The 57671-nt window shown below is 44.8% G+C and carries 56 protein-coding genes and 7 tRNA genes; 46 read left to right on the top strand and 17 right to left on the bottom strand.

The genetic code is table 11. The annotated features are described in order from the left end of the window. Positions 1-129: 129 nt before the first annotated feature. The 11 genes from nagB (at position 130) to YWE_RS0107695 (ending at position 6417) form a co-directional block, all read left to right on the top strand. A complete protein-coding gene (nagB, locus tag YWE_RS0107745; RefSeq protein ID WP_029094007.1) occupies positions 130-930 on the top strand; it encodes a glucosamine-6-phosphate deaminase in 801 nt (266 codons plus the stop codon). A gap of 20 nt (positions 931-950) precedes the next feature. Next, positions 951-2096 carry an N-acetylglucosamine-6-phosphate deacetylase gene (gene nagA, locus YWE_RS0107740; protein WP_029094006.1) on the top strand — a complete coding sequence of 382 codons (1146 nt, stop codon included), beginning with the start codon at positions 951-953 and terminating at the stop codon, positions 2094-2096. 28 nt (positions 2097-2124) lie between these two features. Further along, positions 2125-3351: a DNA-binding transcriptional regulator NagC gene (nagC, locus tag YWE_RS0107735; RefSeq protein WP_029094005.1), complete on the top strand. Its 1227-nt coding sequence runs from the start codon at positions 2125-2127 to the stop codon at positions 3349-3351. 241 nt (positions 3352-3592) lie between these two features. Next, a complete protein-coding gene (gene asnB, locus YWE_RS0107730; RefSeq protein ID WP_029094004.1) occupies positions 3593-5260 on the top strand; it encodes an asparagine synthase B in 1668 nt (555 codons plus the stop codon). A 259-nt stretch (positions 5261-5519) separates the two neighbouring features. Beyond that, a tRNA-Met gene (locus tag YWE_RS0107725) sits at positions 5520-5596 on the top strand. Between the two features lie 10 nt (positions 5597-5606). Beyond that, positions 5607-5691: transfer RNA gene (locus tag YWE_RS0107720), tRNA-Leu, on the top strand. 25 nt (positions 5692-5716) lie between these two features. After that, a tRNA-Gln gene (locus YWE_RS0107715) sits at positions 5717-5791 on the top strand. Positions 5792-5833: 42 nt separating this feature from the next. Beyond that, a tRNA-Gln gene (locus tag YWE_RS0107710) sits at positions 5834-5908 on the top strand. A gap of 237 nt (positions 5909-6145) precedes the next feature. Continuing rightward, positions 6146-6219: transfer RNA gene (locus YWE_RS0107705), tRNA-Met, on the top strand. Between the two features lie 13 nt (positions 6220-6232). Beyond that, a tRNA-Leu gene (locus YWE_RS0107700) sits at positions 6233-6317 on the top strand. Between the two features lie 25 nt (positions 6318-6342). Further along, positions 6343-6417: transfer RNA gene (locus tag YWE_RS0107695), tRNA-Gln, on the top strand. Positions 6418-6542: 125 nt separating this feature from the next. On the opposite strand, the gene ubiF is transcribed toward YWE_RS0107695, so the two are convergent. Further along, positions 6543-7733 (bottom strand): 3-demethoxyubiquinol 3-hydroxylase, encoded by a 1191-nt coding sequence (gene ubiF, locus YWE_RS0107690; protein WP_029094003.1) that lies wholly within the window; start codon positions 7731-7733, stop codon positions 6543-6545. 159 nt (positions 7734-7892) lie between these two features. On the opposite strand from ubiF, the gene miaB reads away from it, so the two are divergent. From miaB to lipA, 24 genes are all read left to right on the top strand, one after another. Continuing rightward, a complete protein-coding gene (gene miaB, locus YWE_RS0107685) occupies positions 7893-9317 on the top strand; it encodes a tRNA (N6-isopentenyl adenosine(37)-C2)-methylthiotransferase MiaB (protein ID WP_029094002.1) in 1425 nt (474 codons plus the stop codon). A 476-nt stretch (positions 9318-9793) separates the two neighbouring features. After that, positions 9794-10849: a PhoH family protein gene (locus YWE_RS0107675; protein WP_029094001.1), complete on the top strand. Its 1056-nt coding sequence runs from the start codon at positions 9794-9796 to the stop codon at positions 10847-10849. A 3-nt stretch (positions 10850-10852) separates the two neighbouring features. Then, the gene (gene ybeY / locus YWE_RS0107670) at positions 10853-11335 is read left to right on the top strand and encodes an rRNA maturation RNase YbeY (RefSeq protein WP_029094000.1); all 483 of its coding nucleotides are present in this window, start codon (positions 10853-10855) and stop codon (positions 11333-11335) included. An 18-nt stretch (positions 11336-11353) separates the two neighbouring features. Continuing rightward, complete coding sequence (gene corC, locus YWE_RS0107665; RefSeq protein WP_029093999.1) at positions 11354-12232, top strand: CNNM family magnesium/cobalt transport protein CorC; 879 nt, start codon at positions 11354-11356, stop codon at positions 12230-12232. A gap of 7 nt (positions 12233-12239) precedes the next feature. Then, a complete protein-coding gene (gene lnt, locus YWE_RS0107660; protein ID WP_029093998.1) occupies positions 12240-13772 on the top strand; it encodes an apolipoprotein N-acyltransferase in 1533 nt (510 codons plus the stop codon). A 540-nt stretch (positions 13773-14312) separates the two neighbouring features. Then, a complete protein-coding gene (locus YWE_RS0107655; RefSeq protein ID WP_029093997.1) occupies positions 14313-15209 on the top strand; it encodes a glutamate/aspartate ABC transporter substrate-binding protein in 897 nt (298 codons plus the stop codon). Between the two features lie 97 nt (positions 15210-15306). Further along, a complete protein-coding gene (locus tag YWE_RS0107650) occupies positions 15307-16044 on the top strand; it encodes an amino acid ABC transporter permease (RefSeq protein WP_029093996.1) in 738 nt (245 codons plus the stop codon). A 2-nt stretch (positions 16045-16046) separates the two neighbouring features. Continuing rightward, complete coding sequence (gene gltK, locus YWE_RS0107645) at positions 16047-16727, top strand: glutamate/aspartate ABC transporter permease GltK (protein WP_029093995.1); 681 nt, start codon at positions 16047-16049, stop codon at positions 16725-16727. After that, on the top strand, positions 16727-17452 hold the full coding sequence (locus YWE_RS0107640; RefSeq protein WP_029093994.1) for an amino acid ABC transporter ATP-binding protein: 726 nt from the start codon (positions 16727-16729) through the stop codon (positions 17450-17452). The genes gltK and YWE_RS0107640 overlap by 1 nt, the downstream gene beginning before the upstream one ends. A 148-nt stretch (positions 17453-17600) precedes the next feature. Continuing rightward, positions 17601-18218, top strand: coding sequence for a hypothetical protein (locus YWE_RS0107635; protein ID WP_036015448.1), 618 nt, complete (start codon positions 17601-17603; stop codon positions 18216-18218). A 220-nt stretch (positions 18219-18438) separates the two neighbouring features. After that, entirely contained in the window at positions 18439-21021 is a 2583-nt protein-coding gene (leuS, locus tag YWE_RS0107630; protein WP_029093992.1) for a leucine--tRNA ligase, read from the top strand. Between the two features lie 14 nt (positions 21022-21035). Next, positions 21036-21602 carry an LPS assembly lipoprotein LptE gene (lptE, locus tag YWE_RS0107625; RefSeq protein ID WP_029093991.1) on the top strand — a complete coding sequence of 189 codons (567 nt, stop codon included), beginning with the start codon at positions 21036-21038 and terminating at the stop codon, positions 21600-21602. After that, entirely contained in the window at positions 21599-22630 is a 1032-nt protein-coding gene (gene holA, locus YWE_RS0107620; protein ID WP_029093990.1) for a DNA polymerase III subunit delta, read from the top strand. The genes lptE and holA overlap by 4 nt, the downstream gene beginning before the upstream one ends. Beyond that, positions 22623-23285 (top strand): nicotinate-nucleotide adenylyltransferase, encoded by a 663-nt coding sequence (nadD, locus tag YWE_RS0107615; protein WP_029093989.1) that lies wholly within the window; start codon positions 22623-22625, stop codon positions 23283-23285. Before holA ends, nadD begins: the two co-directional genes overlap by 8 nt. Before the next feature lie 337 nt (positions 23286-23622). After that, entirely contained in the window at positions 23623-23940 is a 318-nt protein-coding gene (gene rsfS, locus YWE_RS0107610; RefSeq protein WP_029093988.1) for a ribosome silencing factor, read from the top strand. A gap of 3 nt (positions 23941-23943) precedes the next feature. After that, a complete protein-coding gene (rlmH, locus tag YWE_RS0107605; RefSeq protein ID WP_029093987.1) occupies positions 23944-24414 on the top strand; it encodes a 23S rRNA (pseudouridine(1915)-N(3))-methyltransferase RlmH in 471 nt (156 codons plus the stop codon). Positions 24415-24437: 23 nt separating this feature from the next. Then, on the top strand, positions 24438-26339 hold the full coding sequence (gene mrdA, locus YWE_RS0107600; RefSeq protein WP_029093986.1) for a peptidoglycan DD-transpeptidase MrdA: 1902 nt from the start codon (positions 24438-24440) through the stop codon (positions 26337-26339). A 20-nt stretch (positions 26340-26359) separates the two neighbouring features. Continuing rightward, the gene (gene mrdB / locus YWE_RS0107595; protein WP_029093985.1) at positions 26360-27472 is read left to right on the top strand and encodes a peptidoglycan glycosyltransferase MrdB; all 1113 of its coding nucleotides are present in this window, start codon (positions 26360-26362) and stop codon (positions 27470-27472) included. A 10-nt stretch (positions 27473-27482) separates the two neighbouring features. Continuing rightward, complete coding sequence (rlpA, locus tag YWE_RS0107590) at positions 27483-28640, top strand: endolytic peptidoglycan transglycosylase RlpA (RefSeq protein WP_029093984.1); 1158 nt, start codon at positions 27483-27485, stop codon at positions 28638-28640. 128 nt (positions 28641-28768) lie between these two features. Then, entirely contained in the window at positions 28769-29995 is a 1227-nt protein-coding gene (gene dacA / locus YWE_RS0107585) for a D-alanyl-D-alanine carboxypeptidase DacA (protein WP_029093983.1), read from the top strand. Between the two features lie 120 nt (positions 29996-30115). After that, positions 30116-30379 (top strand): DUF493 family protein YbeD, encoded by a 264-nt coding sequence (gene ybeD, locus YWE_RS0107580; protein ID WP_029093982.1) that lies wholly within the window; start codon positions 30116-30118, stop codon positions 30377-30379. A gap of 256 nt (positions 30380-30635) precedes the next feature. Beyond that, the gene (locus tag YWE_RS0107570; protein ID WP_029093981.1) at positions 30636-31061 is read left to right on the top strand and encodes a VOC family protein; all 426 of its coding nucleotides are present in this window, start codon (positions 30636-30638) and stop codon (positions 31059-31061) included. A 128-nt stretch (positions 31062-31189) separates the two neighbouring features. Then, complete coding sequence (lipB, locus tag YWE_RS0107565; protein ID WP_029093980.1) at positions 31190-31858, top strand: lipoyl(octanoyl) transferase LipB; 669 nt, start codon at positions 31190-31192, stop codon at positions 31856-31858. Further along, on the top strand, positions 31851-32816 hold the full coding sequence (gene lipA / locus YWE_RS0107560) for a lipoyl synthase (RefSeq protein ID WP_029093979.1): 966 nt from the start codon (positions 31851-31853) through the stop codon (positions 32814-32816). The genes lipB and lipA overlap by 8 nt, the downstream gene beginning before the upstream one ends. A 95-nt stretch (positions 32817-32911) precedes the next feature. Here lipA and tatA read toward each other — a convergent pair whose 3' ends face one another. The 7 genes from tatA to YWE_RS0107525 form a co-directional block, all read right to left on the bottom strand. Continuing rightward, on the bottom strand, positions 32912-33109 hold the full coding sequence (gene tatA, locus YWE_RS0107555) for a Sec-independent protein translocase subunit TatA (RefSeq protein WP_029093978.1): 198 nt from the start codon (positions 33107-33109) through the stop codon (positions 32912-32914). 124 nt (positions 33110-33233) lie between these two features. Beyond that, positions 33234-33641: a hypothetical protein gene (locus YWE_RS26885; RefSeq protein ID WP_036015443.1), complete on the bottom strand. Its 408-nt coding sequence runs from the start codon at positions 33639-33641 to the stop codon at positions 33234-33236. Continuing rightward, complete coding sequence (locus tag YWE_RS0107545) at positions 33631-34968, bottom strand: phosphatase PAP2/dual specificity phosphatase family protein (RefSeq protein WP_029093977.1); 1338 nt, start codon at positions 34966-34968, stop codon at positions 33631-33633. Before YWE_RS0107545 ends, YWE_RS26885 begins: the two co-directional genes overlap by 11 nt. Positions 34969-35069: 101 nt before the next feature. Further along, positions 35070-36830 carry a bifunctional alpha/beta hydrolase/class I SAM-dependent methyltransferase gene (locus tag YWE_RS0107540; RefSeq protein WP_029093976.1) on the bottom strand — a complete coding sequence of 587 codons (1761 nt, stop codon included), beginning with the start codon at positions 36828-36830 and terminating at the stop codon, positions 35070-35072. After that, complete coding sequence (locus YWE_RS0107535; protein ID WP_029093975.1) at positions 36827-37468, bottom strand: lysophospholipid acyltransferase family protein; 642 nt, start codon at positions 37466-37468, stop codon at positions 36827-36829. Before YWE_RS0107535 ends, YWE_RS0107540 begins: the two co-directional genes overlap by 4 nt. A 20-nt stretch (positions 37469-37488) precedes the next feature. Continuing rightward, positions 37489-38409: a phosphatidate cytidylyltransferase gene (locus YWE_RS0107530; RefSeq protein ID WP_029093974.1), complete on the bottom strand. Its 921-nt coding sequence runs from the start codon at positions 38407-38409 to the stop codon at positions 37489-37491. An 18-nt stretch (positions 38410-38427) separates the two neighbouring features. Next, on the bottom strand, positions 38428-39027 hold the full coding sequence (locus tag YWE_RS0107525) for a CDP-alcohol phosphatidyltransferase family protein (protein ID WP_029093973.1): 600 nt from the start codon (positions 39025-39027) through the stop codon (positions 38428-38430). Positions 39028-39322: 295 nt separating this feature from the next. Between YWE_RS0107525 and YWE_RS0107520 the strand changes: the two genes are divergently transcribed. The 3 genes from YWE_RS0107520 to prfH all read left to right on the top strand — a co-directional run bounded on the left by YWE_RS0107520 (position 39323) and on the right by prfH (position 41935). Next, positions 39323-39970: a YiiX family permuted papain-like enzyme gene (locus tag YWE_RS0107520; RefSeq protein WP_084167024.1), complete on the top strand. Its 648-nt coding sequence runs from the start codon at positions 39323-39325 to the stop codon at positions 39968-39970. A 214-nt stretch (positions 39971-40184) separates the two neighbouring features. Beyond that, complete coding sequence (locus tag YWE_RS0107515; protein WP_029093971.1) at positions 40185-41324, top strand: RNA ligase RtcB family protein; 1140 nt, start codon at positions 40185-40187, stop codon at positions 41322-41324. Beyond that, entirely contained in the window at positions 41321-41935 is a 615-nt protein-coding gene (prfH, locus tag YWE_RS0107510) for a peptide chain release factor H (RefSeq protein ID WP_029093970.1), read from the top strand. The genes YWE_RS0107515 and prfH overlap by 4 nt, the downstream gene beginning before the upstream one ends. A 163-nt stretch (positions 41936-42098) precedes the next feature. Here the strand turns inward: prfH and YWE_RS26880 are convergent, their stop codons facing one another. From YWE_RS26880 to leuE, 5 genes are all read right to left on the bottom strand, one after another. Beyond that, on the bottom strand, positions 42099-42413 hold the full coding sequence (locus YWE_RS26880) for a DUF5339 family protein (RefSeq protein ID WP_051323245.1): 315 nt from the start codon (positions 42411-42413) through the stop codon (positions 42099-42101). Between the two features lie 164 nt (positions 42414-42577). Beyond that, on the bottom strand, positions 42578-43285 hold the full coding sequence (gene endA, locus YWE_RS0107500; protein WP_029093969.1) for a deoxyribonuclease I: 708 nt from the start codon (positions 43283-43285) through the stop codon (positions 42578-42580). 794 nt (positions 43286-44079) lie between these two features. After that, the gene (locus YWE_RS0107495) at positions 44080-44301 is read right to left on the bottom strand and encodes a YceK/YidQ family lipoprotein (protein WP_029093968.1); all 222 of its coding nucleotides are present in this window, start codon (positions 44299-44301) and stop codon (positions 44080-44082) included. A gap of 439 nt (positions 44302-44740) precedes the next feature. Next, positions 44741-45103, bottom strand: a complete 363-nt coding sequence (locus YWE_RS0107485) for a hypothetical protein (RefSeq protein ID WP_029093967.1) — start codon at positions 45101-45103, stop codon at positions 44741-44743. Between the two features lie 243 nt (positions 45104-45346). Then, positions 45347-45988 (bottom strand): leucine efflux protein LeuE, encoded by a 642-nt coding sequence (leuE, locus tag YWE_RS0107480; protein ID WP_029093966.1) that lies wholly within the window; start codon positions 45986-45988, stop codon positions 45347-45349. Positions 45989-46435: 447 nt separating this feature from the next. On the opposite strand from leuE, the gene copC reads away from it, so the two are divergent. From copC to YWE_RS0107450, 5 genes are all read left to right on the top strand, one after another. Further along, positions 46436-46825 carry a copper homeostasis periplasmic binding protein CopC gene (gene copC, locus YWE_RS0107475; protein WP_029093965.1) on the top strand — a complete coding sequence of 130 codons (390 nt, stop codon included), beginning with the start codon at positions 46436-46438 and terminating at the stop codon, positions 46823-46825. A 3-nt stretch (positions 46826-46828) separates the two neighbouring features. Next, on the top strand, positions 46829-47710 hold the full coding sequence (gene copD, locus YWE_RS0107470) for a copper homeostasis membrane protein CopD (RefSeq protein WP_029093964.1): 882 nt from the start codon (positions 46829-46831) through the stop codon (positions 47708-47710). 123 nt (positions 47711-47833) lie between these two features. Continuing rightward, positions 47834-50659, top strand: coding sequence for a xanthine dehydrogenase family protein molybdopterin-binding subunit (locus tag YWE_RS26875; protein WP_051323244.1), 2826 nt, complete (start codon positions 47834-47836; stop codon positions 50657-50659). Beyond that, positions 50656-51207, top strand: a complete 552-nt coding sequence (locus tag YWE_RS0107455) for a (2Fe-2S)-binding protein (protein WP_029093963.1) — start codon at positions 50656-50658, stop codon at positions 51205-51207. The genes YWE_RS26875 and YWE_RS0107455 overlap by 4 nt, the downstream gene beginning before the upstream one ends. Then, the gene (locus YWE_RS0107450; protein WP_029093962.1) at positions 51204-52451 is read left to right on the top strand and encodes a c-type cytochrome; all 1248 of its coding nucleotides are present in this window, start codon (positions 51204-51206) and stop codon (positions 52449-52451) included. The genes YWE_RS0107455 and YWE_RS0107450 overlap by 4 nt, the downstream gene beginning before the upstream one ends. 345 nt (positions 52452-52796) lie before the next feature. Here YWE_RS0107450 and YWE_RS0107445 read toward each other — a convergent pair whose 3' ends face one another. The 3 genes from YWE_RS0107445 to YWE_RS0107435 all read right to left on the bottom strand — a co-directional run bounded on the left by YWE_RS0107445 (position 52797) and on the right by YWE_RS0107435 (position 54424). Next, positions 52797-52979 carry a hypothetical protein gene (locus YWE_RS0107445; RefSeq protein ID WP_029093961.1) on the bottom strand — a complete coding sequence of 61 codons (183 nt, stop codon included), beginning with the start codon at positions 52977-52979 and terminating at the stop codon, positions 52797-52799. 114 nt (positions 52980-53093) lie between these two features. Next, positions 53094-53747: a DNA oxidative demethylase AlkB gene (alkB, locus tag YWE_RS0107440; protein ID WP_029093960.1), complete on the bottom strand. Its 654-nt coding sequence runs from the start codon at positions 53745-53747 to the stop codon at positions 53094-53096. Between the two features lie 140 nt (positions 53748-53887). Further along, entirely contained in the window at positions 53888-54424 is a 537-nt protein-coding gene (locus YWE_RS0107435; RefSeq protein ID WP_029093959.1) for a hypothetical protein, read from the bottom strand. A gap of 1149 nt (positions 54425-55573) precedes the next feature. Here YWE_RS0107435 and YWE_RS31645 point away from each other — a divergent pair. Further along, on the top strand, positions 55574-55702 hold the full coding sequence (locus tag YWE_RS31645; RefSeq protein ID WP_255324451.1) for a hypothetical protein: 129 nt from the start codon (positions 55574-55576) through the stop codon (positions 55700-55702). A gap of 272 nt (positions 55703-55974) precedes the next feature. Next, positions 55975-56208 (top strand): hypothetical protein, encoded by a 234-nt coding sequence (locus YWE_RS0107425; protein WP_029093958.1) that lies wholly within the window; start codon positions 55975-55977, stop codon positions 56206-56208. An 81-nt stretch (positions 56209-56289) separates the two neighbouring features. Here the strand turns inward: YWE_RS0107425 and YWE_RS31870 are convergent, their stop codons facing one another. Next, a complete protein-coding gene (locus tag YWE_RS31870; RefSeq protein ID WP_218046365.1) occupies positions 56290-56454 on the bottom strand; it encodes a YnfU family zinc-binding protein in 165 nt (54 codons plus the stop codon). A 432-nt stretch (positions 56455-56886) separates the two neighbouring features. Between YWE_RS31870 and YWE_RS31380 the strand changes: the two genes are divergently transcribed. Further along, positions 56887-57393: a hypothetical protein gene (locus YWE_RS31380; protein WP_029093957.1), complete on the top strand. Its 507-nt coding sequence runs from the start codon at positions 56887-56889 to the stop codon at positions 57391-57393. Positions 57394-57671 lie beyond the last annotated feature (278 nt).

The raw sequence follows: 57671 nt of genomic DNA, 5'->3' as shown, positions 1-57671 counted from the left end.
CAATACTACATAGTATTGGAAGCGTGTTTGGATAACGTGCGTTATAGTTATAGCTAATAATTTCAACATGTCACGTTTAACTTCACCTATTTCAGTATAGCCCGTGTTATGTAACCAAGAGGTATGTACATGAGACTTATCCCGTTAGAGAGTTCAAAGGACGTTGGACTTTGGTCTGCACGTCACATTGTTAATCGCATTAATGCGTTTAAACCTACGGCCGACCGCCCTTTTGTTTTGGGCCTCCCGACAGGCAGCACCCCGCTAAATACTTATGTTCGCTTAATTGAATTGCATAAAGCCGGTGAAGTAAGCTTCAAACATGTGGTTACATTCAATATGGATGAATACGTGGGCTTAGAAAAACATCATCCGCAAAGCTACCACACCTTTATGCATGATAATTTCTTCAGCCACGTCGATATCCAGCCAGAGAATATTAACTTATTAAATGGCAATGCCAGTGATATTACGGCTGAATGTAAACGCTATGAAGATAAAATTAAGTCATATGGCAAAATTCATCTCTTTATGGGTGGCGTAGGTAACGACGGGCACATTGCATTTAACGAACCGGCATCATCGTTGTCGTCCAGAACCAGAATTAAAACGCTGACTGAAGAAACTCGTCTTGCTAACTCACGCTTCTTCGATAACGATATCAATCAAGTACCCAAGTTTGCACTGACTATCGGTGTCGGGACGCTGATGGATGCGATTGAGGTTATGATCTTAGTCACCGGTCATAAAAAAGCACAGGCATTAGCTGCCGCCGTTGAAGGCTGCGTCAATCATCTTTGGACAGTCTCTGCCTTACAGTTACATCCTAAGGCTATCCTGGTCTGCGATGAGCCATCAACGATGGAGCTCAAAATTAAAACCGTTAAATATTTCCGCGAACTTGAAGCTGAAAATATTAAAAATCTGTAATCTGTATTAAGGGGTTTGCCATGTATGCTTTGACCCAGTGCCGGATATATACTGGCCATGATATTCTCGATAACCATGCAGTAATCGTTGCTGATGGCTTAATTCAACAGGTATGCCCCGAATCTGACTTACCGGCTGATATTGAAATTAAACATCTTCAGGGTGCAATGCTGGCGCCCGGTTTTATCGACGTGCAATTAAATGGCTGCGGCGGCGTTCAATTCAACGACTCCTTTGATGCAATATCCATCGATACGCTTGAAATAATGCAGCGGGCAAATGAAAAGTCAGGCTGCACCAGTTATCTTCCAACGCTTATCACTTCAAGCGATGAAATGATAAAATACGCTATTGATGTCATGCGTAAATATTTACTCAGCCATGCTAATCAGGCCTTGGGGCTTCATATTGAAGGCCCCTATATTAACCCGATTAAAAAAGGGACGCATAATCCCGATTTGATCCGCAAACCAGACCCGGCGATGATCGACTACTTTTGCGCCAATGCCGATGTCATTACCAAAGTGACGCTGGCACCGGAACAGGTTGAAAGTCATTATATTCGCCAATTAGTCAATGCGGGTATTGTGGTATCTGCCGGTCATTCCAATGCCACTTATGAACAGGCGCGTAAGGGATTTGCCGCCGGAATTAGTTTTGCCACCCATTTGTATAATGCCATGCCTTATATTACCGGTCGTGAACCCGGTTTGATGGGCGCTATTTTCGATACGCCGGAAGTCTATACCGGTATAATAGCCGATGGTCATCACGTTGCCTGGCCCAGCATTCGTAACGCAAAACACTCGAAAGGCGACAAGCTGGTATTAGTGACCGATGCTACAGCCCCTGCCGGTGCCAATATAGATCATTTTATTTTTGCAGGTAAACCCGTATATTACCGCAATGGAATGTGTGTGGATGAAAATGGCACCCTTAGCGGATCGGCACTAACAATGATTGAAGCGGTAGCTAACAGCGTACAATTTGTTGGCATATCGCTTGATGAAGCTATTCGTATGGCAACGCTTTATCCTTCAAGAGCACTCGGTGTGTCCCAACATCTGGGTAGCATAGAAGCGGGTAAAGTCGCCAACCTCACTGCATTTACGCATGATTTTAACGTCACTCATACCTGCACTAACGGGGTAATGAAGCAGTGGTAATCACTCATATATACAGGAAATAGCGGTCATGACGACAGTGGGCGGTCAAATAGGTAATATCGATTTAGTTAAACAATTAAATGGTGCCGTTGTTTACCGCCTGATAGATCAACAAGGCCCTATCTCCCGTATACAGATTGCCGAGCTTAGCCAGCTTGCACCCGCAAGTATTACAAAAATCACCCGACAGCTTTTGGATCGCGGGTTGATTAAAGAGGTTGAACAACAGGCTTCAACCGGCGGGCGCAGAGCCGTTTCTATCGTAACTGAAAATAGAGCCTTCCACACCGTAGCGGTTCGCCTTGGCCGCAACGGTGCAACCATTACCTTATATAACCTTAGCGGCAAACCTCTGGCAGAAGAAGCCTATTTGCTGCCAGAGCGGACTCAGGAAACCCTTGAAAAAGGATTACTGGATGCTATTGCCGCCTTTATTAATACCTTTAGCAACAAAATTCGCGAACTTATCGCTATTGCGATTTCGATGCCGGGATTAATCGATCCTGAAGACGGCATCGTCAAATATATGCCACATATCAATGTTGATGAATGGCAGTTAAAAAAGGCCATCCGCGATCGTTTTAATGTCAGCTGTTTTGTTGGCCACGATATTCGCGGCCTTGCCCTCGCCGAACACTACTTTGGCGCCACTCAGGACTGTGAAGACTCATTGTTAGTCAGAGTTCACCGGGGTACCGGAGCGGGCTTCATTATCAACGGGCAAATCTTTCTTGGCAAAAATCGCAACGTTGGTGAATTAGGGCATATTCAAATAGACCCATTAGGCGAACGTTGTTACTGCGGTAATTTTGGCTGTCTGGAAACCGTCGCCTCCAATGCAGCGATAGAGCAACGCGTTCGTAATCTGTTAAATCAGGGCTATCAGAGCAAGCTAACGCTGGACGACTGTAGCATTTCGGCCATTTGCAAAGCGGCAAACAAAGGTGATGAATTAGCAATTAACGTCATTGAACTCGTTGGCCGCTACTTAGGCCGTGGTATATCCATGGCGATTAATCTATTTAATCCTCAAAAAGTCGTGATTACCGGTGATATCGCTGAAGCTGAAAAAACACTATTGGCCGCGATACAAAGCTGTATCGACACTCAGGTGTTGATTAACTTTAGAAAAGATTTACCCGTGGTGGTATCCCAATTAGATCATCGTTCTGCCATTGGTTCATTTGCATTAGTAAAACGCTCAATGCTAAACGGCGTTTTACTGCAACATTTACTCGGCGACAATAACGATTAATCAACCGGATAGTTTTCCCTTTCTCTATACGCCTATTTAGTTTTCAATATTTCAGTGCACTGCCCAACGATGGAACATTGCACTGAAATAAATCGTTGCTTGCACCAACCTTGTGCAAATCAACTGCTATGATAATAAATATCTATCCAACAAGACCCTCTCATCAATATCAATTAGATAGTCACTCTGGCGCAGTAATTGCATTAGATAATTCAATGTCAACAGAACAAGAGAGATAACAATGTGTTCAATATTTGGTGTACTCGATATTAAATCAGATCCCATTGAGTTGCGTAAAAAAGCATTAGAAATGTCCCGCCTAATGCGCCACCGTGGTCCTGACTGGTCCGGTGTTTATGCCTCAGATACGGCAATTTTAGCCCATGAACGTTTATCTATTGTCGACGTGAATAACGGTGCTCAACCTCTTTATAACGCTGCTCATACTCACGTACTGGCCGTTAACGGTGAAATTTATAACCATCAGGAAATTCGCCGCCAGCTAAAAGATAAATATGAGTTCCAGACTGAATCAGATTGTGAAGTGATTCTGGCGCTTTATCAGGAAAAAGGTATCGATTTTCTTGATGAACTCCAGGGCATGTTTGCCTTTATTCTGTATGACACTACCGACAATAGTTATTTGATTGGCCGTGACCATATCGGCATTATTCCGTTGTATACCGGTCATGATGAAAACGGCAATTTCTTCGTTGCTTCAGAGATGAAAGCGCTGGTGCCGGTATGCAAAACGATTAAAGAATTTCCAGCCGGAAGTTATATGTCTAGCGATGACCACCAAATTAAGCGCTATTACCAGCGTGACTGGATGGAGTTCGATAACGTTAAAGACAATCCGACAGACGCTAATCAACTGCGCAATGCTCTGGAAGAGGCGGTAAAAAGCCACCTGATGTCAGACGTTCCTTACGGCGTATTACTATCAGGCGGCTTAGATTCTTCGGTTATTTCTGCCATCACCAAAAAGTATGCCGCCCGCCGGATTGAAGACAATGAGCGCAGTGAGGCATGGTGGCCACAATTGCACTCTTTTGCCGTTGGTCTTGAAGGCTCCCCTGACCTGATTGCCGCTAAAAACGTTGCTAACCATTTAGGGACTGTTCATCACGAAATCCACTTTACCGTTCAGGAAGGGATGGATGCCATTCGTGATGTTATTTATCATATTGAAACTTATGATGTTACCACCATCAGAGCGTCAACTCCGATGTACCTGATGGCGAGAAAAATCAAAGCGATGGGAATCAAAATGGTCCTGTCCGGCGAGGGGGCAGATGAAGTCTTCGGCGGATATCTCTATTTCCATAAAGCGCCAAATGCTAAAGAGTTCCATGAGGAAACCGTACGCAAACTATTAGCGCTACATATGTATGACTGTGCCAGAGCAAACAAAGCGATGTCTGCATGGGGTGTTGAAGCCCGCGTCCCCTTCTTGGATAAAAAATTCCTTGATGTTGCAATGCGTATTAATCCGCAAGATAAAATGTGTGGCAATGGCAAAATGGAAAAGCATATTGTGCGCGAATGTTTTGAATCTTATCTTCCGGCCAGCATCGCATGGCGTCAAAAAGAACAATTTTCTGATGGCGTAGGCTATAGCTGGATTGATAGCTTAAAAGAGGTGGCTGCGAAGCAAATTACCGACCAGCAATTAGAAACGGCCAAATTCCGTTTTCCATACAATACGCCGAACTCAAAAGAGGCCTATTTGTATCGTGAAATTTTTGAAGAGCTATTCCCTCTTCCCAGTGCTGCAGAGTGCGTTCCGGGAGGGCCGTCAGTGGCATGTTCATCCGCTAAGGCTATTGAATGGGATGAATCCTTTAAAAGAATGGACGATCCCTCCGGACGTGCCGTCGGTGTTCATCAGTCAGCGTATAAAAAATAATTTATTGCTGACGATGACCGGCTGAAATCACACAATAAAAGCAGATGAAATATCATCTGCTTTTATTTTTAGAGCGAATACTTAATAAACAGAAAGATAAGACAAAAAACGTTTTTTTGTCTCTTTTATCGTCATATCGGTTACAAGCCAAACAATCAGACTCCACAGAGCCATTTATAACAAAAAACTTGTTGACTGAAAGGAAGCAGATACGCATAATGCGCCCCGCAACGCCGTTGAAGGTTGAGCAAGATATTATGGCTACGTAGCTCAGTTGGTTAGAGCACATCACTCATAATGATGGGGTCACAGGTTCGAATCCCGTCGTAGCCACCATAATATATTTGCGGGAGTGGCGAAATTGGTAGACGCACCAGATTTAGGTTCTGGCGCCGCAAGGTGTGCGAGTTCAAGTCTCGCCTCCCGCACCATTTCCTTCAATGACAATGCATCGGGTGGGGTATCGCCAAGCGGTAAGGCAACGGGTTTTGATCCCGTCATCCCCAGGTTCGAATCCTGGTACCCCAGCCATTTCTATTCTCTCCCCGAAAATAGAATCTAAAAATTATCCTTTGGGGTATCGCCAAGCGGTAAGGCAACGGGTTTTGATCCCGTCATTCCCAGGTTCGAATCCTGGTACCCCAGCCATAATTTTCTCCTCAATTTAGTTCATCGATATTCAATCCAAACTTCCAATACTCATTTGTAATTCTTCTCAGCTATCGGCCGACTTTTAGATAAATTGGTTAAAAAAATAGCAATTAAAACCTAAAACGATCTTATCCGGTTATAACCTGAGCATTCAGTTAATCAAAACCTTGACGAAAGAGATTCAGATACGGATAATGCGCTCCGCAATGCCGTGAAGGTAAAGCAAGATATTATGGCTACGTAGCTCAGTTGGTTAGAGCACATCACTCATAATGATGGGGTCACAGGTTCGAATCCCGTCGTAGCCACNATAATATATTTGCGGGAGTGGCGAAATTGGTAGACGCACCAGATTTAGGTTCTGGCGCCGCAAGGTGTGCGAGTTCAAGTCTCGCCTCCCGCACCATTTCCTTCAATGACAATGCATCGGGTGGGGTATCGCCAAGCGGTAAGGCAACGGGTTTTGATCCCGTCATCCCCAGGTTCGAATCCTGGTACCCCAGCCATTCTTTTACTCTCTCTAAGTTCCCCTTAGGCATCTTCCTTAGATATACCCATCATTAGTAAAAATGCAGATATAAAAAAACCCGCTTTCGCGAGCTTTTTGTCTTGCCTGGGTATTTGGATAAGCCTAAAGGCCTAGCGCATACTTTAACGCCCATTCTTTTAGCTTCCCGGCCCGCTGTGCGGCCATCAAAGCCAGATTACGGACTAGGCGTAGCGGCGGTAATTGATTGCTAAAGGCTTTGTAGAACACGTCCATTCCGGCCTGCATAAGTAAATTATCCGGATATCGTCTTAGCTGATAACGATTGAGAACCTCATCTGACGCGTAGTCTTTGCCCTTCTTATTGGCATCTATCAATACTTCAAGCAGCACTTCAACATCCCGATAGCCTAAGTTTACCCCCTGCCCCGCCAGTGGATTAATGGTGTGAGCGGCATCGCCAACAATCACCACGCCAGATTTAAAGTAGCGCTGAGCATGGCGACGGATTAATGGAAAAGATGCCGCAGCCTTAGCCTTAACTGAACCTAGTCGTTCAGGAAATCCGCTGGCAATTTCACGATCCAGTTCAGCTAATGAAAGGGACTGTAAATGCCGAATACGGGCCGGAGAGTCATACCACACCAGTGACGCATGACGATCAAACAGAGGCAAAAATGCGCGCGGCCCGGATGGGTAGAATTTCTGCCAGGTTGTATCCTCAGGTAAATCTTGAGTCTCGACTGAAATCAACATACAGGATTGACGATATTGCCAGCCTGTAATGCCGATGCCGGCTAGTTTTCGTACCATCGAGTTAGCCCCGTCAGCACCAATAACCAGCGGAGATCGTAAACAATCCCCGTTATCCAAAATGACATCCCAGCGTTCAGGTCGTTGCGCTGTTTTAACCATTCGCTCTAACTTTGCCGGGCAGTAAAGATCCAAATCAGCATACTGTTCAAACTGCTGCCATAATCCTAACTGAAGTAAACGGTTCTCAACCATAAATCCAAGTTCGGGCAATGAAAGCGATGCCGCATCAAAAACAACTTTCGACTCTTCCCACTCCCAGGTTTCAAGACGTCGATAGGGAGTAATGCGCATTTTCTTAATAGCCGACCAGGCACCTAAACGTTCAAGTAATGCGACGGAGGTACATCCGATAGCCGAAATTCGAATATCGGGTTCACTATCAGCAATAAATTCAGACGGGCTTTCATGCTCAATAATAGCCACTGACCAACCAGCTTGAACTAATCCCAAGGCTGCAGCGGCACCAACCATGCCACCGCCGACAATAATGGCATCATAATTTTTTATTGTATTGTTCATCTTGTCATCCCATTGCTGTTAATCCTTACTGAAATAAAGTGTACCGGATTTTTACAATTCCTTCAGTCTTGAAGATCGCCTATCGCTGGTCACGGGGCTAACAAACTATTACAATGTGCGCCCTGCATGGGCTTTAACCTGTACTGAGTAAACGAATCGATGACTAAGAAACTATATATTAAGACTTGGGGTTGCCAGATGAATGAGTATGATTCATCTAAAATGGCCGACCTATTAGAAAGTACTCACGGCCTTCAGATGACTGAAATCGCTGAAGAAGCGGATATTCTGTTACTGAATACCTGCTCGATTCGCGAAAAAGCCCAGGAAAAAGTATTCCATCAGTTAGGCCGCTGGAAAAAATTCAAAGACTCACGACCGGATATTATTATCGGCATTGGTGGCTGTGTTGCTTCTCAAGAAGGTGAGCACATCCGCGAGCGCGCCCCGTTCGTTGATATTATCTTCGGACCACAAACCTTACACCGCCTGCCGGAAATGATTAACCACGTCAGCGGAACTCGCAGTCCGGTGCTGGACATCAGCTTCCCGGAGATCGAGAAATTTGACCGTTTGCCGGAGCCTAAGGCTGAAGGCCCTACCGCCTTTGTTTCCATTATGGAAGGCTGTAATAAGTACTGTACTTATTGCGTTGTGCCCTATACCCGCGGTGAAGAAGTTAGCCGTCCATGCGACGACGTACTGTTTGAAATTGCTCAACTTGCGGCTCAAGGCGTTCGGGAAGTTAATCTGTTGGGTCAAAACGTTAATGCCTATCGCGGCCCATCGTTTGATGGCGGAATCTGTACTTTTGCCGAGTTATTGCGTTTAGTTGCCAGCATTGACGGTATTGACCGCCTGCGTTTTACCACCAGCCACCCTATCGAGTTTACTGATGATATTGTGGAAGTTTATAAAGACACCCCGGAGCTGGTGAGTTTCGTGCATTTACCGGTTCAAAGCGGCTCTGATCGCGTGCTGAATATGATGGGAAGAACCCATACCGCACTGGAATATAAGTCAATTATTCGCAAGCTGCGCGCAGCGCGCCCGGATATCCAGGTCAGCTCTGACTTCATTGTTGGTTTCCCCGGGGAAACCCAGCAGGACTTCGAACAAACCATGAAGCTGATTGCCGATGTTGATTTCGATATGAGCTACAGCTTTATCTTCTCAGCGCGTCCTGGAACGCCGGCAGCAGATATGGTTGATGATGTATCGGAAGATGAGAAAAAACAGCGTCTGTATATATTACAGGAGCGAATTAGCCAACAGGCCATGCAATATAGCCGTCGGATGCAGGGCAGCGTTCAACGAATTTTAGTTGAAGGCACTTCCCGTAAAAGCATTATGGAACTGTCAGGCCGCACAGAAAACAATCGCATCGTAAACTTCGAAGGGACACCGGATATGATCGGTAAGTTTGCCGACGTTGAAATTGTTGAAGTTTATCCTAACTCCCTGCGTGGCAAATTAGTCAGAACTGAGGAGGAGATGAACCTCCGCGTTCAGGAGTCTCCTGAAGCCATTATTGCCAGAACCCGCAAAGAAGATGAGCTGGGTGTCGGGCAATACCAACCATAAATATCGCTGACTAGAAAAAGATGTGATGTTGGTCGGTGAAGTATTTCTACATCATATCAGCCTACTATATCGTCATCCCGGCGAAAGCCGGGATTCAAGTTTTAGCTAACCGACAACGCGGTTGCTCTCTCGTCATCCCGGCTTTATTCCTCACCTTGGCCGTTAAGATTAATAACTTATTTTTCAGCATGCTGAATGTTGTCCATTCTGTGCATAAAATCTAACTTATCCCAAGCTATTGCTTCACCGCTTTGCTCACCTTCTTTAATTAACCGACCTAATCTCACTGACTGGTTCCAAAATGGAATCCACTTCAAAAATACAGGCAGATAAAAAACAGGCTATTCATGCTCGAACCGCTAGCATTAACCGAAAGCACCATAGGAATAATGACTTAAGTTATCTATAATCAAACTAAAAGCACATTACTACCGCGCATAAGGCTGACTGCGCCAACCCAGCATGAGAGGTCTGACTTGAATATAGCTACCCAAGAAGTTTCGCTTGAACCCGCAGACAATGAACGTTTAAACAACTTATGCGGCCCGTTTGATGACAATATTAAACAGCTTGAGCGACGCCTTGGCATTGAGATTAACCGCCGCGATAATAAGTTTACGCTGGTCGGAAAATCTTCCTGTGTTGACGTTGCTAAAGATATTCTTCTTAACCTTTATGTTGATACTGCGCCTGTGCGCGGCATCATGCAGGATATTGAACCTGACCAGATTCATCTGGCAATTAAAGAATCTGGCGTGTTGGAGCAAATAGCCGACTCCGTTCCGGATTATGGCAAGGCGGTGATCATCAAGACCAAACGAGGTCTGATCAAGCCAAGAACGCCTAATCAGGCACGGTATATTGCTAATATTCTCGACCACGATATTACATTTGGTATTGGCCCCGCAGGAACCGGTAAAACCTATCTGGCCGTTGCTGCCGCAGTCGATGCGTTGGAACGTCAAGAAATACGTCGAATCTTGCTCACCCGCCCTGCGGTTGAAGCAGGAGAAAAGCTAGGTTTTTTACCCGGCGATTTAAGCCAAAAAGTCGACCCTTATTTACGTCCGCTGTACGATGCTTTATTTGAAATGCTCGGGTTTGAAAAGGTTGAAAAATTAATCGAACGCAACGTTATTGAAGTTGCACCTTTAGCCTATATGCGCGGACGCACGCTCAACGACGCCTTTATTATTCTGGATGAAAGTCAGAATACCTCGATAGAACAAATGAAAATGTTCCTGACTCGTATCGGCTTTAACTCTAAGGCCGTTATTACCGGTGACATTACTCAAATCGATTTACCAAGGGCGCAAAAATCCGGATTACGCCACGCAATTGAAGTATTATCCAACGTTGACGAACTCAGCTTTAACTTCTTCCATAGCGAAGACGTTGTCAGACACCCGGTAGTCGCTCGAATTGTTATCGCCTATGAAGCCTGGGAAGCTGAAGACCAAAAGCGCAGAGATTCACAAGCAGAACAACGTAAACGCGATTATCAACACCCTTCTGAACCGGATAGACATTAAGCCATGACCGACACTAAGCACGTTATTTTAGATTTACAAATCGCCTGTGAGGACCAACAAGGTCTTCCAGGTGAGCAAGATTTTCAGCGCTGGCTGGACGGCACCATTCTGTCTTTTCAAGCTGAGTCAGAAGTGACTATCAGACTGGTGGACATCGAAGAAAGCCACCAGCTTAACCACACTTATCGAAATATGGATAAACCCACTAACGTTCTGTCATTTCCTTTTGAAGCCCCCCCTGAAATAGAATTACCGCTATTAGGGGATTTAATCATCTGTCGTCAGGTGGTAGAAAAGGAAGCCGCAGAGCAAAATAAGATTTTATTCGCACATTGGGCGCATATGGTTGTCCATGGTAGCCTCCATCTGTTAGGGTATGACCACATCACAGATGATGATGCTGAAGAAATGGAGTCTTTAGAAACTGAGATCATGCAAGAGTTGGGTTATCCTGACCCTTATGCCTCAGAAAAAGACACTGTCTAACTAACTAATAAAGAATGCATGAGCGACGATCATTCACAAAGTAACGATGGCCCCGTTCCCAAAAAGGGCTTCTTTTCCCTAATCCTTGGTCAATTTTTTCACGGTGAGCCTAAAAACCGCGGTGACTTGGTTGATCTTATCCGAGATTCAGAGCAAAACGACCTGATTGATCCCGATACCCGTGACATGCTGGAAGGCGTGATGGATATTGCTGAGCAACGGGTTCGCGATATCATGATCCCACGCTCCCAGATGATTACCTTAAAACGTAATCAACCGCTGGAAGAGTGTCTGGATGTGATTATTGAATCTGCCCACTCCCGATTCCCGGTCATCAGTGAAGACAAAGACCATATTGAAGGCATTTTAATGGCTAAAGATTTATTGCCATTTATGAGTAAAGATTCTCAGCCATTCAGTATTGATAAAGTCTTACGGCCTGCTGTGGTGGTGCCTGAAAGCAAGCGGGTTGACCGCATGCTTAAAGAGTTCCGCTCCCAGCGCTATCATATGGCGATTGTAGTTGACGAGTTCGGCGGCGTATCCGGTCTGGTCACTATCGAAGACATCCTCGAGCTGATTGTTGGCGAAATCGAAGATGAATATGACGATATTGAAGATCGCGATATTCGCCAGCTAAGCCGCCATACTTTTACCGTGCGGGCACTTACGCCTATCGAAGAGTTTAATGAAGTCTTCTCAACGTCTTTCAGCGATGAAGAAGTGGACACCATCGGCGGTTTAATTATGCAAGCCTTTGGCCATTTACCGTCCCGGGGAGAGATTATTACTATCGATGGCTACCAGTTTAAAGTGGCTATGGCTGACAGCCGGCGCATTATTCAGGTTCATGTCACGATTCCTGATGAATCGCCACAGCCTCAATTGGAAGAATAAATAGTATATGGCTTTTGCCCCCTTATTTAATCGCCAGTGGACTCGCGTTCTGCTGGCGTTAATTTTAGGTGCCTGCGGAACATTGTCGCTGGCACCTTTTGACTTCTGGCCTGCTGCCCTTATTTCACTGTGTGGGCTTTTAGGCTTAACGCTAAACCGCTCACCAAAACAGTCAATGACCATCGCTTTCTTCTGGGGTCTTGGGCTATTTGGCTCCGGCATTAATTGGGTTTATGTCAGTATCGACCAGTTTGGCGGGCTGCCAATGCCTATCAGTATCGGACTGGTGGCATTACTTGCGGCTTATCTGTCACTGTACCCGATGCTTTTTGGCTGGTTATTAGCTAAATTCTGGCCTAAATCCTCTGTCTGGCGCCTGGTCATTGCGGCGCCGGCCCTGTGGCAAATAACTGAATTTCTGCGTGGTTGGGTTTTTACCGGCTTTCCGTGGTTACAGTTTGGCTATAGCCAAATCGATGGGCCGCTGAAAGGTATCGCTCCTATTCTGGGGGTTGATGGCATCACTATGCTGTTAATCGCCATCAGTGGCTTACTGGTTTTAGCCGCCAGCACTAAGCGAATTTTTCCGCTAGTCATTGCGGCTGTTTGCATCTTAGCGCCTTGGCCGTTAAAGCAAATACAATGGGTGACTGAACAACCGGACCGGGCTGTCGATATTGCATTGGTACAGGGTAATATTGCTCAGTCATTAAAATGGAATCCTAACCAGCTTCAGCCTACGCTAGATGCATATGTCGATGAATCCATTCCTTATCTTGGTAAATCACGCATTGTTATTTGGCCGGAAGCCGCGATCCCCGATATTGAAATGCGGCAATCTGCGTTTCTGAATCGTCTGGACAACGCATTCCGCCAAAATAATACCAGTCTGATTACCGGCATTATTGATTATCGCAGCCGTGCCGAAGGTGCTGATTATTACAACACCATGATTGTATTAGGTAATGAAACGCCTTATGACTACGCCGGAACCAATCGCTATAACAAGCATCATCTGGTTCTGTTCGGAGAATACGTTCCGTTTGAATCTATTCTTCGGCCACTGGCTGCATTTTTTGACCTGCCGATGTCATCAATCAGTGAAGGTGAATATCGTCAGCCACCGGTGAGTGCCTCCGGATATAACATCACCAGCGTAATTTGTTATGAAGTGATTATCGGCCAGCAGGTCAGAGATAATTTTACCCGTGAAACTGATTTCTTATTAACCATCTCTAATGACGCCTGGTTTGGTGATTCTATCGGTCCATGGCAGCATTTTCAGATGGCCCGTATGCGGGCGCTTGAGCTAGGTCGCCCGATGCTGCGCAGTACCAATACCGGCGTAACAGGCGCGATTGATGCTCAGGGTGAAGTTATTGCAAAACTCCCACAGTTCAAACGTGAAGTTTTAAACGTTAAGGTTACACCAACCACCGGAATGACCCCTTATGCAACCATGGGTGCATTACCTATGTGGTTAATTACCCTAATATTGGTCGGCAGCGCTTTGTTCTTTTCCCGCAAAAATAACAAATAACCTTTCCGTGATTAACCCTCTGACCATCAGAGGGTTAATTTTCAGCAGAATAGGCATCATCACTGAGTAGCCTTTTAGCCCGTATTGTAAATCCATTATTAATCTCTAACTTCAGAGTCGATATCGGTAGATCATCTATCAGCCGCCAGCCAGCATTCCCCTCGTTAATCCCAGTGACATTTGGTTTAAAGTAGCCTCGTCTAATACTTATATTCATTTAAACAACTATTTAACATATCAGAGACTTGGCACGTACCTTGCTAGATATTTAGTGAGGCGGACAAAAATAGACAGATATTCCTGAAATTTCTGACCGTTAAAGATAAGACGCACTTTCCAAGTGCAAAGTCGCACCAAAAAGGGGCGGAGATGTGAAACCGCTCACTAATGGTGCAAATTGTAGGTAATCAAAGTGTTGAATATTTTACATATGCACAGCATTAATCTACATTTTAATTACATCATTAGCGGCAAAAGGCGCTGGCTAATGGGAAATAACGCTGTCACAACATTATATTGATAACAATGAAGGAGTAAGTCATGCAATTACGTAAGTTGGTACTACCGTTAGTTTTAATGGGTCTGACAAGTACTGCGCTTCATGCTGAAGATCTGAATGGTACCTTAAAGAAAATAAAAGATAGCGGCGTGATCACCGTTGGTCACAGAGAATCTTCAGTTCCTTTCTCCTACTATGATAATCAACAGAACGTTGTCGGTTACTCACAAGATTACTCAAATCTGATCGTTGATGCGGTTAAAAAGAAGCTCGATATGCCTAACCTTCAGGTTAAGTTGATTCCAATCACCTCGCAAAACCGTATCCCGCTATTACAAAACGGGAGTTTCGATTTTGAGTGTGGATCAACCACTAACAACGTTGAGCGCCAAAAGCAGGCTGATTTCTCGAATACCATTTTTGTGGTTGGTACTCGCCTGTTAGTTAAAAAGGGATCTGATATTAAAGATTTCCCTGATCTAAAAGGTAAAAACGTTGTTGTGACTTCAGGAACCACTTCAGAAGCGTTACTGAATAAGCTAAACGACAGCGAAAAGATGGAAATGCGCATCATCAGTGCTAAAGACCACGGTGATTCCTTCCGTACCGTTGAAAGCGGCCGTGCTAGCGCATTTATGATCGACGATGCTCTGTTAGCCGGTGAAAGAGCTAAATCCAAAAAACCTGATGACTGGGTTATCGTCGGTACCCCTAAATCCTTTGAAGCTTATGGCTGTATGTTACGTAAAGACGACGCTCAGTTTAAAGCCTTACTGGATCAAACTATCGCCACCGCTCAAACTACCGGAGTGGCAGAAAAATCTTATGACAAATGGTTCAAACAGCCTATTCCACCAAAAGGTCTGAATATGAACTTTGACCTTTCTGATGATATGAAAAAACTGTTTAAAGCACCTAACGATAAAGCCCTGAACTAGCAGAGTTACATCGCATTATAGGCTCTAGAGATTAGCGACCCTTACCTCTGTTTGAGGTAAAGGTCTGCTAATAAAAAGAAAAAATAAGGGCTAAGTTATGTTTGGAAACTGGAACTGGGGAATATTCTTAGAGCAGGCCCCGTTTGGAAATACTACTTATCTGGGATGGCTTTGGGCTGGCGCTCAAGTCACTGTAGCACTGTCCGTTTGCGCATGGATTATTGCGTTTGTACTGGGATCGCTGTTCGGCATTTTGCGTACCGTTCCTAACCGCTTCCTTTCAGCAATAGGAACCCTATACGTCGCCTTATTTCGCAACGTTCCGCTAATTGTACAATTTTTTATCTGGTATTTATTGGTACCCGAATTATTACCGACCTCAATTGGTGACTGGTTTAAAGGTGATTTAGACCCAAATGTACAGTTTTTCGTGACTTCCATTTGTTGTCTGGGCGTGTTTACCGGAGCCCGTGTTTGTGAGCAGGTAAGAACGGGGATTCAGTCCTTACCTCGTGGCCAAAAGAGTGCAGCACTGGCGCTGGGGTTAACTTTACCGCAGGCTTATCGCCACGTTATGTTGCCTAATGCCTATCGCATTATTATCCCGCCGTTGACCTCTGAAATGCTAAATATGGTGAAGAACTCCGCCGTTGCATCAACCATTGGTCTGATTGAACTTTCAGCACAAGCCAGCAAGCTGCTGGACTACTCCGGCTACGCCTACGAATCATTCTTGGCCATTACCATCGCTTACGTCATTATCAATATTGTGGTAATGCGACTGATGAAACTGGTTGAGAAGAAGACACGTCTGCCCGGTACATTTGGAGGATAATGATGCTTGAATTTGATTGGAGTACGATAATTCCGAGCATGCCTTACCTTCTTGAGGGTATGTGGGTTACGTTAAAAATAGCCAGTTTCGCTATCGTATTTGGTATTCTTTGGGGAACGGCTCTGGCGATTTTCCGTCTCGCACCCCCACCGTTTGGCTGGATCAGGGTTATCGCCGCGGCATATGTCAATACATTCCGTTCGGTACCCTTGGTCATGGTATTACTCTGGTTCTACCTGATTGTTCCTCAGATTTTACAAAAATTTCTGGGACTGTCACCACAGACGGATATTCGCTTTATCTCTGCCGTTATCGCCTTCTCACTGTTTGAGGCCGCCTATTACTCGGAAATTATCCGTGCCGGTTTACAGAGCGTTTCAAAAGGCCAAAACTCAGCGGCCCTTGCTTTAGGTATGACGCCATGGCAATCCATGAAGCTGATTATTCTACCGCAGGCATTTAAAGCGATGACCCCGCTGCTGTTGACTCAGGGTATCATCCTGTTCCAGGATACGGCGTTGGTTTATGTTATCGGTCTGGCAGACTTCTTCCGTAGTGCAACTAACGTTGGTAAAAACTACGGTACCGAAACAGAGATGGTGTTATTCGCCGGTTTCGTCTACTTTGTCATTTGTCTATCAGCTTCACTACTTGTAACTTATTTAAAGAAAAGGACAGTTTGATGATTTCCTTAAAACATGTTTCTAAATGGTATGACCGTTTTCAGGTGTTGTCAGATTGCACAACTGAAGTAAAAAAGGGCGAGGTTGTTGTGGTATGCGGCCCTTCCGGTTCAGGTAAATCTACGCTGATTAAAACGGTGAATGGTCTCGAACCTATTCAGGAAGGCACTATTTTAGTCGATGGTATTGCCGTTAATGATCCAAAAACCAACTTAGCTCAGCTTCGTGCCCGAGTCGGTATGGTATTCCAACACTTCGAACTATTTCCTCATCTGTCAATCATTGAGAACCTAACGCTGGCACAGGTAAAAGTACTCAACCGCAGCAAGTCAGAAGCGGAAAAGAAAGGCTTAGCCTTGCTAGAGCGCGTTGGCCTTTCCAGCCACGCTCATAAGTTTCCAAGCCAGCTTTCTGGTGGTCAGCAGCAGCGTGTTGCTATTGCCCGAGCCTTATGTATGGACCCGATTGCAATGCTGTTTGATGAGCCAACCTCAGCGCTTGACCCGGAAATGATCAACGAAGTTCTCGACGTTATGGTTGAGCTGGCTTATGAAGGCATGACCATGATGGTTGTAACGCACGAAATGGGCTTTGCCAAAAAAGTAGCACACCGGATTCTGTTTATGGATGAAGGTAAAATCGTTGAAGATACTAAGAAAGACGATTTCTTTAATAACCCACAGTCCGATCGGGCAAAAGATTTCTTGGCTAAAATTCTTCACTAAAATCCAGACAGGTTCCGTCTCAGCGGCGGAACCTGTTTATCAGTACTAAAATCAACAGCACAGAATGCCCCTCCTATTTTTCTCGCTTTGGTAGACTCCCGTCACACCGTTTCACTCCCTTTATCTATTGGTCAATAGTCATACTGTTATGCAAACTGAGCTACAAACCCTTCTTCGGGCAATCAAACAATTCTTAATCTATTCTCTCGCGGCGTCAGTCGCCATTGGCATGCTGTGCTTAGACGTCACGTTAACCGGTAATCAGTTCGGCGAATACTCTGGCGTACAAATCACTCAGGAACTGATGTTGCTGAGTGTAATAATATTATTTTCCATTCTGGCAATAAAAAGGCCTGAAATCCGCCAGTCGAGCATTCTGATTGCCGGATTCTTCGGATGTATGTTTATTCGCGAACTCGACAGCTTTTTCGATCTGATTAGCCACGGTTTCTGGATTTATCCGGCACTTGCCATCACGGCAGTCTGTCTTATTATGGTTTCATTCAATATCAGACAAACCCTGAAGCAGCTTGCAGAGTACACTCGCTCCCCCAGCTATGGCTTCATGATCGCAGGGCTGGTCTGTATTCTGGTATTTTCACGCCTGTTCGGTATGAAATATATTTGGTACGGATTGGATCCTGAACACTCTAAATACCTTCTGTACCACATTAAAAGTGCCGTTGAAGAAGGTACTGAATTATTTGGCTACTCCCTCTGCTTTATCTCAGCCTTCTACTACCGTAGTGAAATAGGCAAAAAATAATTTTTCTGCCGCTGTGAAAGACAATAAATAACCAATAACTTCATTTTTATAATGATTATTTAGTATAAAAACGCATTCCATGGCTTTAGAGTATTGTTGCGGCTAGCGCTTATCGGCTATCCTATGGGGATCTATTTCCCATATGCAGATAACGGCTGTTGTTGCCGACTCTGGTAGCTTCATATAGCCATATTTATAAACAGAAGGACGATACGTCGCCATGCAAGAGCAATACCGCCCGGAAGATATCGAATCTCACGTACAGAGCCACTGGCAAGAAAAACAAACCTTTCAGGTCACTGAAGATCCGAGCAAGGAAAAGTATTACTGCCTTTCCATGCTGCCTTATCCTTCAGGGCGACTCCACATGGGCCACGTTCGTAACTACACCATCGGTGACGTTATCTCCCGTTATCAGCGCATGCAGGGCAAAAACGTATTACAACCTATCGGCTGGGATGCCTTCGGCTTACCGGCTGAAGGTGCTGCGGTAAAAAATAATACTGCACCGGCTCCGTGGACCTATGAAAATATCGAGTACATGAAAAACCAGCTCAAATTATTGGGTTTTGGTTATGACTGGAGCCGTGAATTTGCCACCTGCGATCCTGATTACTATCGTTGGGAACAGTGGTTCTTTACCAAGCTGTATGAAAAAGGTTTGGTCTATAAAAAGACATCTGCGGTTAACTGGTGTCCTAACGACCAGACCGTATTAGCAAATGAACAAGTGATTGAAGGCTGTTGCTGGCGCTGTGATACGCCGATTGAGCGTAAAGAAATTCCACAGTGGTTTATCAAAATCACCGCCTATGCCGATCAATTGCTCAACGATTTAGATACGCTGGAAAGCTGGCCTGAGCAGGTTAAGACCATGCAGCGTAACTGGATTGGCCGTTCTGAAGGCGTCGAAATTAAGTTTTCTATCGACGGTTCTGACGACTCATTGTCAGTCTATACCACTCGCCCGGATACCTTTATGGGGGTGACCTATGTGGCTATTGCCGCGGGTCATCCGTTGGCTGCACAGGCGGCGGTAAACAATCCTGTATTAAGTGATTTTATCGACGAATGCCGTAATACCAAGGTTGCCGAAGCCGAAATGGCCACCATGGAGAAGAAAGGCGTTGCCACCGGTATGTACGTGATTCACCCACTAAGCGGCGAAAAAGTCGCTATCTGGGTCGCTAACTTTGTGCTGATGGAATACGGCACGGGTGCGGTTATGGCCGTTCCGGGTCATGACCAACGTGACTGGGAATTCGCCACTAAATATAATCTGCCAATTAAGCCGGTTATTCTTGCTGCTGATGGCTCACAACCTGAGATTCATCAGCAGGCGATGACTGAAAAAGGCGTGCTGTTTAACTCTGGCGAGTTTGACGGTCTTGATTATGAAGCCGGTTTCAATGCTATCGCTGACAAGCTAGTGGCACTCAATTTGGGTGAGCGTAAGGTTAACTATCGCCTGCGTGACTGGGGTGTTTCACGCCAGCGTTACTGGGGTGCTCCGATTCCAATGATGACACTGGAAGACGGTACTGTTGTTCCGACGCCAGAGGATCAACTGCCAGTCATTCTGCCTGAAGATGTCCATATGAACGGCATCACTAGCCCGATTAAAGCAGACCCTGAGTGGGCTAAAGCAACCTATAACGGCCAACCAGCCCTGCGAGAAACGGATACCTTCGATACCTTTATGGAATCGTCTTGGTACTATGCCCGCTACACTTGCCCACAGTATGACAAAGGCATGCTGGATCCGGCGGCGGCTAACTACTGGCTGCCGGTCGACCAGTATGTAGGTGGTATTGAACATGCCATCATGCACCTGATGTACTTCCGCTTCTTCCATAAGCTGATGCGTGACGCAGGCCTGGTTAATTCTGATGAACCCGCGAAACGCTTACTGTGTCAGGGTATGGTATTAGCCGATGCTTTCTACTATACCGCTGATAATAACGAACGTATCTGGATTTCACCGAACGACGTTATTACCGAACGTGATGATAAAAATCGCATCATTAAAGCCTTCGATCAAACCGGCCGTGAACTGGTTTACTGCGGCATGATTAAAATGTCGAAGTCGAAGAACAACGGCATTGACCCGCAAGAAATTGTCGAGAAATACGGTGCTGATACCGTTCGCCTGTTTATGATGTTTGCCTCACCGGCTGAAATGACGCTCGAGTGGCAAGAGTCAGGTGTTGAAGGTGCTAACCGATTCCTTAAGCGCGTATGGCGTTTAGCCTATGACCACGTATCTAAAGGCAGCACCCAGCCATTAGACGTAGCCAGCCTGAATGAAGAACAGAAGTCACTGCGTCGTGACCTGCATAAAACCATCGCCAAAGTGAATGATGATATCGGACGTCGTCAAATCTTTAATACTGCTATTGCGGCCGTTATGGAGTTAATGAATAAATTAACCCGTGCGCCACAGGAGTCTGAACAAGATCGTGCTCTGATGCAGGAAGCGCTATTGGCCATCGTTCGCTTGCTTTATCCGTTCACACCGCATATTTGCTTTGAGCTGTGGAGTTCGCTCAACGGCCAAGGCGATATCGATTTAGCCCCATGGCCGGTAGCCGATGAGGCTGCGATGGTTGAAGATGCTAAACTGGTTGTTGTTCAGGTTAATGGTAAAGTCAGAGCAAAAATTACCGTTCCTGCTGATATTACCGAAGAGCAAGTCAAAGCTCTGGCTACTCAGGAAGCGCAGATTGCTAAGTACCTGGATGGTGTCACTATCCGTAAAGCTATCTATGTACCCGGAAAACTTTTGAATCTGGTTGTAGGTTAAGCCAAGGAGCATATGTGCGACATCCTATAATAACGGCAATTCTTGCGCTGGCAGTCTTAGTGACTGCCGGATGCGGTTTTAATTTACGCGGTACCACCAGCGTACCCGAAGGATTGCAAACCTTAATTCTGGACAGTTCCGATCCCTACGGGCCATTTACCCGTGCGGTTCGCAGCCAGTTACGCCAAAGCGGCGTCACTATTGCTGATGACGCTGCCCGTCAGGATATTCCATCCCTGCGGTTATCCGGTGAAAGTACAGGTAAAGATACCGTTTCTATCTTCCAGAACGGAACTACCGCTGAATATCAAATGGTAATGGAAGCCCATGCTCAGGTGATGATTCCGGGCCAAGGCATCTACCCTATCAGCGCTAAAGTTTTCCGCTCATTCTTTGATAACCCGTTAACCGCGTTAGCGAAAGATGCCGAGCAGGATATGATCCGTCAGGAAATGCGTGAACAGCTAGCCCAGCAGTTAGTACGTAAGCTAATTGTGGTTCAGGCAACGGAAAAGCCGATGTCAGATGCAGAGCTTAAAGAGGCCAGCGAACCCAAAACTGGCGGTCAAATCACTCGATGATTCGACTCTACCCAGAACAGCTTAATGCGCAACTCCAGGAGGGGTTGCGCAGTTGTTATCATCTTTATGGCAATGAACCGCTGTTACTGGAAGAAAGCCAAGATGCCATCCGGCATTTAGCCTCTCAGCAAGGATTCAGTGAAGTTTTTGCTTTTGAACTCAATCAGCAAACCGATTGGGACGTTATTTTTAGTGAATGTCAGGCTCTTAGCCTCTTCTCTAGCCGAAAAATATTTATTCTTCAGTTTCCCGAAAACGGTATTAATGCCGCTCTCGCAGAACAACTTACCAAGCTCAGCACCCTGCTGAACCCTGATATCTTGCTAATTTTGCGCGGCCCAAGGCCGACTAAAGCGCAAGAGAACAGCGAATGGTTTAAAGCGCTAAGTAATAACAGCGTGTATGTCAGTTGCTTAACCCCGGAACAGGCCCACTTACCCCGTTGGGTTGCTCAGCGTGCCAAATCGCTGAAGCTGGTTATTGATGACGCTGCCATACAGTTAATGTGTTACTGCTATGAAGGTAACCTGCTGGCGCTGTCTCAGGCACTTGAACGCTTATCGCTCCTCTATCCTGATGGCAAACTGACCCTGCCCCGGGTTGAACATGCGGTGAATGATGCGGCCCATTTCACGCCATACCACTGGCTTGATGCCATTATGGCCGGTAAAACTAAGCGGGCTCTTCATATTCTTCATCAGCTCAGGCTGGAAGATACTGAATCATTGATTCTGATACGTACGTTACAGCGAGAACTGCTTCAGTTGTTACATTTACAACGTCAAATGCAACAAACGCCGCTAAGAACACTATTCGATCGGCAAAAGGTATGGCAAAATCGGCGCCCTTTGTTAACCCAAGCATTACAACGTTTGACGGCATCTCAACTTACCCAAGCCGTTGCGCTACTGACTCAGCTTGAACTAACAATTAAGCAAGACTTCGGCCAGTCAATCTGGGATGGTTTAGAAAGTCTTATGATGCTGCTTTGCGGCAAACCGTTACCAGAGGCGCGTTTAGATGTCTGATGGGTTTAAAAACAATCGGGCTATCCATGCCTTTTTTGGTGGTACCTTTGATCCTATTCACTATGGCCACCTACGACCGGTTGAAGCCCTCGCTCAAGAAGTCGGCCTCCAGCGTATTACGCTGCTGCCCAATCACGTTCCTCCTCATCGTCCGCAGCCCGAAGCCAATGCGCAACAGCGGTTGCATATGGTTGAGCTTGCGATAGAAAATAATCCATTATTATCCGTCGATGAAAGAGAGCTTCACCGCACAACCCCCTCTTATACCATTGATACTCTGGAAGAGCTTCGTACTGAACGTGGAGCAGAAAGGCCAATGGCCTTTATTATTGGCCAAGATTCGCTGCTGACGCTGCATTACTGGCATCGCTGGCAATCGCTGCTGGACTATTGCCATCTATTGGTCTGTGGCCGTTCAGGCTACGCTGACAGGCTGGATACGCCTGAGTTAGAACGCTGGCTGGAACAACACCGCACAACCGATGTCAATGCGCTAAAACAACAGCCTAACGGACTGATTTATCTGGCTCATACTCCATTGCTGGATATTTCAGCAACGGATATCCGTCAGCGTAAACGTAACGGAATTAACTGCGACGATCTCTTGCCTGAAAATGTACAACGCTATATTGAACAGCAAGGTTTGTATCTTTAAAGGCTGAAATAAGGCAACTTGATGACATCGGGGCTTTAACTAACTATCACCGGCTATCGTGTCTGAATTTGCTTTCCCGCAGTATGACCTCAAAATCCACGTCGTTAACTTAACGTCGTTATAAAAAACACAAATGAAACTTTCTAACCCTTTAAGCATCAGAGTTAATGCCATTAACCTCAGAGTTCGTGATATCATCGCTGGCTGCAAAACGTTAATCAGAAGCACTATCGGTAATCTATACCATGCCGGCAGCGCAATAATGAGTAAATAATAAATTATTGTATTCTGATAACCACAATAGACTGATATTAAACATTTAATTAAGGGTGAACCTTTGTACGGAAAAGAACTCCAAGCATTTGTTATTGATAAACTAGAAGATCGTAAGGGTCAGGACATTATTGCTATCGATGTGAGTAAAACATCCAGCATTACTGACTGTATGATTATCTGTACCGGCACATCGAGCCGCCATGTCGTCTCTATTGCCGATCACGTTGTTCAATCTGCCCGTCAGGCCGGAATGATGCCTTTAGGCGTTGAAGGTGAAGGCGTTGGTGATTGGGTTGTTGTTGACCTCGACGATGTTATCGTCCACGTATTACAGGCCGATAGCCGCCAGTTATATGAACTCGAAAAGCTCTGGAGCTAATGAGTGAAACTGCAGCTAATCGCAGTCGGAACCAAAATGCCCGATTGGGTTCAAACCGGATTTACCGAGTACATGCGCCGTTTTCCTAAAGATATGCCTTTTGAGCTGGTAGAAATACCGGCAGGAAAACGGGGTAAGAATGCCGATATAAAGCGAATTCTGGAAAAAGAAGGCGAACTGATGTTAGCCGCTATCGGCAAAGGAAACCGGATTGTCACGTTAGACATCCCCGGCAAGCCTTGGGAAACCCCGGTGTTGGCCCAACAGTTAGAAATCTGGAAACAAGATGGGCGTGATGTCAGCTTGCTGATTGGTGGACCGGAAGGCTTAGCACCCGCGTGCAAAAGTGCAGCGGAACAAAGCTGGTCCCTTTCACCGCTTACGTTACCTCATCCATTAGTACGTGTATTAGTAGCAGAAAGCCTCTATCGCGCATGGAGCATCACTACAAATCATCCGTATCATCGTGAATAGTAATTGAATGAAATAGCCTCTGGATGAAAAAAGAACGCAACGCCTTCCGTGATCACACGGCAGAATCAGCCCTGTTTATACGCCGTGCACTGGTTGCAATTATCGGCGTACTCATACTTATCGCTATTTTAATTGCTAATCTCTACAACATTCAGATCAAACGCTTTGAAGATTACCAGACACGATCGAATGATAACCGGATAAAACTGGTTCCTATTGCCCCTTCCAGAGGCCTGATCTATGACCGTAACGGCGTAGCTCTGGCTGAGAACCGGACCATTTATCAGCTTGAGCTGGTGCCTGAAAAAGTCAGCGACCTGAAAGATAAAATCGAACAGCTTCGTACCGTTGTCGATCTTAATGATGATGATATTGCTAACTTTACTAAAGAGCGTAAAAATTCCCGCCGCTTTACGCCCATCGCCTTAAAAACAACGCTGACTGAATTACAGATCGCTCAGTTTGCCGTGAATCAATACCGTTTCCCCGGCATTGAAATTAAAGGGTATCAACGCCGCTATTATCCTTATGGCGCAGCCCTGACTCACGTTGTCGGCTATGTTTCTAAAATTAATACCCAGGACTTAGAGCGTTTGGCTGCCGCAGATTTATTGCAGGATTATTCAGCAACGCACGACATCGGCAAGCAAGGTATTGAAAAATACTATGAAGAAGTATTACACGGTAAGCCCGGCTATGAAGAAGTTGAAGTTAACAGCCGCGGTCGCGTGATCCGCCAGCTCAACGAGCAACCGCCTCAGGCAGGCAAAGATATCTATCTGACGATTGATTTAAATCTGCAGAAATACATCGGCGAACTACTGGGCAGCCGCAGGGCGGCAGTGGTTGTCAGCGATCCTCGGGACGGCGGTATTTTGGCCATGGTTTCCAGCCCGAGCTATAACCCTAATATGTTTGTTGACGGCATTGGCTACGCGGAATATCAACGACTGTTAAACGATCCGGACCGCCCGCTGATTAACCGGGCAACTCAGGGCACCTATCCTCCGGCATCCACCGTAAAACCGTATATTGCCGTTGCTGCATTATCCGATGGTGTTATTACCCCTAAAACCACGCTGTTTGATCCGGGGTGGTGGCAACTGCCAAATACCGATAAACGCTACCGCGACTGGAAGCGCTCCGGCCACGGCCAGCTTAACGTTACCCGTTCACTTGAAGAGTCGGCCGATACCTTTTTCTATCAGGTGGCCTATGACATGGGTATCGATAAGCTATCCAGTTGGATGAGGCGCTTTGGCTACGGCGAATACAGCGGCATCGATATTTCAGAAGAGTATCCGGGCATTATGCCTACCCGCGAATGGAAAATGAAACGCCATAAAAAGCAGTGGTATCAGGGCGATACCATCCCAGTCGGCATCGGCCAGGGATACTGGACGGCAACGCCAATTCAAATGTCAAAAGCCTTGGTTACCCTGATTAATGATGGCTTAGTTAAAACACCACATTTACTCAGCAGCACAAAAGTTAACGGCAAACTGGTCCCCTACCAGCAGAAAGAAAATACCCATATCGGAGATATTAATTCCGGATATTGGGAAATAGCCAAAGACGGCATGTATGGAGTGGTTAGCCGGCCTAATGGTACAGCCCGCCGCATCTTCGCCGGTACACCGTATAAAGCAGCGGGTAAATCAGGTACGGCACAGGTGTTCGGCTTAAAGAAAAATGAAGTTTATAATGCGAAGAAAATTTCTGAACATTTGCGAGATCACGCCCTGTTTATCGGATTTGCGCCTTATGACAATCCTAAAGTTGCCGTCTCAATGATTTTAGAAAACGGCGGCGGCGGCGGCGGTAATGCCGGTCCGATTGTACGTCGTATACTCGATCATATTTTATTAGATGACCAGAATACCGCGCTACCTGAGCTTAATACCTTACCCAATGAAGGTGACTGATTGTGGCTGATAAATAACCAATGAGCGATAATAAACAAAAACCTACCATATGGACCAAAATCCATATCGACCCGATCATGATGTTTTTTCTACTGACGCTGCTCGGCTACAGTTTCTTTGTCTTATGGAGTGCCAGCGGACAAGACCCGGCCATGATGGAGCGCAAAATAGGACAAACGGCGATTGGGATGGTGGTTATGCTCACCATGGCTCAAATTCCCCCTAGGGTGTATGAGAACTGGGCGCCTTATCTCTACATTTTTAGCGTTATTTTACTGATTTTGGTCGACGTTTATGGCCAGATAAGTAAAGGTGCTCAACGTTGGTTAGACCTTGGCTTTGTTCGGTTTCAGCCATCTGAAATTGCTAAAATAGCGGTTCCACTGATGGTAGCCCGCTATATCAATCGCGATTCCTGCCCGCCATCCCTGCGTAATACAGGTATCGCTCTGGTCCTGATATTCTTCCCGACGCTGTTGGTTGCCGCCCAGCCCGACCTCGGAACATCCATACTGGTTGCCGCTTCCGGATTATTTATTTTATTCTTAGCCGGAATGAGCTGGCGACTGATTCTGGTTGCCGTCGTCGCCCTGTCAGCCTTTATTCCGATACTCTGGTTCTTCCTGATGCATGAATACCAGCGAATGCGGGTCATGATGCTGCTGGATCCGGAAAGCGACCCGTTAGGCGCGGGTTATCATATTATCCAGTCAAAAATTGCTATCGGATCCGGTGGACTATGGGGCAAAGGTTGGCTGCACGGAACCCAGTCACAGCTTGAGTTTTTACCCGAACGTCACACCGACTTTATTTTTGCCGTACTGGCAGAAGAGTTAGGGTTAATCGGCGTACTGGCGCTATTAGCCTTGTATCTGTGCGTCATTATTCGCGGGTTCGTTCTGGCGGCTAATGCGCAAACCAGCTTCGGTCGAGTGTTAATCGGCGGAATCATGATGATTCTTTGTGTGTATGTTTTTGTCAATATCGGTATGGTCAGTGGTATTTTACCGGTAGTTGGCGTACCTTTACCCTTCATTAGCTACGGCGGCTCAGCACTGATTGTGCTTATGGCCGGATTGGGTATCGTTATGTCGATTCATACCCACAGAAAGTTGTTATCGAAAAACGTATGAGGACAGTTTAATGCGCAAACAGTGGCTATGGATTAGTATAATGGGATTGCTGCTTACGGCTTGTGAATCAACTACGCCGCCAACCAGCACGCTTCCCCCGCTTCCGCATTCCGGCCCGGCAACTGAAATTAGCGGCGTAGAACCCCGTTATGAACCCTATAATCCCGGCACCATGAAGGATTACAAGGTCAACGGCAAAAACTATCGCATTGTGACTAATCCGGCAAACTTCAGTGAAGTCGGTTTAGCTACTTGGTATGGTCAGGAACTACACGGCAATAAGACGGCGTTAGGCGAAATATTTGATGCCAACGAATTAACGGCTGCCCACCCTACATTACCGTTGCCAAGCTATGTTCGCGTCACCAACTTAAATAATAATCGCCAATTAGTGGTGAGAGTTAACGATCGCGGGCCATTTACCCCGGGTAAAATTATCGACCTGTCTAAAGCGGCGGCCGAACGTTTAAACGTGACCAGTCAAACTAAAGTACGACTTGATGTGATTATTGTTGCCCCGGATGGCACGCTATCCGGCCCGGGAACCATAGGTACAGAGATCGCTAAACAGACCTATGCCCTCCCCGACCGGCCGATGCTGGGCGCACCCGTTACCGCTGTGGGCGCAAATTCATTGGCCCCGGCGCAGCAATCAGAGCCGGTGAATATTCCGGCCCAGCCAGACAATAACGTTGCGATTCCGACACCGGCACCAGATGCACAACCATTAACGCTTGCGGCTCCACAACAGGAGCCCCATGTTAACGTACCGGCCAAGCCTGATAACAGCGTTGCTATTCCAACTCAAGACAATCAGTCATTGTCTCTGAGTGCGCCGGTTCAGGAAGAAAAGGTCAACCTGCCGGCAAAGCCTGATGCAAATGTTATCGTACCTGCACCCGTTACACAGGACAATGCCACAACGGCATCTGCGGCAACTTCAGGCTATGTCGTACAGGTGGGTGCGCTGAATGACCGTCAGCGCGCTGATGAGTTACAGAAAAAGCTCAGCGACCAATTAAAAGTTCCCGGCATGGTATCAACCTCCGGAACATTTTATCGGGTACAGCTAGGGCCATTCAGTACCAAACAACAGGCTCAGGATTTGCAACAGCGCTTATCCGAGCAAGGTCAACCTAATACATTTATTACCGCTACCCCGCTATAACGGCTAGGCAGTCTTTATAGCGGCAACGATAAAATTTCGCAGTACCCATGATGTTGGGTGCCCAACGCTTCGCCACCTGATATCATGTGGTCGTTATTAACTTTTTTACGGATATTGTTGTCCCGATGATGAAACAGACTCTCTCTTCAAAAAAATTCAGCCACCCATTGTTAAAAAGCATGACTCTCGGTGCACTCATCGCCCTAAGCGCAACCTCTGTGGTAAGAGCCGATGATGTGAATCTTAAAACGATGATCCCGGCCGCCCCGCAAATTGATGCAGAAGCCTATTACCTGATGGACTACAACTCAGGAAAAGTACTGGCGGAGATGAATGCGGATATCCGCAGAGAACCGGCCAGCCTGACTAAAATGATGACCAGCTATGTTATTGGTCAAAGTATTAAAGCCGGGAAAATCCATTTGGATGATACCGTGACCATCAGCAAAGACGCTTGGGCTACCGGTAATCCTGTATTCAAAGGTTCGTCCCTGATGTTCCTGCAATTAGGCGCTCAGGTAAAAGTCTCTGAACTTAATCGCGGAATCATTATTCAGTCAGGTAATGATGCCTGCGTGGCTATGGCTGAACACGTTGCCGGCAGCCAAGACTCTTTCGTCGGCATGATGAACAGCTATGTTAAATCGCTGGGCCTGCAAAATACCCACTTTGAAACAGTCCATGGCTTAGATTCACCGGGCCAATATAGCTCAGCGAAAGATATGGCGTTGATTGGTCAGGCACTGATCCGTGATGTTCCTGAAGAATATGCCGTTTATAAAGAAAAAGAGTACTACTTCAACAATATCAAGCAGCCGAACCGTAATGGTTTACTGTGGGATACCAACTTAAACGTTGACGGAATTAAAACCGGCCACACCGACAAAGCTGGCTATAACTTAGTGGCATCAGCGACTGAAGGTAATACTCGGCTGATCTCCGTGGTGATGGGTGGACGTACCTTTAAAGGCCGTGAAACTGAAAGCAAAAAACTGTTAACCTGGGGTTTCCGCTTCTTTGAAACAGTCGCGCCATTACAAGCCGGTAAAGAGTTTGCTTCTGAACCGGTATGGTTCGGTGATACCGACCGCGTTCAGTTAGGCGTTGATAAAGATGCTCACCTGACTATTCCTCGCGGCCGCTTAAACGACCTGAAAGCCAGCTATACTTTAACTAACGCTGAAATCAGTGCTCCATTAACCAAAGGTCAGGCCGTTGGTACCATTAACTTCCAGCTGGATGGCAAAACCATCGAACAACGCCCGCTGGTTGTCCTGAATGAAGTTAAAGAAGGCGGATTCTTCAGCCGTTTGGTCGACCATATCAAACTGATGTTTCATCGCTGGTTTGGCTAGTCGCCCTTGAAAAATGCAGTTTAGTCACCATATATATTGGTAACTGCCAAAGTAGCTCCCGTCAGTACGGGAGCTATACTTTTATTTGGCGATATTATTTTTTATTTTGTTGGAGCCACCATGAAAACTAACCTGAAAGAACTGCTCGAGTTCCCCTGCTCTTTTACTTACAAAGTGATGGGTGAAGCAAAACCTGAGTTAGTTGAACAAGTAGTTGAAGTGGTACAACGCCATGCGCCCGGTGATTACACCCCACAGGTAAAACCGAGCAGCAAAGGAAACTACCACTCCGTTTCTATCACGATTAATGCCACTCATATTGATCAGGTCGAAATTCTGTATGAAGAGTTAGGCAATATTGAAATTGTGCGTATGGTGCTGTAATTATTTCTTACAGCAATTACACACGTCGAAAAACCGGATAGCACCATTATCCGGTTTTTTTATATCTGTTTGCGCCTGTTTTTTATCCTGATAGTTAAAGAGAAATCCGTCTCTTCCCTCCGCATTCATTTATGACTACCCCCATCGCTCTACTGCTAGATAACAGCACCCGACTCATCCCTGTTGCGAAGCAGCCAATCCGAACTATGCTTGAGATCTGACGGGTTACTGACGCTGAAAGAAAGAGGACAGACATATGGAATTACAAACCTATCTGTTTTTTGACGGTAATTGTGAGGAAGCACTAGAATTTTACCAACGCAGCATTGGTGCCGAAGTCACCGTAATGATGCGATATAAAGACTCTCCGGACCAATCATCAGGCCCGATACCCGATGAATGGCAAAACAAAATCATGCATGCCAATATCACTATAGGCAACTCTCAGTTTATGGCCTCTGACGGGCAGTGCGATCATAATCTTGATCACCTAGGTTTCCACGGTTTTAGCCTATCGCTAAATGTTAAAGATAGGGCTGAGGCTGAACGCCTGTTTAAGTCTCTCTGCGCAGGAGGGAAGATCAGTATGCCCTTCCAAAAAACGTTTTGGTCCAGCGGTTTCGGTACCTTGACCGATCGTTATGGCGTAGGTTGGATGGTCATGAGTGATATAGAGTCATAGCCGCTTCGGTCTTTTATTATTCACGACTTTGGTTATCTAAACCGGCCTATGGATTAAATAGGCCGATTTAATCTGGTGGTATCTTCTCACGGTGGGTATAATAGCTATACCATTTCCGTAACGTTATGATGACCTACTTGCAACAAGACACCATTATATTGCGCCAACTTGGGTTACAGCCTTATCTCCCGGTATCCCATGCTATGCATAGTTTTACCGATCTCAGAGACTCATCTACCCCCGATGAACTGTGGTTGGTACAGCATCCAAAGGTCTTTACCCAAGGGCAGGCGGGTAAAGCTGAACATGTGCTTGCAGCAGGTGATATTCCGGTTATTCAGAGCGATCGCGGCGGCCAAGTGACTTATCATGGCCCCGGACAGCAAGTTATGTACATCATGATTGACCTAAAGCGTAAAAAGATTGGCGTTCGAGAGTTAGTTACCCATCTTGAACAAACCGTCATTAAAACGCTGGCACATTTTGATATACAGGCGCAGGCCCGACCCGATGCGCCCGGTGTTTATGTTAACGGTGATAAAATTTGTTCGTTAGGGCTTAGGATCCGCAAAGGATGTTCATTCCATGGACTCGCCCTCAACGTTGATATGGACTTAGAGCCGTTTAACCGTATCAACCCCTGTGGCTATGCCGGATTGCAGATGACCCAGATGAAGCAACTTGTCGAAACCAGCACCATCGATAATGTTCAGCCAATCCTAATTCAGGAATTCACACAATTACTCGGCTATCAACAGCCTGAGACTGGTTATTGGAATCTTAACGACTATGAGTAAACCAATTCTAATGGAACGCGGCATTAAGTATCGCGATGCAGATAAGATGGCACTGATACCGGTAAAAGCGGTAGAGTCCGATCGCCAGACAATGCTACGTAAACCTGAATGGATGAAGATCAAATTACCCGCAGACTCCACTCGAATTCAGGGAATCAAGGCCGCTTTACGCAAGAATGGTCTGCATTCAGTCTGCGAAGAAGCCTCCTGCCCCAATCTGGCTGAATGTTTTAACCACGGAACGGCCACCTTTATGATTCTAGGTGCCATCTGTACGCGTCGTTGTCCTTTCTGCGACGTTGCTCACGGACGCCCTATTGCCCCGGATGTTAACGAACCAGAAAAACTGGCTCAGACTATTCAGGATATGGCCCTGAGATACGTGGTCATTACTTCCGTTGACCGTGATGACTTACGTGATGGCGGAGCTCAACACTTCGCCGACTGTATCAGTGCAATCAGAGCTAAAAATCCACAAATCAAAATTGAAACATTGGTACCTGACTTCCGCGGACGTATGGATCGCGCATTGGATATTCTCACTGCAACGCCACCGGATGTATTCAACCATAATTTAGAAAATGTCCCGCGCATTTATCGCCAAATTCGCCCGGGTGCTGACTACAACTGGTCGTTGAAACTGCTCGAACGCTTTAAACAAGCGCATCCCGACATTCCCACTAAATCAGGGCTTATGGTTGGTTTAGGTGAAACTAATGAAGAGATTATCGCCGTTATGCGTGACCTGCGGGCCCACGGCGTGACGATGCTGACATTAGGACAATATTTACAGCCAAGCCGCCATCACCTGCCAGTCCAGCGCTATGTGAGCCCGGCAGAGTTTGATGAGATGAAAGCCGAAGCAATGGCCATGGGCTTTACGCACGCTGCCTGCGGACCTTTCGTTCGCTCCTCTTATCATGCGGACCTGCAGGCTAAAGGCGAAGAAGTTAAATAAGTTGGTGTATCCATATATGTAACCAGCGCAAAAACAAGAAAGGCGTGCATAGCACGCCTTTCTTATTGATAGATAACTATCAGCCTAACTGAATATTACTTCTTATTTTCAACCTGAGGAGCCGGAGTTTCAGAATGGGCATCAGACGGCGGAGTATCGCTATCCATTGCTTTTTTAAACCCTTTTATTGCTGCACCCAGATCGCTGCCTAAAGTGCGAAGCTTATTAGTACCAAACAGCAACACTATCAATGCACCGATAATTAACAGTTTTGTAATACTTATGCCAGCCATATAAACCTTCTTACTTTTGTTTGCCGATTGCTCGACGCAATTAACCCTACTTTCTTTGTACGATAAATACTGTTCAACCACAATTTTGAAATGTAACAGATTAAAACAATCGAATCTTATCAACTCAGAAGCGACTGACCGCCACAGACAATATTATGATTAACCACTGCACAAGTAGTGCAATACCACCAAATCGAAGCTGCCCTCGCGCGCCAATCCAGCGAGATGTCAGGCTGCGAGTATTATCACCATTCTTATTCCATAGCATATTGATCGCGGTATCAAAACTGTGACTTTCAGTTGGAGATTGGTAAAGGATGCCGAACAATCTACAGTCCAACCATAGCCGCCAACAAAAATATTGGCACAATATTCCAAACGATAAGCTCAGTAGAAATAACAAGGTAACGCTATCACCAAACAGAAATAGCATTAAAGAACATAGCATGCCAAATAGTGACAATCCGGCCAGATAGCGCCAGCTGTTTAAGGTCGCAATCAGCACCTTGCCGGCAACAATATTATCCAACATCTCGGGCCCCCGCAGAATATTGACTAACCCATTGATTCAGAACATCACGGTGAGAGGTCCTGAAGATAACGCCCGGCCTTGCCTTGCGTATTATGGCAATTGATTCATCCACGCTACTGGCATAATGTTGCTTAATCAACCAGGCTGCCACGACGATCGCACTGCGAGATAACCCCAGAGCACAATGGACCAATACGACCCCTGCTGGCTTTAACTGATTTAACGCCAATACAGCCCGTTCTAAGGCTTCAACATCCGGAGCGAGTAAATCCATCTGCGGGCAGGCTTGATAGCTCAGTGGCGCCGCATAACGGCTCTTTTGCCATTCTGATGTCATATCAAGAACAGCATCAGCTAACAAATGGTGGCGCGGATAGCTCCCCAGCAAAACGCCGGAAACCACTTCACTCACTCGCTCATTCTTGGCACTGAAATAGAGAAATGAACACCATGCACCTAACTGATAAGGCGCCAATAATATTCTGGCTGACGGTGATATACGCCCCGACGGTGATTTTTGAAATATGCTGCTGCCCAGTCCGACATACCCCAATGCAACCATCAGTAACGCCATCGCCGGCCACAATAATAGCCAATATCCTCCGCCAAACAGCCATCCGCAAAGCGTGAGCATTGCTGAACCTAGCAAATAGTAACCCGCTAAACGGCGGGCAAAGGGATCTTTACTCGGTTGCCATTTCCATCGGGAAGCTATGGGTAATACGTAGCTAACCAGTACTCCGGCAAACAGACCGGTGACAATATCAATAAAATGATGCTGCCAGGTGGTTAATACCGAAATGCCGATCAGGGCAAACCAACCGTGTAATAACCAACGCCATTTTGTTGCCACGTGAGGATAAAAGCGCAGCCATAGAAGCCACAGTAAAATGATGTGCAATGACGGCGCTTGATTATAAGGCAAATCAAACATTTCAAGCTGCTGGAATAGCCACCCAAACGGGCCGTCTGTCACCGGTCTGACAAAGCTAAAACGTAGCGGAAAGATTAAAAAGCCGGCACATGCCACTAGCGATGCTAAAGCCAAACGACAGCCATGGACCATCAATTCACGACGGGTAGTACAAATAAACAGAGAAATGCCATATAACAAATCGATGCTCCAGTAAGGAACAATGGTCCATGGCCAAAATGGAATGGATGATTCCCAGCTGAAAACCAACGTAGAAACATCATCGCGGGTCGCCGTAAACTGGTTAACTTGTCCATAAGTCAAAAAAAAGTATGGCGCTAAAAAAAGCAGCCACACAAACGCTATCGTCCAAAGCCGACGGCGGGAGTCCATATTCTGTAATCGTTGATTCATCCGGGACACTCAATCATATTTGGCGACAGTTGCTGTTATATAAACACGACAGTCTGCAGGGCGTATTATTTGCTTAATACGCCCTGATTAAAGGCCAAAAGTTACTTAACACGCCTAGCAATTGAAACGCTAAAAATGCCCCAATCATCAATTAATTGAACCTGTTTCACAAAGCCGGCCCGTTCAACCATGCTATCCATTTCACCCTGAGTCCGTCGACGCATGACCCAAGGCTTGCCGCTTTGGTGGCTGGTCAAAGATCGGGCTATCATCTCCAACTGGGGGTGCCATGGCTGACCGGTATAAACCAGGAGCCCGCCAACAGGAATAGCATCCGATAACCCCATCAGTGACGCCTGTACGTTTTCATTTTCCGGAAACAGCTCATAGAGACCGGAAACAATCCCTAATGTTGGTTTAGGATCTAACTCAGCCAGGCTTTGCCGATCAAAGGCATTGCCCACCACAAAGTTAGCTTTATCGGTCAGATGCCTTTCGGCGATCATCTTTTGCCCCTGTTCAACATTCAGCTCGCTATAGTCTCTTAATAAAATAGAATCTATATCTTGTGCATCACCGATGGCGTCAAGAACATAGCGCCCATGGCCTGCGGCAATATCAACAATACTCACCGGCATATTACGCGACTTAAGTTCTTCGATAGCCTGGCGAATGAGTTTCTCTATATTGACTTTTCTCTGGCGAATTCCCCGCCAGCCAATGCTATTAAGATACTGCTTATCAATAAAGCGCCCTATCGGGCCTTTGCCCTGCGGATGATTACGGTAAACATAGTCCAACGTACTCCCGGAATCGAACCCGGTTTCAAAACCAATTTCAACGCCTTTAGAAGCCTTGCCCAGGGTCGCCATTCCGGAGGTAAGGCCTTTATAGTAATAACGTTTAATAGAATAGTGAGGCAACGGAGCCTGCAGGTCGCGATATTCATCTGCGGTATAGCTCCAGCGATCCTCATCAGAGTAGTCATGGCGTACCGGCGGGATGGAAAATAGTTTATCCATAAAGGCTTTGATTTTCTCAAATGCCAGATGGCGGTCCTTCTCCCCTAAGGTATCGTGATAAAAACCACCCAGAATATGTTTTTCTTTTAAGTTGGTATTTAAGCGCTGATAAAAGTCATGTTGAGGTTGATGGTGAACGACATAATCATCACCAGAAATCAGTAACTGAACGGGTAATGTAATGGCGGCGGCATCAGCAACAATGCGTTCTGAGGTGGTATACAGCTCACGTAAAATATTAACTGCAATCGCCCGAGTAATTAGCGGGTCTTGATTAAATGAGGCAACCCGCTCCGGGTCGTGGGTCAGGTATTTCCCTTTCACATATGAGTTGATATAAAACAGACCGCGAAACTTATGCATCACACCCAGACCGGCTCTGGCAAACGGCACGTATAGCTTCACTTTAAATGCCGGAGACGCCAGGATTAGGCCTCGAATTTTAGGGGCGTAATCATGGGCCCAGGTTGCAGCCAGAACGGCGCCGACGCTTTGAGCAATGACAACGATATTTTCTAACGCAATGCCGCTATCTTGAGAAACATAGCGAACAAACTCATCCATATCCTGAACGGAGGTTCCTATACTCGGACTATAGCCACGCGGACCGGCCGTTTTACCATGACCTCGGGCATCCCATGCATACATAGGAACGTCGGGCATGCCAAGTTCATCAACAATATGCTGCAAACGACCTGAATGCTCATGCCCGCGATGAAACAAAACAATCGCTTTATCTGGCGTTCCCTGTTGTTGGGGCCAACAACGATAAAATAGTTCGGTATCGTCAGACGTTTTGAATATCCCTTCGTTTGCTTTACGCAGTTCAGACAAACTCATTTTTCTCTCCCTAAAGATGCATTATTTTGTAGTAGCTCAAAACGTTGCTTTAAATCCGTTATAAACGTTGTTTTATCTGAGCGACAGTAAACAGGTTCATCAATATGAACATCAACAAAAAAAGGTACCGGTATCCACTGACCCTTTCCCATAGCCCGACCTAATCCATGCAGAAAGACCGGGGTAACCGGCACTTCCGGAAACTGCTGGCATAGAAACCAAAGGCCTGACTTAAATTCTGATAATTTTTCTGGCTCACCGCGAGTTCCTTCAGGAAAAAGAATCAATATATTTCCCTGACGGAGAGCATCGGCACAGCCGGCTAACGGATCGTGATGTTGAAGATCGCCCCCGCGTACCACCGGAATAATGCCCACAACCCGAGTAGCGAACCACGCTAACAATCTATTCTTTAAAAAATAGTCAGCCGCAGCGGCCGGCTGGACTCTATCAACCATCGACAGTGGAAAAAGCGTCAGCAGCGTTAATAAGTCTAAGTGGCTATTGTGGTTGGCTATAATAATGCCCGGTCCTTTCCTTGGCAGATTTTTACGGTTAGCCACCGAAACCCCTAGCCATGCCAGTACCACCGGATAAGCCACCAAAACGACAAACATTCGACGAAGAAATCGGTTCATTCTCGTTACTCCAAATCCGGTTAATAATGCAGGTAGTAAAGAAAATGGAAAAATAACGGTGCGGTATAAATAAGTGAATCCAGTCGGTCGAGAATTCCACCGTGTCCGGGAAGTAATTTACCGGAATCTTTAACGCCGATATCTCGTTTCACGGCCGACATCACAACATCACCAATAAATCCGCTAACGCCGATCAATAACCCGGCAAAAATGGACTCGCCGGCCGTTAACGGCGTCAGGAAGCTCCCTAAGACCCAGGCAAAAAACATGGTCGTCACAACGCCGCCAACCAATCCTTCAAGCGTCTTATTCGGGCTGACTTTAGGAATAACTTTAATCCGGCCAAACGACTTACCCCATAAATATTGGGCTATATCATTACTTTCCGTTAATGCCACTAAGAAAATAACTAACAGCGGCCCGGTTTCAGGCGCTGAATCAGGCAATACGGTTAAATAGGCTACGTGGCTAATAGCAAAAACGGTTGTCATCACCCCCCAGTGCAACACCGAAGCGGAGTGCAAAAAGTCTTTATTATTACCAATCAATACCATACGCATTGGTAAAAATAAGAAAACGTAGACCGGAATAAATACCAAGAACATGCCGTACCATTCTGTACCAATCCAAAAATATTGAATCGGAATGGCAATATACGCCCACAGCAATGGCATATTGTCAGAACGCCGGGTTGGGATCAGGGTTAAATACTCTTTGAGCGCTAAAAAACTGATAATGGCAAAAATAGTCAAAGAAATAACGCGTGGCGTTGAGATTGCCAATGAAAAGACAATAACAATCCACCACCACGTGGTTATCCGCTGACGAAGCTCAGTCCAGTCTTTCTGCGGAGAACGCCGAGACAGCACGGCGATCGTCACACTAGCGACAATCAATAAGCCAAACAGAATCAGCAGCGCACGAACTAATATCGGACTCATTCAACGACTCCCTGATTATCAACGAACTTCAGCCAACGCCCGACGGCAACGATTGAAACAGGTCCATATTAATAAAACCGACACCAGTGAAAACAGTACCCAGCTCCATTCCTGCAACATTGGCCAAATAAATATGGCTAAGCCGTATGCACCAAAGACTAACGCCCTGTCACTTTTTCCCATCGGGCCATCATACCGACGAGATGCACCAATAGTCTGAGCCAGTACGCCACAAAATTCAGTTAGCGCCGATAAAAATACCGCCAGCACAACCAGCCAGGGCATAGCGCCGGGTAGCAAAGCAAAAGGAAGATAAAGCGCGGCATCAGACAGCACATCCCCGGTTTCATTAAGCAGTGCGCCTAATTTAGACTGTTGGTTATACTCTCGCGCCAACAGGCCATCGATAGCATTCAATGCCATACGGATAAACAGAAAGATGGGCAGTATCAGAAACAGTGAAGAGAAAGGAAAAACGGCCAGCACGATACCAATAACGATCGAAGAGCCTAAGGCAGCTAAGGTAACCTGATTAGCGGTAACACCAGCCCGATATAAACGATTCAATAAAGGTCTCAGTAATGCCTGAAACCGAGGTTTTAAATCATATAGAGTCATAAAATCCCTATGTCACTCTAAAAAATACCTACACATATATAAAGAGCCACGCTACAGCAGCCTATTTATCTAAGCAACAAAAAAACCGCACTGGCCCAATTTAAGTGCCGTTAAATTGTAACATTTCGCTGCGTATTGATAGAAAGTTGCGCTACTTCACAAACTAATCGCATTCTCCCAAGATAGCGCCTTCGGCGCTAGGTTTAAAACGCCATAAGAAATCAATAGACTTCACACATACTTCACCTGAGTTCGGTAAAACTAACACATCACTTGCCTGATAAATAAAATTCTAATGACTACGATTAAAAAATACCGCCTTACCCATAGAACAGCACTGCTTATCAGTTCGATTTTCATTGCCATGTTAACCCTATTCACTATCCCTAAGAGTCACAGTGATAATTATGCGCCTCAGCAAGGCGATATTATCTTTCAAACATCCCGCTCATCTCAAAGTCAGGCAATACAGCAGGCAACCGATTCGGTGTATAGTCATATGGGTATTATTTTAATAAAAAATAATAAACCTTATGTTTTTGAAGCCTCTAATAAGGTGAAATATACTGAAATTAAAAATTGGATAGATCGCGGCGTTGATGGAAAATATGTCATAAAAAGAGTTAAAACGTCGCTAACAGATGAGCAAAAAAATACATTATTTAATACCGCTCAAAGCTATCTTAATAAACCTTATGACTTAACTTTTGAATGGTCAGACAGCCGCCAATATTGCTCTGAGCTGGTGTGGAAAATCTATTCCAATGCGATAGGTATACAGATTGGTCAATTACAAAAACTCAAACAGTTTAATTTGAGCTCTCCGGCGGTGAAGGCAAAATTAACTGAACGATATGGCGCATTTGTTCCGCTAAATGAAACGGTGATTTCACCGAAAGCAATATTTGAGTCTCCACTATTAGTGACCGTAAAACAAAACTAAAAACAGGGATTGCTATTTATTTATGGCGGGTCTATTATGCGCCGGTTTTTCATTTAAACCCTGTTTCTTATTCACTGGCAAAGGAGGTATATCATGCAACACACTAAACTTAATACCCTTTGCAGGCGTATCCAGGGTTAACCCTTCCCGTTATTCCCCCTGGCTTCGGCCTGCCAATTCGATTTAATTTTTTCTCCAATATATGGATTGGTATATGGGCAATTTTATACGTCCTTTATCTGAGTGCGTTTCATTAATCGCGTCAGATGACACCTGGATCGAAGGTAATGCGATCCAACAATTACACACTACGGCCACACTGCCTGATATGACCTATGTCGCAGGTATGCCTGACCTACATCCCGGCAGAGGTTATCCTATCGGGGCGGCTTTCTTTTCGGTTAATCGTTTTTATCCTGCGCTGGTTGGCAATGACATCGGCTGTGGAATGAGCCTATGGCAAACCGATATTAGTGCGATTAGGCCTAATATGGATAAGCTGGAAAAACGCCTGAAGAATATGGCTGACTTTGCAACTCAGGAGTGGCTGGCCGACAATCTGCCAGCGCAAACGCCGGAAAATAGTTTTAATTACTCTTTAGGTTCTATTGGCGGCGGTAACCATTTTGCTGAGCTACAGCAAATTGATCAAGCCTTCGATGTTAAGGCAATTGAGCAACTCGGTCTCAACACCAAGGCCTTACTATTACTGGCACATAGCGGTTCCCGCGGACTTGGTCAGGCAATTTTACGCCATCATGTCGATCGCTTTAGTCATGCCGGTTTAGTTGAAAACAGTCAAGAGAGTGATGAATACATCCGTCAGCATAATCAAGCCTTACGATTTGCCGAACTAAATCGCAAACTAATTGCAGAACGTATGCTCCAGCAGCTAAAAGCCGATGGATCTCCCCTTCTGGATATCAACCATAACTTAGTTGAGCCATATGAAGTCAAAGGTCTTAACGGTTGGCTACATCGAAAAGGTGCGACGCCGTCCGACCGAGGCGCGGTTATTATTCCCGGTTCCAGAGGTGACTATAGCTATTTGGTGATGCCACAGCCATCCGACAGCAGCTTATATTCTCTGGCCCACGGAGCCGGCAGAAAATGGATGCGTTCAGAGTGTAAAGATCGGCTATCTACACGTTTTAGTCCCGTTCAACTTAGCCGAACGGCCATGGGCAGCAGGGTAATTTGTCAGGACCGCCAGCTGATTTATGAGGAAGCGCCGGAGGCTTACAAGCCTATTAGCAGTGTTATTGACAGTATGGTTGGTGCTGGCTTAATCACGCTATTAGCGCGGTTAAAACCCGTGTTAACCTATAAAACCAGCGGGGAGAAAAGCGAATGATTTTGCTACAACTCTCTTCTGCTCAAGGACCGGATGAGTGCTGCCTGGCCGTCAGTAAGGCATTACACCAACTGATAAAAGAAGCAAATACCTGCAGCGTTGAGATTAATCGCTTGGAATCTGAATCAGGCCGACAGTCAGGTACCCTGCGTTCGGTTTTAGTCTCTCTGGATGGCATAGCTGCTGAACGGCTTGCTCAACGTTGGTGTGGCTCACTGCTCTGGATATGCAGCAGCCCCTATCGACCTAATCATGCACGTAAAAACTGGTTTATCGGTATTGCTCGTTTTACTCAAAGCGACCCCGATCTGGAAAGTAAAATTCATTTTGAAGCATTACGTTCCTCCGGACCCGGCGGGCAGCACGTCAATAAAACCGACTCGGCGATTCGTGCAACCCATATAGCAACCGGAATTAGTGTGAAGGTGCAGACAGAGCGCAGTCAACACGCCAATAAAAAGTTAGCTATATTATTAATCGCTCATAGGTTAGAGCAGCTACAGCAACAGGTCAGCGCTGAACTTAAGGCGGAACGAAGAATGTTTCACCATCAAATCGAACGGGGAAACCCAAACCTGACGTTTATAGGAACAGCGTTTAAACCGAAATAGCTTTACCAAAACGGGGCAACACTCCTGCCCCGTTATCAATAAGATAACAGAACAAATATCGATTAAGAATAAGCGAAGATTAATGATAGAAGGGAGTAGCTTGATAAATATCGTGATAACAAATCACGCCGTAATAGTAACTATTACGGCGTAATAACCAATATTAGCAGCCTAGCTGAGTTAATGTTGGTTTGAAGGCATCCATAGCAGCTTTACAGCTCGCTTTCAGCGCTTCTTTATCACTGACTTGTTTCCAAGATTCAGTTGCAGCATCCATCTGAGTTTTAAACTGATCGGCCATGGCTTTATTATCTTTGCTCAGCTTAGTCACGCAGGTATTTACAGTAGTGACATACTCATTACATTCTGCTGGCAGGCCGTTATCAGCAGCTGCGGCTGGTTCTTTTTCGCCACAGGCACTTAAAGCAAATACAGATAATGCAATTGCAGCAGAAAGCATAATACGAGTAGATTTCATTAGTTCATTTCCTTGAAAGTTAAATACCATTAAAATTGAACAATACTTTTGTTCGGCGAAATGATACCACTAACTATTCTTAATTAGTAGATTGGTAATATCTAAACAATGTAAGAAATAAACAGCATGTCATCTGAAGTTAAACATAATAAATTACCTGGATATTATTGCAGACAATAGTGGCTTACATAAGAATTGTCATTTCCCTGAACCTTTAATATTCTACGGTTCCTTTCACATTCCCATGATGTCACCGGGTAACGCTGGTTCCATATGTCAAAGAGTTGGGTTTGCTGCTTAGATAGCCTTAAATTATAACGATCTCTCATATAGAAATAGGTACGGGCAATGGCCCCCCTTGCTCGCTCGGGTGGTTCGGCTAACTTACCTTTAAAGTCAATTTTCATCCGGCACTGCCCGTATTGCGTTGCAGGCCCGTTCCATTGGCTAAACTGAAAATTAGAGCGGTCATCATTAATTTCACCAATTGCAGGCTGCAGATTATGCAAATCCGTTTCCATAAGGTTAAAAACGGGGTCTTTAGTACAATTTTTACGCCCCCCTTTTTGCCAGCACTGACGCTGATGGCCAAACATCCATGCAGGTACTACGTGTTCCCATTCTATTCGTTGGGCGCGGTTAGGATTTTTTCGTATTTCATACTGACACGCTTTCAAATCAGGCACGCCTTTCATCCCCTGCCATTGAATCGGGCAACCACAGTAAAAGGTTTGGCTTGTATCTTTATGAATATTTACCGCCAACGCTTTTGCCTTACTAAAACTAATTACCTTATTAAATTCAGAAGCCTGTGTTGCCAATGAAAAAATCGAACAAAAAACAACCAAAACCACAGTAAAATTGCGCGTCATATCACTAAAATTTGAAAAACCTTCCATAAAAAACGCAGAATATCGGATAGCCGTCACACAAACAACCAATCATTGGCATTTTAGTAGTAAAACTACCATTTTGTTCTTCACAAACAATAAAATAAGGATAAGAATAAAGGGACGTAAAAACCAGCAATAAACCACTAAATGAGTATATTTACAACAACATTTAATATAGTAGACATTAATTCCAAAAACATTTATTTATCGATCTTTAAATTTTAAAAATCTTTCTCTGATAGCAAAAAATAGACACATATAACAAACCATTTACAATAAGTACTCTTAATATCAACCGATATTTAAATACTAAATAACCGACCATAGTGAAGTGTACTAAAGGTCATATGAAACAAATAATAACTTATGGTATAAATCTATTAAATTAACAAGTTTATCGAGGTGGCTATGTCTCCTAAATTTACATTCTACTGCTCAAAATGTGGTAGTGAATCATTTCGAGCCGATCACCAAGTTACTACGCTCAATGATATTCAAGGAGCGATATGTTCGTGCTGTTACAAACCGGTAGCTATTAGTGATATCACCGAGCAGAAGATAAGGCGTATCCAGTTGATTATAGAAAGAAAAATAACTTCAGATACCTCATTAGCGTAATAAGAAAACATTGACACGCAATCTATTTGGGAATGTAAAAATTACCCAACACCACAATTTTATTCTACAACCCCTTGATAAAAAAGTGCATCTAAGCATAAATTCCTAAAAATGAAAACACAGATTTAAATATCAGACGCTTATCTAAATATCGATTATAAATTGTTTGTACCAATACGTATTGCATCAACTGGCAGCATTACAGTGTCAAAAACAAAAGAGAATGGCACATCAAAATAATAGAAACCTCCATAGCCACTTCTGGCCTTTTCCATTGAATACTTTACCCCCGGGTAATAGACCTCACTGTTTCCCCCTTCAAAGCGACTGGCAAAACTGCCACATGCCGTAAGGATGGAAACAATCATCATCAACATCAATGCTCTAGTACACATATTCATCAACTCTCTTAATATTGGATATAAAAACACCAACCAGCCCGTAGATAAGTAAAAATCAACTATCACAATCGTATCAACGGCCGATTAATTTAACATCAGATAATCTGTTAATTATCATTATAATCGCCGGTGCCGTTTCCTTCATGGGTTACGCCTAACCATTTCAGCACCGTTAATTGATTATCACTAGGTTTATTTTGATAACCGCTCACACAGTAATACTTCAATCTAATGGAATCCTAGCGTCGCTGATATTAACCAGGCCAATACTGACAGTCTCACAGACTCACTGTGTGATATGGTTAAGAACAGGAGTGTATAGTATGACGGGAAAGCGTTAATAATTATGGCCTGAAGAGTACTTTTAGACTTAATTAATACTCTTCAGCTAACAGTGACAGGTATAAATACGGCCTTAGTAACAATCAACCAGTTCGCCGGTGACTTCCAGAACGCACATATCTCGTTGGTTGTTGATCCGGTAACATCCGCTGTCATCACACCATTTCTCTCGGGTATAGCTTGCTCCGTCTTGGCTTATCTGCCCACGACTACCGCGGCCAGAATGATACCGATCGGAACCTGAGCGTACCGTTCCGGAACGAACGCGATAATTATTCCCCTCGCAGTCCGTTAATGACACTGAACGATTACCACTAACATCGGTATATTTTTCAGCACAAACCTGATAGCTCTCAGCCAAGCTGCTGGTCAACCCGAATGTTAAAGCTAGCCCTAGAGTAACGACTGATGCCAATACCGTTCTTTTCATACTCATGCTTATTCATTCCCTTTAAGTCAGTTCCCTGTGCAAACCACCGAGTATACTGTTTTTTATATCAATATTATTTGCTATCTTTAATACCGCTTAATATGCATAGCTACAATACTATTTTCAAAAACTTAACCATAAAACGTTACTGCCATCATAAAATGTAAGTTCTGCTCGTTATTTATCTGACCAATAACAGAATAAAAAAAACCACCCGAAGGTGGTTCCACTGGTCAAACAGTTAGTCCCCTATGAGCTGGTCATCGCTAACTTTAAACCAAAAGCTAAAAACAGAGTGCCTATACAGCCGTTAGATAGTCTGGCCAGACCATAGCGTTGTCTTAACATTGAGGCCAGAGTCGCCCCGCTAAAAATCAGCACCGATAAATAGAGCATGCTAAACGCTTCTAATATGCTACCTAAAATAAAGAACGGTACCGCCGTATTGGGATAATCAGGACTAACAAACTGCACAAAAAAGGAGACGTAAAAAATGATGGTCTTAGGATTAGTTAAGCTCAGAAGCAATGCCTTTCTGAATGTATGATCCTTCGCAACTTTAATTTCTTCAGCAGTCTTACGGCCTTTTTCAATCAAGCTCGAATATAAGATACGGCTGCCAAGATAAAACAGATATGCGGCACCGGCATATTTTATAACCGAGAAAAACATCGGGGAGGTTCGGACCAGAGAAGCTACACCGACATAAGCAAGAAAGATTAACGTCGCATCACCAAGAAAAACCCCCAGAGAAGCTTTATAGCCCTCCTTTACCCCATGTTTAGCACTGCTGGTTAGTACAAAAATAGAGTTCGGGCCAGGAATCAAGGTGATGAAAATAACACCGATAACGTAAGTCCAGAGATTGATAACACCTAAATTTTCAAGCATTGCCGCATCCGCTCCGACAAACAAAAACTTATCCGGAAAATCAATATTATTGACGCCCGGCCGCTTTATTATGATTATTTATTCGATTCAGGTTAACTCTGAATTATTTTACAGACAAATAACCTAACATCAAGCCAATCAATTAGAATTTAAAACCAATAAAATGCACTTTAACTAAAATTAAAAATCGCAATAAACCTATAAATAAAGAATTAAATATCAATAAAATATCTTTTCCAGATTAAATCGAGATATTTGTCACTATAAAAAATAATTTTCAACCGATATGCCGCAAAAGAACGGGGAAAAAAACAAACACAGCAATGCTATGCTGCCGATCAAAATCCTCGATCTCAATTTAATGAGAATAGTTATCAGTTATGTACAATATTCACCGAGAATGTTAATATTTTGATCCATAATCACTATCGTCTTCAGGATATAAAAATGGCAGCTCAACGACTACATCAAGCATTCCGCGCCCTCTCTTTTACACTGGTTATGATTCTTGGTTTTTCATCAGCATCCGTATTGGCTCACGCCCATCTTAAACAGCAGTCACCTGAAGCGGAGGCCACTCTGACAAAGGCACCGTCTGAAATTGCGCTTAAGTTTTCTGAGGGGATCGAACTTAAATTCAGCAAAATTAAGTTATCGGGTGCAGATAATTCAGCGGTTGAAACTGGCACATTATTATTAGATGCCAATGATAATACCCGTATTATTGCGCCTTTAAATGGTGACCTTCCACCGGGAAAATATAACGTTAACTGGAACGTGGTATCGATAGACGGGCACAAAACTAAAGGCAACTATAGTTTTACCGTTAAGCCCTGATAAATGAGCCTTACAGTCCTATTTATTCTAGGCCGGCTATTCCATTTCAGCGCAGTGATACTGATGTTTGGCATCAGTATCTTTATCGTATTTCTAACACCCCAACAGTTGAAAACAGCCCTTGGCTCTCGGCTAAATAACGGCCTGAACTATGCAATTATCGCCAACTTACTGACTGCGGCGATAATAGTTTCAGTCCAAGGCGGGCTAATGGGGGAAGGCTGGGTTGATGTTATTGATTTTGCAACAATCGCGGCGGTACTAGAAACCACCTTCGGTAAGGTGTGGTTGTGGCAATTACTTTTTAGCGTGTTATCTGCGCTCTGTCTTTTTATCTCCCCTTCTCTGCGTTTTAAGCTGATAGCCGGATTGTCCGCAGCACTGCTGATTAATCTCGGCTTTGTTGGTCATGTAACCATAAGTACCGGGTTACTTGGTGTGGTACACCCCATTAACCATGCCATTCATTTACTGAGCGGTGGTTATTGGCTTGGCACCCTGGTGCCGCTATTAATGTGTTTACGATACCTGTCAGACCCAACCAAGCGAAAATATGCTATCTCTGCGATGATAAAATTTTCAAATTTCGGCCATATTGCGGTCCTGTTAGTCATTATCAGCGGAATAATAAATACCGCCATTATCCTCGGTTCCTTCCCTGTGCATTGGTCATCCCCTTATCAACGCTTTCTGGGGATTAAAATTTTTCTGGTCATAATTATGATCGGAATAGCGCTCTATAATCGCTATATTCTTGTGCCGAGAATACGACCGGGTGTCACTAATACTTTGCGTTGTTTTACCGCCTGCACTTTGCTAGAAATTATCGCTGGCGCAATCGTACTCTCGCTGGTGAGCTTTTTTGCTACCCTCTCTCCAACTTAATTCTGATACTCATACTTAATATTGCGTCACGTTAATTTTTCATTAATGTTAATTTTATGTACATTAATGTTAATAAGCGCATAATTATCAAAAAAACCGATATCTTTATAGAAGGATTTTTTGATGAGCAATTTCAACCCCTCACGCCGTCAGTTTTTAAAGATGGCCGTTATAGCCGGAGTGACTGTTTATCTGGCTCCTCTTTATAGCCGTGCCTATGCCGCGCTGTTTGAAAATAAGATCCTACAATCGCCCAATTGGGATCCTCATGACAAGCGAATTCGGTTTCGTATCGATGCTCAGTCTAAAGTCATGGGAAAGAAGGTTTTTGCCCGTGATATTCGAGCTAAAGATTTACCCTATTGGCCGCAGCAACAGGCTCATGCATTTGTTTTACGCGTTACCCAGGCCGATAGCCTGTTTGACGGCATCGATCTCTCATTATTAGGTGATGACTTACAGCCCGATCGGTTAGTCACCGCAGAAGATCTGATCAGAGATGGCTTAGCCTTCCCCGAATTTTATGGCCCTGACATGTTATTGCCAAGCGGGAAAACGCCAGCCTACTTAGGTCAGGCAGTGGCTATATTGATTTATCATGACTTCGCACGCTTTCGTTTCGCCAAAGATAAACTTAAATTCCATAATGAAGTTGTTCGTTATGGAAAAAGAACCGGTCCGCTAGAGCGAGATCCCTGGGGAAGCTTCCGCTATGTGCGCGTTGGTGGAGCAACACCTAATGACGATGACATATTTTCTAGCCTTAAAGACAGCCCAATCTTCCCGATGGCAACTAAAAAACATCTGCCCGTATGGCCCGTTGGTCAAGAAGGTGGCGCGCTTGATGCACAAGGAATGTTTTATGCCGCAAATATTGCTGACCAGCTACAAAATGCTCCGCAGGATTGGTTTGTTCTATCGCGTCGTTATACCACTCAATCCATCGATACTGCCGCATTAGAACCCGATAATGCGAACGGCTGGTACGACGCCGGCACCCAAAGCCTTCATTTGGTTATTCCGACACAGTCTCCTCAGGAAGTGGCAGAGAATCTACCTAAAATGCTTAGCCAGAGCCTGCCTACGGTAAAAAACGTTTTCTTACATCCTTGTTATACCGTCGGATATGGTTCCAAAGACCACTTTAACTTCCCATATTATGGTGCAGTTGCCGCCCTTTATGGTGACGGATTCCCCGTTCGACTGGCGAATGACCGATTTGAGCAATTTCAGACTTCGCTAAAGCGTCATGCCTTTGACATGGATTACACCATTGCCGTCGATCGCCAATCGGGCTTATTTAAAACCATGCGCGCAGAAATGGTGTGCAACGGCGGCGGACGCAGTAACTTTACGCCGTCAGTCGCCATGGTTGGAGCTACAGCAGCCCAATCCATCTACTATTTCCCTAATAGCGATTTATCTTCCGTCGGTATCGCATCCAGAGCCATAGATGCAGGTTCCGCACGCGGCTATGGCACATTACAGAGTATGGCTGCCACGGAAATGATGGTGGATGAAATCGCAGCAGAACTCAAACTCGACCCGATAGAGTTACGCCTGCGCAACGTGCTTAAATCCGGTATGAAAAATACTCAGGGTGCCATTCCTGCCGGAGCAATTCGTGCAGATGAAGTTCTGAATAAGGCCGCCGTTCATCCTATCTGGCTTAAGCGCCAACAAAATAAACACGAGTATGAACAAAAACATCCCGGCAAACGCTACGGGGTAGGCTTTGGCTGCGTACAAAAGGACTTTGGTACCGGAGCTGAAACCTCTTTTGCCCGCGTCGAATTGAGTGAAAGCGGCAAAATTACGCTGTATCACAGTGGGGCAGAAATGGGCACCGGTATGTCGACATCTCAGTCGGTTATCTGTGCGCAATGGCTGGGAAAGCCGGCTGATGAAGCACATTTTTCGGTAACTGACTGGTCGTCACTACCGGTAGAAACCAGCGGCGACCCTTATATCATGTCGCAGCAAGAGCAGGATACATTACAGAAAAATCCGCGCTGGTCCCCTTCCTATTGTTCACCATCCAGCGCCAGTAATTCAGCCTATTATTTTTCGCATAGTACCCGTGAAGCCGCCCGTTTAATCTTTGAACACAGCATCTGGCCTGCGGCAATGGCTATATGGCAGTCGGGAATTGGCGGTGGCCAAGCCGCGCCTTATATTGTGCGCAAAGAGGACGCCCGATGGGTAGACGGAGGGTTAACCGCCAATGGTATGCAAATCCTCAGCCTGGATATTCTGGCTCAAAAAGCCTACCAAATGGGCAATATTACCGGCGCAGTTGTCCACGTATTTAACCGTTGGCAGTGGGCTGAAGCCGATTTTAGTATCAATAATCAAAGCGTTCACCTCCCGATTGATGGCTTATCTATTCGCCACGCCAATGGACAATTTACGCCTCTCGATCGTCAACAGGTTTTCTACCCGCCGACTCAACGAAATAATGCCGCAGTGACGTATTACAGCGCAGTGGGCACGCTGGCTGAAATTGCTATTGATATCGCTACCGGTCAGGTCGAATTACTCAACCATCACTCCATCATGGAGTGCGGTAACTTGATTGTACCTGAGCTGGTTTCAGGTCAGCTTCAGGGTGGATTGGCGATGGGAATCGGTCATGCTTTACATGAATATTTGCCGCTATATGAAGACGGTCCGGGCAACGGAACCTGGAACTTCAACCGCTATCATATGCCAAGAGCCAGTGATGTTGCGGTTTGGAAGCAGACCGGCGATATCCTTCCCGCGCTATCAGAAACCGATCCACCAAAAGGTATGGCTGAAGTAGTTATGATTCCTGTCGTAGCCGCTCTGGTAAATGCTATTGCACATGCAACAGGTTATCGCTTCCGCGATTTGCCTGTACGTGCCGAAAATATTCGTGAAGTGCTCTCTATTCATGGAAAGCCGTCTATTCATGAGGAACAATTATGAGTCTTAAAACTAGCCCGATAACCCTGACTGTCAACGGAAAACAATATGGCCCGCTAGATGTTCCGGAAGGGTTAATGATGATTGATTTCCTTCATGAGTACTTAGATCTGACAGGCTGTCGCCTGGGATGCGGCCAAGGTATTTGTTATGCCTGCGTCGCAATTATCGATCACGATAACGGCGTCAGTGAGGAAGTCAGAACCTGTATCACCGGAGCCCATTTCTTCAATGGTAAGAAGGTCCGTACCGTTGAAGGCATGGCAAAAGTCAATGAACAAAATCAGGTAGTAGAACTGTCACCGATTCAACAAGCCTTTATGGAGCACTATAGTTTTCAATGCGGCTATTGCACTCCCGGTTTCGTTAATGCCGCAACGTTATTTATTGAACGTCTACAGAAAAACCCTATTTTACCGGAGGAGCTGGAACAGGCGATATCTCAAGCTCTGGAAAATCATATCTGTCGTTGTACTGGCTATGTTCGCTACTATGAAGCCGTTAAAGACGTCGTATTGAAGACCCCTGGATTAATTAAGGAGGCGGTATAATGAAACGCTTCTTTCTTGGCATTATTGTTATCGCGATTATCGCCATAGCCCTGCTCTGGTGGCGTGAAAATCGAACTTATGACGGGCCAGTCCAAACGGTGAAAGCCAATGCTGAACAAATCACTCGAGGTTATTACTTAACCAAAGCCGCCGACTGCGAAGCCTGTCATACCGCCGCTGGAGGAGCACCATTGGCCGGAGGGGTACCACTAGATACCCCATTTGGTACGCTATATGGAACCAATATTACGCCAGATCCTGATGCGGGTATTGGTCGCTGGACCAGTGATGACTTTTATAATGCATTAACTAAAGGTATCGCCCCCGGTGGTCGACATCTTTATCCGGCGATGCCCTATACCTCGTTTAAAGAGATAACACGCCAAGATTCTGATGATATGTATGCCTACCTAATGACGCGAACCCCGGTGAATCAATCACCGCCCGAAAATAAACTTCCTTTCCCATACAATCAAAGAATGGCGCTTATTGGTTGGAATCTACTATTTTTGGATGACCAACCGATCAAAGCCAGCTCTGAAGGTAATTCAGACCTATGGCATAGGGGCCGTTACCTAAGCAATGCACTGGGTCACTGCGGCGAATGCCACACTCCCAGAGGTGTGCTTGGTCAAGTTGAAAGCGATAATCCAATGGCGGGGGGAAATCTTGGGCGTTTTATTGCACCTGATATTACCCCTGATAGTTTGGCCGCCCGAGGCTGGACAACGACCACAATGAATCAGTTTTTATCAACGGGCATTACCGATAAAGCAACCGCGTTCAGTGAAATGCATACCGTTATTGATTTAAGCACCCGCTTTTTGACCAAGGAAGATGCATTAGCCCTGACAACCTATCTGATGGGAGATAAGGCACCAGAGCCAGCGAAGATGACTGCAACACAGGGTAACAATAACGGACGGCTTACCTATTTAAATCAATGTGCCGGATGCCACTCCCTCGACGGTGAAGGTAAGCCGCACGTTGCCGTGGCCATGGATGGAAATACAACGCTTCGCCAGCCTGATGCACGCAACCTGGTTGTATCAATTCTGGACGGACTTCCGGCCCAAAACTTTCCTAATAATGAAAGCATGCAAAGTATGCCTGGATTCAGCCATAGGCTCAGTAATAAAGAGATAGCAGATCTGGTTAACTACTTACGCGCAACCTGGGGCGGGCAGCCTGAAGATATTACCGAAAAGCACGTAGAAGAATTACGCCAACAGCCTGATCATTAACGATAGTTTGGTTGAGCTATACGAAAAAGCCATCTTAATGATGGCTTTTCAGACTAATGACAAAGTGATCTAATTTGATTTCAGTGCAAATTTCGTCCGCATAATCATTATTGGAATATTTATTTTTTCTATCGGCCGAAGGGCGAGGTTTTGAGCTTTGAGGGCTCCGGGCCTACCTTTCCTAGGGGCCCTCCGGCAACTAAAGTTGCTACGACCCCAACGGAAAGCTCTCCCTACGTTTAAGTTTTTTAACACCTAAATTTTAGTATTTGAGGTTTGTCAGCAATCTGAAAAGCCATCTTAATGATGGCTTTTTTACATCCTAAAATAACTCGGACAATAGATTTAAAAGTTACGGAAAATAGCAATCGCAATATAGATTAGCGAAGCGCAGATACTGATAAACGATGCCGTTAAAAATACCGGAAAAAAGGCGACAGGTTTATTGATCAGCTTAGAGACAAAGCGCACCAACAGTGCCACAACGGCAGGAAAAATAAGAAATAACAATAAAGGTAAACCGGCCATTGGTAACAGACTCCCGCAATGAAAATGATAAAACAGTCTTCTGCTGCCTGCTCTATCTAATTGACTATAAATAAGCTATTCAGTCGTATTATAGAAGAAGGAAATTTAAATATGTTAACCGGATTGGCGAAACGTCATATTAATACGATAAGGTCCGGTTAGCCGATGATCTCCGTCTTTAACAGGTAATATCCCATGGTAAACTAAGCGGGAATCTCCCCCCCAAACCACCACATCACCATGAGTCAAGAGAGCTTTTTTCAGCGTATCAGACCTAAGCATTCCCCCGAACTGAAAAATAGCGGGTAGTCCAAATGATAAAGAAACGATTGGTTGTGCAAAATCAGTCTCATCCTTGTCCTGATGCAAAGACATTTTAGCACCAACGGCATAGCGATTAATCAAACAAACGTCCGGCTGAAATTGGTCAAAGCCCCCTTCCCGCGCGGCATTAATCGCCAACTGATAAAAAGTATTTGGCATTTCCGGCCAGCAGTTTTGGGTTATCGGATCTCTGTCAGTATAGCGGTAGCCCCGTCGGTCTGTAACCCAACCATAGTTCCCGCAGTTAGTCATTGCTACTGACATATCATACCCGCCGGGCGTAGTCATATGACGAAATGGAGAACGAGCCGAAATCAAAGCCATCTGTTCCAATATCAAAGCGGCATCTGCATAGGCGAAAGCGCGCAAAAGTACGGCTCCGGGAGCCAGATGCTCCTTGCCCAAAGGCGGCAGTTCCTGATTCTCAAACAGGTCGAATGTCATGATTATGGCTCATACACAAATATCGAAGGGATGTTACTAAGATAAAACAAATATGGCTAGCCGGTTAATAAGTCACTTGTGCAAGAGTAGCTATACCCGTCATATTGCAAGTTGCTATACGACGGGTATGTCTTAATAAATTACTTATTTTTTGCTGCCGGTACCGCCACATCCATACCATAAATGCGCAACGTAGCCGGTGCATCCTCAACTTTTGCAAAAACATAACGCGCTTTCACTGCTGCATTATCAGGGATCGTAATATCAGATTCACCGGGTAGCAGCGGGGTTTTTAATACTGAAGCAAAACCGGCTACATCAAGCAGTACTAATGATTTAGCCTCATTCAAATTGCTCAAACGTACGGCTTTATCTGAGTTGTTACGTAAGGCCAGCGTAACTTCATACTCTTCATCAGCCACTTTTGTTACTGATAATACGGACACTGCAATAAATTTATTCAGTTCTTCTTTATCAGTAACGATCACAGCGCCATCAACGCTAACACCCGTTTTTCGACCATCATCAACGCCATCTTTAACACCGCTAAGTGCATCTTTTCCGGCAGAAATAACTCCCGTAACAACACTTTTAACACTCTCTTTCATAACGGTCGCATCTTCCGCCATAGCAGGAAAAACCATGACTAATGTTAATGCTAAGATTGTTTTTTTCACGCAATTATCCTTTGTTATTCAATATCCATATCAACACGATATTCGTATTTAACCATAAAAAACGCTAATCCATTAAATAATTGGCTAACAGGCTATTTATAGGATATTGGCAGGCAAGTTCACCAGCGCTGGTTAAGGCTCTCTGACTAGTTTTTACAGCTATGGCATGCAAGATGATAACTTCAGGTTACAACATTGTTACTCATTGATTGAAAAAACAGTTAAAAAAACCAAACAAACATGAGCCGAATCAAACTTCAAATAACTTATAAAAATAACCCAATACAAATAATAACTAAAGATTATTATTGAGTGTAATACCTCAAGGTTAACAGAGAAAACTATGATGGAAAAGATCAAACAAACTACCGCACTCACGCTATTTTGCACGGTGTTTTACTTAGTCGCTGACTGGATGGAATGGGTTCGCTAGCGCGTTATCAGAGCAAGTTGCTTGAAAGTAAAAAGAAAAAGCCCCGATGTGTGTCAGGGCGAAGTGAGCAATTTAACAGTTAATAAATTAAGCTATCGGTGAGGATTTACTTAATCGCTATATAATTTATTAAATAACGATTAAGCCGTCAATTGTTTATTTTCATTTACAGGCGATCGTCTGTATAAAATGCATCTGTATGATTAAATGTCCATCTCGTCTATTTTAATTTACATCCTTAATAAACCTGGTTTTTTGCGCCTCTTGACCTAATTTTTTTTGTGACTAAAATCACACTCATTGGTTGAGTTTGTGATATTTATCACATTAAACATAAGAGGAGAATCTGTTATGAAAACTGTCAAATCCCTGTTTTCTCGTTTTAATACTCTGGTAAACGAGTTATCAAAGCCTACATTCTTTAATGTTTGAGGCTTAAATAAAACGCTGGCTTACATGTCGGCGTTTTATTTATTAGAACTCATATAAAGCAAATGATTATCCGTTTTACTGCAGCCCAATAGCGGCGTTAAACGCTTTGTTAAAAATCATTATTCACCTAACACATTAATCCCAGTAATAAGAAATACAATTTTAGCCCGGGTTTAGGTATGCTAGCCGCCATGGCAATCATAGCCAGCTACCACAACATCTAACCGATGTATCAATCAAATTGGGCATGGTGGCAAGTACCTTACTTAACAAGGAAATATACGATGAAATTATCAAAAATGACCATTGCGGCAATAATTTTAGCTCTCTTATTCTGGGGTTATGACGAGTTTAAACCGTATTTTTCTGGTGAATCTAAACCGCCGGTCTCTACTGACGTTCCGCAAAAATAATCACCCCCGTCAAAGCCTGCCTGCCAATTAGCCATACTCTAAAAATGCCTGTCACCCGGTTCAACGCGCTGTTGAACTTTGGGTATGATTTTTCAATAAAAACAAATAAAATCAAATAATTAAAAAATAAATCAAACTAAACCATGAAATATAGGAAAGCATTCTTAATAGTCACAGCCTATTTCAGCAATAGATAAAATCGATCCATAGCAATGATTTCGTACTGTAGAATTAGATAGGAACAAATCGGATGGCTAGCAATGGAATGTTAAATGAAAATAAAACCTTTCGATTTATCTGTCATTGTAGTTATCATCGTAGCAACTGTTGCAACCTGTTTATTAGCATTTGAACTATTAAAAAACCCGACGCATGAACAGAGCAAATGCTATTCCGAACACGCCTCTAATCAAATAAATTCAACTAACTCTCAAAAAAACGCTCAATCGTACATGTCTTATATTATCAATAAAATTGAGAATGATGGTTGCAAGAAATCAGGATAAGAATAGCTAAACAACAATCAATATCGCGTTAATTCTAGTCACAAATTACTCCGGTCAACGTAAAGCCTGTCTCGCCATTTTCTATTCCTTTTGAATAACAAATAGCGCTCTGCAATGTGGACAAATTAAGACTAAGTTTTGTGAAATTTTCGTTGTTAGCTGATTTGATGTTTCATGACAGACAGGACACGTAACGTTTGATAGTCGCCCTTTTAGCTTCTCCATAATTAATTTGAAATAAGACATATTACCCAACCTCATTCAGTGAGTGAGCCCTATAGTAGCATTGATTGGCTGTAGATTATCTTAGAGGTTGCCGGCAAAAAATAATATTCACGCTAAAGAGATAAAATAGGCTAATCCACAGTCTTTCTAATGATAATGACTGTCTTATAATAATTATTAATTAGCCCATTCATCATTCATATGTAATTGTATGCCAAGCAGGTTTACATATCACTGCATATAATAAAAAATCAACTATACCAAGATGCTATCCCTGCAACCGCGCAGGGATTTTTTTATGCTATCGAATGGGTTTTCAAGCCAGTCGCGCGTTCGAAGCATAAAAAAAACGCCTTTAGCCTATTCTTAACCTTTAGCTATACCTAAATCAAAATCTCTTCTAGACTTCACTTAACTCATCAGGATGATAAATCAGGTAAATGGACAGCAACCGTGGAATCAACAAAGTTATACGTCCCTTGGATTTTCACTATTTTCTTTCATATCGTGATCGGTCCGCTACTTCTTCTGTTTTTAAGCTGTATGTTAGCGGCCTTTCCCAGCATCATTGACGGCTTCAGTGGTTTTCTAGGTATGATATTATTTATCGTTCCTTTTATTGCCGCGATGGCCTTGGGGTTAATTCCGTTTACTCTGCTTGGTATCGCCAGCGGGCTATTAATGCGTTTAGCGGTAAATAGATATGTATCCATTTTTGTTATCGCCATATTGGCTGCAATACTCGGATATATCAGTTCGATAATTTCAGGTAATGACCGTCCATTTTTAGTCGGGCCGGCAATGGTATCAGCCATATTGTGTTATGTGATAAGCAGTCGCCATCAAAAACGGTCACCTAAGTATTCAGCAAATAATCACCGTTCCGAAAAGAACCAACCAACCAACCAACCAACCAACCGGGAAATGAACCGATACACCAACACCACGATTTATAAATAAAAAACTACCCGAAGGTGGTGTAATGCCGATCAGTTAAGGGCCGTCAATAAACTTAAGCCAATGATTCGCCTGGTTATCACGGAACCATTACCCTCGTCACCCCGTTGAAAAACCTGTCTCTTATACACAAGTCCCCGACCTATTCGTTGGGGATTTTTTTGAACTTTTTCTCTGTCTGTTGATCTTTCTTTATATTTCCTCTCATTCTTGATTTTAAAATGTTACTTTCTGACTGCTATTCATGGGCTAAACAGGTTTTCGGGCTGGCCAAACTTGGC

The organism is Budvicia aquatica DSM 5075 = ATCC 35567 (genome assembly GCF_000427805.1).
Classification (GTDB): Bacteria; Pseudomonadota; Gammaproteobacteria; order Enterobacterales; family Enterobacteriaceae; genus Budvicia; species Budvicia aquatica.
Note: the sequence above shows the minus strand (reverse complement) of the source record. Positions and strands in the feature narration are given on the sequence as shown.

Coding starts and splice junctions, on each gene's coding strand:
- YWE_RS0107540 (WP_029093976.1), bottom strand. CDS start 36,830: ATGAGTTTGTCTGAACTGCGTAAAGCAAACGAAGGGATATTCAAAACG.
- YWE_RS0107655 (WP_029093997.1), top strand. CDS start 14,313: ATGCAATTACGTAAGTTGGTACTACCGTTAGTTTTAATGGGTCTGACA.
- YWE_RS31645 (WP_255324451.1), top strand. CDS start 55,574: ATGAAATTATCAAAAATGACCATTGCGGCAATAATTTTAGCTCTCTTA.
- YWE_RS0107535 (WP_029093975.1), bottom strand. CDS start 37,468: ATGAACCGATTTCTTCGTCGAATGTTTGTCGTTTTGGTGGCTTATCCG.
- alkB (WP_029093960.1), bottom strand. CDS start 53,747: ATGACATTCGACCTGTTTGAGAATCAGGAACTGCCGCCTTTGGGCAAG.
- prfH (WP_029093970.1), top strand. CDS start 41,321: ATGATTTTGCTACAACTCTCTTCTGCTCAAGGACCGGATGAGTGCTGC.
- YWE_RS0107635 (WP_036015448.1), top strand. CDS start 17,601: ATGCAAACTGAGCTACAAACCCTTCTTCGGGCAATCAAACAATTCTTA.
- YWE_RS0107520 (WP_084167024.1), top strand. CDS start 39,323: ATGACTACGATTAAAAAATACCGCCTTACCCATAGAACAGCACTGCTT.
- leuS (WP_029093992.1), top strand. CDS start 18,439: ATGCAAGAGCAATACCGCCCGGAAGATATCGAATCTCACGTACAGAGC.
- leuE (WP_029093966.1), bottom strand. CDS start 45,988: ATGCTTGAAAATTTAGGTGTTATCAATCTCTGGACTTACGTTATCGGT.
- nagA (WP_029094006.1), top strand. CDS start 951: ATGTATGCTTTGACCCAGTGCCGGATATATACTGGCCATGATATTCTC.
- copD (WP_029093964.1), top strand. CDS start 46,829: ATGAGCCTTACAGTCCTATTTATTCTAGGCCGGCTATTCCATTTCAGC.
- YWE_RS0107545 (WP_029093977.1), bottom strand. CDS start 34,968: ATGAATCAACGATTACAGAATATGGACTCCCGCCGTCGGCTTTGGACG.
- YWE_RS0107485 (WP_029093967.1), bottom strand. CDS start 45,103: ATGAGTATGAAAAGAACGGTATTGGCATCAGTCGTTACTCTAGGGCTA.
- rlpA (WP_029093984.1), top strand. CDS start 27,483: ATGCGCAAACAGTGGCTATGGATTAGTATAATGGGATTGCTGCTTACG.
- copC (WP_029093965.1), top strand. CDS start 46,436: ATGGCAGCTCAACGACTACATCAAGCATTCCGCGCCCTCTCTTTTACA.
- endA (WP_029093969.1), bottom strand. CDS start 43,285: ATGACGCGCAATTTTACTGTGGTTTTGGTTGTTTTTTGTTCGATTTTT.
- corC (WP_029093999.1), top strand. CDS start 11,354: ATGAGCGACGATCATTCACAAAGTAACGATGGCCCCGTTCCCAAAAAG.
- tatA (WP_029093978.1), bottom strand. CDS start 33,109: ATGGCTGGCATAAGTATTACAAAACTGTTAATTATCGGTGCATTGATA.
- ybeD (WP_029093982.1), top strand. CDS start 30,116: ATGAAAACTAACCTGAAAGAACTGCTCGAGTTCCCCTGCTCTTTTACT.
- YWE_RS0107530 (WP_029093974.1), bottom strand. CDS start 38,409: ATGAGTCCGATATTAGTTCGTGCGCTGCTGATTCTGTTTGGCTTATTG.
- YWE_RS0107455 (WP_029093963.1), top strand. CDS start 50,656: ATGAGTCTTAAAACTAGCCCGATAACCCTGACTGTCAACGGAAAACAA.
- YWE_RS0107570 (WP_029093981.1), top strand. CDS start 30,636: ATGGAATTACAAACCTATCTGTTTTTTGACGGTAATTGTGAGGAAGCA.
- YWE_RS0107495 (WP_029093968.1), bottom strand. CDS start 44,301: ATGTTGATGATGATTGTTTCCATCCTTACGGCATGTGGCAGTTTTGCC.
- YWE_RS0107445 (WP_029093961.1), bottom strand. CDS start 52,979: ATGGCCGGTTTACCTTTATTGTTATTTCTTATTTTTCCTGCCGTTGTG.
- YWE_RS0107640 (WP_029093994.1), top strand. CDS start 16,727: ATGATTTCCTTAAAACATGTTTCTAAATGGTATGACCGTTTTCAGGTG.
- dacA (WP_029093983.1), top strand. CDS start 28,769: ATGAAACAGACTCTCTCTTCAAAAAAATTCAGCCACCCATTGTTAAAA.
- nagC (WP_029094005.1), top strand. CDS start 2,125: ATGACGACAGTGGGCGGTCAAATAGGTAATATCGATTTAGTTAAACAA.
- YWE_RS0107515 (WP_029093971.1), top strand. CDS start 40,185: ATGGGCAATTTTATACGTCCTTTATCTGAGTGCGTTTCATTAATCGCG.
- nagB (WP_029094007.1), top strand. CDS start 130: ATGAGACTTATCCCGTTAGAGAGTTCAAAGGACGTTGGACTTTGGTCT.
- mrdA (WP_029093986.1), top strand. CDS start 24,438: ATGAAAAAAGAACGCAACGCCTTCCGTGATCACACGGCAGAATCAGCC.
- asnB (WP_029094004.1), top strand. CDS start 3,593: ATGTGTTCAATATTTGGTGTACTCGATATTAAATCAGATCCCATTGAG.
- holA (WP_029093990.1), top strand. CDS start 21,599: ATGATTCGACTCTACCCAGAACAGCTTAATGCGCAACTCCAGGAGGGG.
- gltK (WP_029093995.1), top strand. CDS start 16,047: ATGCTTGAATTTGATTGGAGTACGATAATTCCGAGCATGCCTTACCTT.
- YWE_RS0107425 (WP_029093958.1), top strand. CDS start 55,975: ATGAAAATAAAACCTTTCGATTTATCTGTCATTGTAGTTATCATCGTA.
- nadD (WP_029093989.1), top strand. CDS start 22,623: ATGTCTGATGGGTTTAAAAACAATCGGGCTATCCATGCCTTTTTTGGT.
- YWE_RS0107525 (WP_029093973.1), bottom strand. CDS start 39,027: ATGACTCTATATGATTTAAAACCTCGGTTTCAGGCATTACTGAGACCT.
- YWE_RS26880 (WP_051323245.1), bottom strand. CDS start 42,413: ATGAAATCTACTCGTATTATGCTTTCTGCTGCAATTGCATTATCTGTA.
- YWE_RS31870 (WP_218046365.1), bottom strand. CDS start 56,454: ATGTCTTATTTCAAATTAATTATGGAGAAGCTAAAAGGGCGACTATCA.
- mrdB (WP_029093985.1), top strand. CDS start 26,360: ATGAGCGATAATAAACAAAAACCTACCATATGGACCAAAATCCATATC.
- ybeY (WP_029094000.1), top strand. CDS start 10,853: ATGACCGACACTAAGCACGTTATTTTAGATTTACAAATCGCCTGTGAG.
- YWE_RS26875 (WP_051323244.1), top strand. CDS start 47,834: ATGAGCAATTTCAACCCCTCACGCCGTCAGTTTTTAAAGATGGCCGTT.
- miaB (WP_029094002.1), top strand. CDS start 7,893: ATGACTAAGAAACTATATATTAAGACTTGGGGTTGCCAGATGAATGAG.
- lipB (WP_029093980.1), top strand. CDS start 31,190: ATGACCTACTTGCAACAAGACACCATTATATTGCGCCAACTTGGGTTA.
- ubiF (WP_029094003.1), bottom strand. CDS start 7,733: ATGAACAATACAATAAAAAATTATGATGCCATTATTGTCGGCGGTGGC.
- lnt (WP_029093998.1), top strand. CDS start 12,240: ATGGCTTTTGCCCCCTTATTTAATCGCCAGTGGACTCGCGTTCTGCTG.
- lipA (WP_029093979.1), top strand. CDS start 31,851: ATGAGTAAACCAATTCTAATGGAACGCGGCATTAAGTATCGCGATGCA.
- YWE_RS26885 (WP_036015443.1), bottom strand. CDS start 33,641: ATGTTGGATAATATTGTTGCCGGCAAGGTGCTGATTGCGACCTTAAAC.
- YWE_RS0107650 (WP_029093996.1), top strand. CDS start 15,307: ATGTTTGGAAACTGGAACTGGGGAATATTCTTAGAGCAGGCCCCGTTT.